The sequence below is a fragment of the Pseudomonas syringae group sp. 26L6 genome (assembly GCF_032587815.1).
In the GTDB taxonomy this organism is placed as follows: domain Bacteria; phylum Pseudomonadota; class Gammaproteobacteria; order Pseudomonadales; family Pseudomonadaceae; genus Aquipseudomonas; species Aquipseudomonas amygdali.
Map to the genome: position 1 here is coordinate 398,445 of NZ_JAWHPJ010000020.1, position 45,412 is coordinate 443,856.

The following is a 45,412-nucleotide window of genomic DNA, read 5'->3' on the forward strand; positions in this document are numbered from 1 at the left end:
CGTCTTTACGTGCTTCTTTACCGAAGAACTCGGTTACCAGCTTCTGCACCAGCGGCATACGGGTCTGACCACCGACCAGAATCACGTCGTTGATCTTGCTTCTGTCGATGCCAGCATCTTTAAGCGCCATTTCGCAAGGAGCGATGGTGCGCTGAACCAGGTCCTCAACCAGCGATTCCAGCTTGGAGCGCGAAATTTTCACGACCAAGTGCTTTGGACCGGTTGCATCTGCAGTGATGTACGGCAGGTTGACTTCGGTCTGCGTGCTGGAAGAAAGCTCGATCTTGGCTTTCTCGGCAGCTTCTTTCAGACGCTGCATGGCGAGCGGGTCACCCTTGAGGTTCATGCCGCTTTCTTTCTTGAATTCGTCGACGAAGTAGTCGATCAGACGAATGTCAAAGTCTTCACCGCCCAGGAACGTGTCGCCGTTGGTGGCCAACACTTCGAACTGGTGCTCGCCATCAACTTCGGCAATCTCGATGACCGAGACGTCGAACGTACCGCCACCCAGGTCATAAACGATGACAGTGTGATCGCCCTTGGCCTTGTCCATACCGTAAGCCAGAGCGGCCGCGGTTGGTTCGTTGATGATGCGCTTGACGTCCAGACCGGCGATACGGCCAGCATCCTTGGTTGCCTGACGCTGACTGTCGTTGAAGTAGGCCGGAACGGTGATGACCGCTTCGGTAACCGCTTCACCGAGGTAGTCTTCGGCGGTCTTTTTCATTTTCTTCAGGATTTCAGCGGAAATCTGAGGAGGCGCCATTTTCTGGCCATTCACTTCAACCCAGGCATCACCGTTGTCAGCCTTGACGATCTTGTAAGGAACCATCTGGATGTCTTTCTGAACGACATCCTCTTCGAACTTGCGACCAATCAGACGCTTTACCGCGTACAGCGTGTTGTGCGGATTGGTAACGGCCTGACGCTTGGCGGACTGACCGACCAGGATCTCACCGTCATTGGCATAAGCAATGATCGAAGGTGTAGTACGAGTACCTTCTGCGTTCTCGATAACCTTGACGTTACCGTTTTCCAGAATGGAGACGCAGGAGTTGGTAGTCCCCAGGTCGATACCGATAATTCTGCCCATCTTGACTCTCCCGAAACTTGCAAAACTTGGATTTGGTTGCCGCCAGTGCGTTTACACCGTGCGGTAGCTCTTAAACGCTTGACCTTTAAATGGGGGCCTTACAGCTGATTTCAAGCCTGCTCGTTGATTGACGGCGTTGCAGGCGACGGTGCCTTGCTGACCACGACCATGGCCGGGCGCAACAGGCGACCATTGAGCTGATAACCCTTCTGGAATACCTTGAGCACAGTATTAGGCTCGACGTCGGCACTTTCCTGCATGGCCATCGCCTGGTGCTGGTCGGCACTGAACGGTTGACCATGTGGATCAATGGCTTCCAACTGATAACGCTTGAGGGTGTCCTGAAACATCTTCAAGGTCAGCTCGATGCCTTCACGCATCGGGCGAATGCTTTCATCGTCCGGATTGGACAGATCAAGGCCTCGCTCCAGACTGTCGATGATCGGCAACAGATCACCGGCAAATTTTTCCAGCGCAAACTTGTGCGCCTTTTCAACATCCTGCTCAGCACGGCGGCGGACATTCTGCAGATCCGCAGCCACACGAAGGGATTGGTCCTGCGCAGCAGCCAGTTGCTCTTCGAGCACCTGCACACGGGTTGTCAGTTCTTCACCCGCGCCCGCCTCGGCAGCCTGATCCTGAGCCTGCGCATCCAGATTCTGTTCGTCAGCCATACATGTTCTCCTCTAAAAACGTCCGCGATCCCGATTCGCGCTTCTGTCCACCTATATGGGATCGGAATTTCCGGCTTCAAGGGTTTCATGCAATCGAGATACGCATTCCCTGACAAATAATGCGGATTCCGGACGAGCGAAAAATTGCGGACCGAAACAAGAGCGACTAAAAACCACTGCAAACCGATCAAATCGAGCTAAGCGAAGGCATTGTCAGCAACAAATAAAACACTGTATAAATAACCAGACAAACAGCCCGGGAGCCGCTCAATGCTGGTGCACCTTTCCGTACACAACTACGCCATTGTCGAACACCTTGACCTCGAACTGGATCGAGGCATGAGCGTCATCACCGGCGAAACCGGCGCTGGCAAGTCGATCATGCTCGACGCCCTGGGCCTTACGCTGGGCGACCGTGCCGACAGCGGCGTGGTCCGGCCGGGTGCCGACAAGGCCGATATCCTGGCCACATTCGACCTGGGCGACATTCCCGAGGCACAGACCTGGCTCAAAGAGCGCGACCTGGACAACGACGGCCCCTGCATCCTGCGCCGGGTCATTACCGCCGAAGGTCGGTCACGCTCCTACATCAATGGCTCGCCCTGCCCCCAGGGAGATTTGAAGGCACTGGGGGAACTGCTCATTGATATCCACAGCCAGCATGAGCATCAGTCGCTACTTAAAACCGATACCCACCGACGCCTGCTGGACGAATACGCTGGTGCTACCGACCTGGCCCGTCAGGTCCATCTCGCCGCACAGCGCTGGCGGCAGACGCGACAAGAGCTGGAGCGCCTCTCCAATTCAGGGGACGAGCAGCGCGCACGCCATCAACTGCTCAGCTATCAACTTGAAGAGCTGGAAAGCCTGAGCCTGGGCGAAAACGAGCTTGAACAGCTCGAGCAGGAACACAAAGACCTGACCAACGCCGAAAGCCTGCTGAGCATTTGCCGACAAGTGGTCGAGCAGTGCAGTGAAAGCGATTCCGGCAACGTGCTCAATGCCCTGACTGCCAGCCTGCATCGGCTGGGCAGCGTCGACCATTCGCCGTCCGCCCTGAGCGAGGCCACCGGCTTGCTGTCCAGCGCGCAGATACAGGTAGAAGAAGCGGTAGGCGAACTGAACCGTTTTCTGGATCACTTCGACGCCGACCCGGCCAGACTGCAACAGCTTGAAGAGCGTCTTGATGCTATCTATACACTGGCGCGCAAGCACCGCATTCAGCCAGGTGAAGTGGCCACGCTGCAACAAAAGCTGCTGGATGAAATAGAAACACTGAATGCCAACGACGAATCCATCGAGCGCCTGGAGCACGAAGTGCAGGCATTTGCCCGGCACTATCAGGAGAAGGCCCGCGAACTGAGCGACCTGCGCCGCAATTCGGCAACGACACTGGCCAGCGCTGTAGAGCAGGAAATTCATCGACTGGGCATGCCCGGCGGTCGTTTCCAGATCGACCTTAAAGCCAATGCCAGCGTAGAACCGTCGCCTCACGGTCTTGAGCAGGTAGAGCTACTGGTCAGCGCCAACCCCGGCCAACCACTGAAAGCGCTGGCCAAAGTCGCGTCGGGTGGCGAGCTGTCGCGTATCAGCCTTGCGATTCAGGTCATTACTGCACAAACCTCGCGGGTGCCGACGCTGGTATTCGACGAAGTCGACGTGGGCATTGGCGGGCCGACCGCCGAGATCGTGGGACAACTGCTGCGTCGCCTGGGCGAGCGCGGGCAAGTCATGACCGTCACCCACCTGCCGCAGGTTGCCGCGCAGGGCCATCAGCATCTGTTTGTGCACAAGGTCCGCGACAACGACGCCACGCGTACGGCGGTTTCCAAGCTCAGCAAGACCGAGCGCATAGAAGAAGTGGCCCGAATGCTGGGGGGCATCGACCTGACCAAGGAATCTCTGGCGCACGCCAAAAAGATGGTCGTTACCGCTAAAAGCTGAACCGCAGAAAGCACAAAGGCGACCCGGGGTCGCCTTTGGTGCTGGTTTTTACGCCGTCTGGCTTACGCCTTCTTGTTGCGGACGTAGAGCACCAGATTGTGGTCCACCAGGTCAAAGCCGTGTCTTTCGACAATAGCCTTTTGAAGCTTCTCGATTTCTTCGTCGAAGAACTCGATTACCTCACCTGACTCCACGTTGACCATGTGGTCGTGATGGCCGCCATCAGCCAGCTCAAACACAGCGTGACCGCCGTCGAAATTGTGGCGCACCACTAATCCAGCGGCTTCAAACTGGGTCAGAACACGGTAAACCGTGGCCAGGCCGACGTCCTCGCTTGCCTCCATAAGCGCCTTGTAGACATCCTCGGCACTCATGTGGCGCTGCTCGGCAGAATCGAGCATTTGGAGTATTTTAACCCTTGGTAGGGTTACCTTTAGTCCTGCTTTACGTAGTTCGCTATTTTCAACCATGGTCAGCTTTCTCGCAGACGCTGCTTCGCAGCTTCTCTTAATGCAGGTATGATCGGGGTTTACGTTGTCCCAGCCAAGATAGTGGAAGTCGCCCACCGATGCAAAACACCAAGCTCTTGCTAACCAGTTTCACCTTCGTGGGACTGCTCGCACTCGCCGGTTGTTCATTCCCCGGGGTTTACAAAATCGACATCCAGCAGGGTAATGTCGTCACGCAGGACATGATAGACCAGTTACGCCCCGGAATGACCCGACGGCAAGTACGGTTTATCATGGGCAATCCCCTGTTGACCGACACTTTCCACTCCGATCGGTGGGATTACCTGTACAGCCTGCAGCCAGGTGGCGGTGAACGCCAGCAGGAGCGTGTCAGCCTTATATTCAACGGCAATGACCAGCTTGTGAGCCTGTCTGGCGACTTCATGCCCGGTGTCAGCCGCGATGAAGCCATTCTCGGCAAAGGCAGCGATACCACTGTCCCGGCAGAGAATCAGCCGGTGCAGAAGCCTGAAGAGCCGGCCAAGCCAGGTTCGTTGCTGGACAAGATCCAGAAAGACGTGGACAGCGTCGAGACAGTACCTGTCCCGACCCAAGAGCCTCTGGACACCAACTCTCGTTAGTCCGCAGCGCTCAACAAAAAGCCCGGCATGCCGGGCTTTTTTGTGCCTTTCGTTCAGTCAGCGTTCAGCCGGGAAGCGTCCGTTTCTCCCGTGCCCTGGCGGCACGCAGACGCCTGATCTCCATGGGATCGGCCAATAGCGGACGATAGATCTCTATTCGCTCACCCGCCTCCAGCACCCGCGTGGAAGGATCAGCCACCACCTTGCCGAAGATGCCTACGGCACACTGCGCCAGATCCAGCTCGGGAAACTCCCTGTCCATGCCACTGAGAGCCAGCGCCTGACGCACTGAGGAGCCCGCCGGAACATCCAGCGTCATTAACACCTGACGCTGCACAGAGGCGTACACCACCTCAATCTGAATCACTGCCTCAGCCATGCAGCTCTTTCGCTCGCTGACAGAACGCATCCACCAGCGTATTGGCCGCCTGATTGAACAGTGGCCCGAGGGTGGCGCGAACGATAGAGCCGGCATAATCGAAGGACAGATCCAGGCTGATCTTGCAGGCCTTCTCGCCCAGCGGCTTGAATGTCCAGACGCCATGAAACTGCTCGAATGGCCCCTCAACCAGGTCCATCACGATCGATTCGCCTGGGGTAAGCGTGTTGCGCGTCATGAACTTCTGGCTCAGACCGCCCTTGGCAATTTCCAGGCTGGCGCGCATCTGCGCTTCGCTGGACTCCAGCACGGTAGCGGAAGAGCACCACGGCAGAAACTCGGGATAACGAGCCACATCATTGACCAGGTCATAAAGGAACCCGGCCGGGTACGGCAGTAAAGCAGAGCGTTGTATATGCGTAGTCATGTGAGCGTCATTTCCAGAGCTGAGCGGCAAACACCACAAGAATGCCGAGCGGCGCCACGTAGCGCATCAAAAAGAACGTCAGGTTGAAGAGCAATGGACTGCGAATCGACAATTCGTCACGCACCGTCTCACGGCTCATCACCCAACCAGCGAATACCACAAAACACAACCCACCCAGCGGCAACATGATCCGCGAAGTGAAGAAATCAATGACTCCAAAGAAGTCCAGGCCAGTCGATGCGCCCCACTGGTAGAGGTGGAATACACCTCCATCGTTCACGAAAAACTTGGCTTTTTGCCAGATATTGAACGAGAACACCGTTCCCAGCCCCACAAACCAGCAGGTAAATGCCAGCCAGAACGTCACCCAGGCGCGGCGAATACGGGTGCGCTCAACCAGATAAGCAACCATGGGTTCAAGCAGCGAAATCGCCGAGCTCCAGGCCGCTACAGCCACCAGCACGAAGAACACAACACCCATCAACTGCCCGAATGCCACGTTGCCGAACGCGTATGGCAACGTTACAAACATCAGGCCCGGCCCCTCGCTCGGGTTCAGGCCTGCAGCAAAAACGATAGGGAACAGCGCAAGGCCCGCCAGCAGCGAAACAAAGGTGTCGAGCAACGCGATGCCGACGACCGTGGTGCTGATAGACGCGCCCTTGGTCATGTAAGCGCCGTAGACCATGATCGAGCCGACACCGACGCTCAGGGAAAAGAACGCATGCCCCATCGCGGGCAGCAAGCCGTCCAAGACCTTGTCGGGATTGAAGTCGAACATGAAATGCACGCCTTCCATGAAATGCCCGGTGGTCAGGCTATAGCCCAACAGCGCCAGCATCAGCAGAAACAGCATCGGCATCATGATGCGCAGGCTCTTCTCCAGACCGGCCTCGACCCCCTTGCCGATCACCACCGCCGACAGCAGCATGAAAATGGTGTGCCACAGAATCAGACGCCAGGGGTCGGCAATCACTGCGCCGAAATAGGCACCGACCTGATCCGGCGAAACACCCTGAAAATCGCCGCGCCCCATGTCGATGATGTAATCCAGCGACCAGCCGCCCACCACACTATAAAAGGAGAGAATCAGCAGGGCCGTGATCATTCCGGCAAAAGCCCCCCATGACCAGCGCGCCGAATGCCCCGCTTCCAGCGCCAGCGTCTTGAGCGCATTCGCAGGACTGAGTCGGGAACGACGGCCAATCAGCGTCTCGGCGATCATCACCGGAATGCCGATCAGCGCGATGCACGCCAGAAACACCAGTACAAATGCACCGCCGCCATAGGCACCGACCATGTACGGAAATTTCCATATGCTGCCCAGCCCCACGGCAGAACCTGTGGCAGCCAGGATGAACACCCAGCGGCTTGCCCAGCTACCGTGGACTGAAACCTTGTCCGTCGACATTATCGAAACGCCCAGCCAAAAAAGATCGCGCATTGTCCGGGATTCAACCTTTGTGCTCAAGCACGCGCTTTCCCATAGCCGACATTGATGCAACTCCCTATAATGCGCCCCCTATGGCTAAGCTCAAGAAAAACCCTACAGGGACCATCGCGCAAAATAAAAAGGCGCGTCACGATTACTTCATCGAACACAAGTTCGAGGCCGGTCTGGTCCTGGCTGGCTGGGAAGTAAAAAGCCTGCGTGCCACCAAGGTACAGCTGGTCGACAGTTACGTGCTGCTCAAGGATGGCGAGGCCTGGCTGATGGGCTGCCACATCACGCCTCTCAAGACTGCCAGCACGCACGTCATCGCTGACCCGACACGCACCCGAAAACTGCTGCTGAACAAGCGCGAGCTCGAAAAGCTCACCAGCTCTGTTCAACAGAAAGGCTATGCCTGCGTGGCCCTTTCCGTTTACTGGAAGGAGCACTTGATCAAGTGCGAAATCGCGCTGGGTAAAGGTAAAAAGGAATACGACAAACGCCACACCGAGCGTGAACGCGACTCGGACCGTGAGCTGCAGCGTGCCGTGCGCTCCAAGGGCAAGGACGACTAACTTCCTGCCTGTGCCAAATGCCTTGAAAGGGCATTTGGCACCGCACACCTTCAATCCACCCGCCTTTCATCCACCCCGCACAATCACAACCCCAACGCGAAGATCGCCCCACTTTGGTGCCTTAACCGCCCAATGTGGCTTTTTCGCATCTGTCTGAAAATAAAATAGAACGCCTGCGTTACAGCACAGTCAATCCTTTAAGCCCAACTGTTAAACGGGCTTTTCAAACCCTCGGGCGACGGCCTCAATGACCGGCCATACCGAGTCCACAGGTTATAAGGAGAGACACATGATGCGTACCGCCCTCACTGGATTGTTCCTCAGCGCCGCCCTGTTGGCTTCGCCGGTTTTTGCCGCCGATGATTTGTGCGCTGCAAACATCAAAACGATCGAAAATGCTCAGGTTTCTTCCGGCACCAACCTGAGCCCGGAAACCAAGACAATGCTAGAAACCACTGAGAAAAACGCCAAAGCGGCTCAAGCTCAGAACGACGAGAAAAAATGCGTCGAAATCACCACCAAGGTGATCACCTCGCTGAAAAACACCGGCTCAGGCAGCGAAGGCACCAAGTAACCCATTCGATCAGGCCCGCCACCCGGTTAGCCTGATCGATTGCAGCAAACGGGTCGACGTGACACGCCAATCGGCGTACACTGCGCCCCAGCGACTGCGAAAGCAGTCTCGGGGCCGATTTGGATTCGACGCCGGTGATGAAACTTTAGGTGCATGCCGAGTTGGTAACAGAACTCGTAAATCCACTGTTGCAACTTTCTATAGTTGCCAATGACGAAAACTACGGTGCTCAACTAGCTGCGTAAGCAGCCTAGCCGCACTTCTGGTAGCTTCGGCTCCAGCAATCATCAGGGGATGTCTGTAAACCCAAAATGATTGTCATATAGAACAGAATCGCCGTGCAGTACGCTGTGGACGAATCGGCTAAAACTTACACAGCTCGCCCAAAGCACCCTGCCCGTCGGGTCGCTGAGGGTTAACTTAATAGACACGGCTACGCATGTAGTACCGACAGCGGAGTACTGGCGGACGGGGGTTCAAATCCCCCCGGCTCCACCATATCCTTACACAGCGCCCCGTTTTCGGGGCGTTGTGCTGTCAGAAGCTAGCATTTTTAGCTAGTGCGCCACCAAGGCGTGACACTCTGGTGAGGCATCAACCGGTGCTCATCATGAAACTCCTCCCCTCCTACCTATCGCTCAACCGTCACGGAACTTACTATTTCCGGATGGTCATTCCGGCACCCGTTCGCAAACTGCTCCAGGGTAAACGCGAGATTCGCCGATCACTTAAGACTGACAGCCAGAGGCTAGCCGTGAAGCGTGCTAGGCAGCATGCTGTGCGCTTAGAATCAGTTTTTGATCGAGTATTGAGCATGACGGCACAAGACGACTACGAGCCCTCAGAGGAGGACTGGAAGCTGTTTGACGAACTCACCGGCGAAAATCAGCACGGGGTATGGGGCGAAGCCGAATTGCGGCCGCAGGACCCTCCAGAGCCTAAGCTGTCCAATGCTGAAATTGAGACCCGTCAGCGGAGAAGCGAAGTCGAACGCCTGTTGGCTGGCGCTTATCACAGGCCTATCCCGCCGGAACAAGAGCCGCTCGCACGCAGGTTGCTTGAGTTATCAGCCCCCTACCAGCCTACTGAACTCCGCACAGTGCTACCCCGGTTGCGGGATGAGCTAGTGCTTCAAAATATAGCCCTCGACTCCCAAGCGCCCACTTTGAAGGATGCTGTATGTCCCGCCCCGGACAAGGCACATTGGACGCTGTATGAGGTTTGGCAACACCAACTTGCCCGCGACAGAGCCGACAGCTCTTCAAAGGGCGGACAAGCCAACCACGGCGGCACGTTGGAGGAACGAGAGAGACGCGCCCGAGTAATGACTGTTTTAACTAACCACAGGCCGGTCATGTCGCTAACGAAACACGACTGGCAGGACGCCTATGACGCTGCTCGCAAAATGAGAAGTGGCGCCACCGCCTCGATAGCACCGACGCCCACTCCGCTTGTTGAGCTTCTGACAGATGACCCGGAGCTCAGGACAGGTCATGAGCGCGTGGGCGCACTCGTTACATCAATGAAGCAGATCCAAGAACATGCCCGGTTTCTCGACTTAACTACTGTCAGAGCAGACGACCTTATCATCAAGCCCATCGAGAAGAGGGTGACCCCACGAAGCCGGGACGGTGTTCCGTTCTCAGCAAAAGACTCAGAAACAATTTTCTCTGGATACATCTATCAAGGGGCATTGCCTGCGAATAGGACGAAGGCATACCCCTATTGGTTCTGGCTTCCCCTAGTGGGTTATTTCACCGGCGCACGAACCAACGAGATAGCTCAGCTCGACACCGCAGACGTCAAAAATATTGATGGGCATGCATGCATTGACTTCTGCGCTGACGATCAAAATGCCTTTGAGGCGAAACGAATCAAGACGGGTGAGGCGCGGCTCGTGCCGATTCATCCACGCCTGATAGAAATCGGTTTCCTTGATTACGTGGATGAGCAGCGACATAACAAGCAGAAAAAACTTTTCGGTGATGGCCTGACATATCTACAGTCCCGAGAAAGCAACACTGCGCACAACAAGGAAGGGTGGGCTAAAGCAGCAGGTAAATTCTTCAACGAGAGTCCCAATGGATACTTGGTCACCATTGGCGTCCACCTTCCAAACGATGGGAAAAGCCTTTACTCGTTCAGGCATACGTTGGAGACAAATTTACGCAACGCTAGGCGTGACGGCAAACCAGTGGACCAGAGCATTATTGATTCAATCACTGGACACGCCCCTGAAACAGTTGCGAGCAAACATTATGATGGCGGAGCCACGATGGATCAGAAGCTCGCCGCGCTTATGCATCTTCCTATCCCAGCGGCGGTTAAATGCCTCACTAGCTACAAGGCAGATTTTGTGGATCGATTTGGCGAGACCCTGACGAAAGGTATCACTAGTCACCGGCTGAAACGTCCGCGTACCATCTAGGCGACGGCTAGAGATCAATCTATGCTCCTGACAGCAACGCTACGCTAGCGGTCCTACATGGCCATGCCTTCAATGGACCGGCTGCGGAGGCGGGCTGGGTCTCATCTCACTCGTACGACTCTGAATCGACCTCGCAGGGAATTGCACCGATGCTGCATCACTACACGACAGTGAACACGTTGGCTTTGATACTTAGGCACCAGACTTTACGCTTCACTCGTTTAGACCAGTTTGATGACATAACCGAAGGCCGGTCGCTGGGCCCATATCCTCTCGGGGCGCGGATGTTTGCAAGCTGCTGGTCAGCCGCCGACGAGGAAAGCATTCCGCAGTGGGCGATGTACGGAGACTCAATGCGGGGTGTTCGCCTTTCCCTCCGCTCTGACCCTTTCACCTGGCGTCCAATCGATATTAGGTGGCACGAGAATTTTCAATTTCTCGATCTTGAAGCGCCGTACAGTATTGAAGAGATGCTCGCCGCCAACATAACGCTACTTCCTACGCCTCAGATGAGACAAACATTCGGTCAACCAGTCAACTACGTGCCGGACGTATCCGCTGCGATTGGGCGATTCGCTACCGTATCCAGTGAAAACGAAATCACACTCCATGGTGAAGGCACCGAGATCGCATTCTTGAAGTCTGACTCATGGGCGTTTCAGCAGGAGCATCGGTTCGTAATGGTCGCAGCGCCGGGCCCCACGGAGCCGTACACCGGCGACGCATCTGCATATATTGAATCCAGGAAAATCTGGCATCGAAAGGGCGTCGATCCCATAAGAGGAATCCCTAGTCCTCTTCACGTTGACCTGAAGCTCGATCACAAAGCGCTGACGAATGCGGAAATTTTGGTAGGACCTCTAGCGCCGCCAGGCACGATGGAGATCGTTGAATCGCTAATCGCGCGCTTCGCAGTAGGTGCAGTCGTGCGTGAAAGCAATCTCAGAGGCATGATCCGCCCGAAGTAACGTTACACGAGCGCAAACCACTCGAAAGACACCCTTCGAATCACTATCAATAAAGTAGACAGGTTTGATAGTCAGCCGACCATTTGTCGCCATCTATCAAATAACTATAGTTAATAGCTATATGATCATATTATCATAGACCTATCAAATCGTAGTCTAACGGATAAACGCTAATGCTCGCCCATCTCTACCTCCGCGCATCGACCAAAGATCAAGACGCCAACAGAGCGAAAGCTGCACTCGAAGCCTTTGCCACAGAGAAAGGGCTCACCATCGCGGGCATCTACGCGGAGAACATCAGCGGGACTAAGCTTGATCGCCCTCAGTTGCTCGCCATGCTCGAAGCAGCAGCACCCGGTGACATCTGTCTATGTGAATCCGTAGACAGGCTTACTCGCCTCTCTCAGTCGGATTGGAGATCGCTGAAAGCTACGATTGAAGCTAAGGGCTTGCGGCTGGTCATCGCTGACCTACCAACCAGCCACTTACTTGTACAGGACAGCGGTATCACCGGCCAGATCATGGAAGTGGTCAACGGCATGCTGATCGATCTTATGGCAACAATGGCTCGTCTCGATCAAGAAAAACGCGTGGAGCGTATCCGCCAAGGTATCCAGAACAAGCAGGCCGCTAACCCTGACTGGAAGCCTACTGGCAAGAGCAAGGACGCGGCCAAGTGGAAGAAGGTTGAAAGCATCCTCGCAAAACATCCGCAGGCGTCTGCTGAAGAGGTCGCCAAGATGGCCGAGTGCGGCGTTGCGACTGTGTACCGCATCAAGCGGGCGCTGATCGCCTGAGCTAGCCGTAAGGTCCCCTAGCCCGCCTCGTGCGGGCTTTGTGCTTCTTGGCATGTGTCAGCGTCCACGGACGAATTTTGTCCGGAGTCGGTAGCGTGAATTTCAGGCGCATGGATCAAGAAACCACGACTTTGAGCCTGCCCAATCTTCCAGTGATAAATGTCGAAAAAACGCTTGCAAATCAACAGACTACCTGAAATCAAACGCTAGACGCTAAGCATTCAACGCCTTATCATCAACCCACTGCTCAATAGAAGCAGATTAACCATTAAACAGACGAGAGACTCACTCATGAACCGCTGCCAATACCCTAAACGAAGGATACGCCCCGATGAGTACCGTAGAAGAAAACGCTCGTGATTTCCTCAGCAACTCACTCAGCTCATACCGCCGACTAGCGCAACATCTGAACAACAGCAATCCCAGAACCGACGGGGTTCGCTGGACGAAAGATTCCGCCTACCATCTTTGCCGTAAGAATGGCATCCGTTCGCCTAGACCGTGTAGGAACCAACCTGCTGCTGCGATCACCCAACGCAAACACACACGCCAAGCCATCGCTGAGGCTCTTACAGAAGCACTCAGAGCGTCCGGCACCCCGCTCGCCTCGCTAACTCCCTTTCAGACAAACGATGTCGCCCGCTTGTCCGGCTTTCCGCTTGCCACCGTTTCAGGCAACTGGGGCCGACTTGAATGCGAGCTGCTAGCCCTCGCAAAGCTGCCCCCAAAGCCGACTGTCATCCCCATTCTTGAAGACGAGGTGTGAGATGCCTGGCAAAAAAACCACACCAGATAAAAGCACTCAGGTCGTCATTCTCCGGGAAGCCGGATACACACTGCCGGTGATTGCGGATCGCCTGGACTTAAGCATTAGCACTGTGCAACGCATCATCAAAACAACAAAAGCTGTCGCTGGCGCGGGAACACAGGCTCTCATCGACAAAGCGAGGGAAGAGCTGCTCAGCTCTGCTTTTTCACTCGACGCTGTACAACAGACAGTAGCGACACTGGTAGCTGATGAGCTAGCACTGAGTCATCTGATCAGGACCAAGATCGCTAACGCCTTGGAAGCGCTTGACCCGACGGACCCGGTTGCGTTCAGGGGGCTCGCAGCCGCATCAACGGCGCTCAAGCTAACCCAAGATGTGACCCGACGTTCCCTGCCTATCGAGAAGCTCAATCAGGCGCAGGATATTGAGGAGCTGCCCACACTACAGATTCACATCCTGACGGAAAACGATGTAGCTGAGATGCGCGCAAAACAGCGGCTTGAGGAAGCGGAGATGAATGGAGACACTCAAGGAATCGAGGATGAAATCGCGAACCTTGAATGGATGGAGCGTCGGAGGCTCGCGCAGTCAGATCAAACGGATGACGACGATGATGTGGTATGTGAAGGCTTTGACCTACACATGACCGGGACGTGAACAGGCCAAGTGTCAAAGTCTTAGAACGAAATTTGATGGTCGATCACCTTGGCGGCTCTGCCGGGGTGACGATTTTGAAAATCCAATCCACCGGACCAGCGCGGAGTTGGGTCATGACGCAGAATCACAAGGTCCTCAGCATTAGCCATCTTGTTGAGGACGCCCCCCTCAAATCAAGCGGACCTTTTCCAAAAAAGGCTGCTATTTCGCCGACTGCACAAAAGCGCTGCACCTCAGCTGTGTCGGGGGTGTTGGCGTGCTTCTATGCTCTACATGCTAGGAACCTAGCAGTATTAGAGGAACTAGAGCTTAAAGAAACAAAAGATCAAGCAAGAATCGACTCGTTGAAAGCCAACAACAATTGCTTGAAAGCAATCGCCCAGGCCTACGCTTCTGATGTACTTCTTCAAGACTGGAAACGAAGACTGCCGCCTGAGGCAAAGCGGGCCTTCTGCTTCCTAGGATTCGCAATGAAGCCCGGCGCGAAAGCAATCACGTTTCGCCTGGGACACGAAGTGGCAACCGCTGCACTTTCGGCCAAGAAAGGATCAACAGACTATCTTTCAGCGCTTGCAAGGACGATGGGTATCACTGACTTTGCTTTTACCACTGAGTTTGTCGATAGCAAGAGCGAAGAGAACCACGGCCTCCATATTCACGGTATCGCATGCATACCGGCAGCTCTAACTGTCGAAGCGATACAACGGCTACTTGCTCCGAAGCAGAATTTGAAAGCAAACCCGCCGGTGAAGGGATATCGTCAGCGCGGAAAAAATAAAGCCATCTCAGCTACTGAGCTTCAGACGCCGGGCGCCTGGGTATCCTACATCGATAAAGAGTTCGAATTTACCTCCCACCGTTTGCACTCCAATCCGGGCTACGCCAGTCGGTCAGCAACCCTCGCAGGTAAAGAACTCTATGAGGCTATAAGAGCGTGGCTGCGATCTTAAGCTACTTGGATGAATCTCCGCCTACCCTGTTCATTTTAGGCAGCCGGTCACAGATAAGTCATGAAGGCCTGCATGGCAGGGTGAGGACGCCCTGTATCGGCCGGTAATGGCTTAGCTTATGCCTGGCTCAAACTCATCATTGTAGTGGGCATACTCTGAGCATCTATCACACACTGACCCATTCTCGGCCTCGTAACCTTCGAGTACCGTATGGCAACCAGCGCACCGTGGCGGGCTATATACATAGCCACAAAGATGACAGTGGCATTCAGTCAAATCAAAAGTAGGCGCACCACAGCAGTTGCACCCTGTAATTAACTCCTCTTCGCTGAAAGGATCTTCCTTCGCGAAGCGTAGTTGCTCAGCCAGCATCTCAACAAACGGATCAGTCTGGTTGCAAGCAAGGCAGTTGTAGCGGAACTCGGAGCAGTCAAACGGCATCCCCGACTGGACATCCTCACGGTTTGGCTCAAGTAATGGAGATCCGCAAGCGCGGCATACGCAAGTCTTGAGCAGGGCACGCGCGTGTTCAATAACCCCTAGCTCTGCCCACCGATGCTGTATCTCATCTAAGTTCCGAACGAAAAACTCGTGATTTTTGAGCATTACCTCCCATGTAATGCCTAGAAGGGCTGCCGGGTTCTCCGATAGCTCATATGTGATGAAGTCTTTCAGAAGAGGAAACAGATCAAGCAAGAACTTGTTGATATCCTCCAGCGGGTGTTTTGCATGAAGATGCTCCAAATCGTTCCGACACGCTTGCAAAGCGTGAACAGCTGGCCAATTCGTTCGGATGCCCAATCCTTCGAAGTGAAGCTCGATGTCTCCCACGTCGATTGTCTTGTTTCTTTCGAGCTCGGGACGCCATTCGATCATGCCTCCGTCGATTAGACATGGTTTAAATTTCCGAGCTTTGTATATAAGGCTTGCGGCGTGCTCTGGGGAGTTTGCAAGCGTAGAAATCTTGTACTTGAATAGCAGGAGTACGCCAGCAAACAAGTTGCGAGCGGCGGATACCGCTCGGAGCGGGTTCCCACTTTTTCCTTGAGTGAGCTGATAGTCCTCTATGCCCAGTTGGATCGAGGTCACTGCGTTGTCTAGGACCTTGTTTTTTTCTAGCGTTGGTACACGTTTCCCAGACATATAGCTCCCATCCCTGAGCGCCTCTGGCGCGATTGATGCCGCAAGATAGCCCATCCACGCGATAACAGAAAGGATGCCTCTATCCGTGCTTGGCTTGGCGGGCAGTCGGGCATGTCGGTGTGCTGACCAGATTTCCAACCGAACCCATTGGACATGGTGAACGCTAGGGGTTAGCTTTCAAAACACGGCTCCTGGATACGCTGTGGTAGACGCCGACCAGTTACTCAGGAGTGCTCCGGCCCAATACTGCAAACAGCGAAGGATGCCTAATACGATGTCTAACCTTGATCACCTTGACACGTTTTTTTTTGGGGGTGAGGCAGAAGCAGAGGCCGAGATCCGGAACGACATCTTTATCGAGCCTGGTGCGATTGATGAGCTCCTAAGCTTCCGGAGATCGAGATATAAGGTTCTGATTGCTCCTAAAGGAGTGGGGAAAACGATTCTGCTGTCGGTTCTGCATGAGTCAATATTGGAGCATGATCAAATATCGATGCTTCTAACTCCTCGTGATATGGACTGCAAAGATATTTTTGATAGGGACGCACTTGCAGATCGCATTAGCTGTGCCTATAGGCAGTTACTAACCGCTGCTGCAAGTCATATTGGATCACTGAGTAAAGATATTGCAATTTCAGACGCGCTAGTTAATTTACAAGCATTGAGTGTGGATCAGGGGGTTACACGTCCGGATCTTATGTCCAGGGTCACAACCTTTCTGACGGCTATTGCACCAAAGGGTAAAGACATAGCTGAGGCTGCAAGAGGAGTTCAGCGCCTAAACAAATCAGTAGCCATTCTCAAAGGCGATGTGCAGTCGGTGCTGGCACGCAACAAAAATAAGCTTTGGTTATTGATCGACGATATCGATCTAGCCGCTGTGGATGCTGGGGACAAGTATGACTATTCGGCCTGTTGGGCCATCATAAGTGCAGCCATAGACTTGGCCAATGATTTTGAAGGCGTGCGCTGCTTGATATCGGTTCGCTCTGATATATGGCATGTTATGACCAAAGTTAAACGTTTAGGATCAGAGCGTCTCGACAAGATAAAGAAAAATACAGTGCATCTCTCTTTCGGAGAGAAGGAGTTGCGTGAAATGTTTGTTCGGCGTGTGGACTTAGCCAGTCGCACAGCAGGTGCCGACTCTATCGATATGGATTTGTTTTTTGCTAATCGCTGGCTGGTGTTGCCTGGAGTGAAAGAGGAAAAAAGGACTTGGGATCAATGGATCTCTAAGAACTCTAGAGATAAACCGAGAGACATGGTTCAGCTTGTACAAACTTTAATTGAAGAAGCGCGGCGATGCAAAGCGGATAAAATTGGGGATACCCACGCTCATGCGATCGTGCTGAGTTTCTCAAAAGACCTGATAGGAAACATTTCGGCTGAATATCAGCAAATCTGCCCGCAGATTGAAGGCGTCATGAAATTTGTTGCTCGAAAAACACTTTTTGATTTCGAGGAGATAATCGACTTATTAAAGAAATCGCCTTCTGCACAAAAAATCTATGTAGATGGCGTGCGTATGAAGCCAGACGATAAGGAAAGTGCGCTAAAACTGCTAGGAATATTGCATATGGCAAATTTCATGAATCCAAGAGTTGAGGTTGATCAACGATATGATCACCTACCGTTTTCTGCGTTCCCGGATTTCGTAAGGGAAGAGAACTGGAATGAGATGCAGAAAACAAAATGGGAGATACACCCAGCGTTTCACGCTTTTGTCAATGAGGCTAAATTAAAGAACAATTGACTGGCTAAGTTGACTCACTACCGACGAGTTGTTTTGATTTGGCCGATAGCTGTCATTTGGGCTAGGCAGCTGTCTGTATTGAGGTTGCATCGGGTCGACTTTTGCAGACAAGGCTACCAAGTGTGCTAGTCAAACCCAACGCAAGCCACTGGTGAAAAGTCGAATGCAGATAGGTGTACAAGTCGGTGCAGTTACGCGAGCTGGCTCCGTCAGCGCGCAGCCATCAGCGAACGCTAGCTAGGAAGCCTATTCATCTGATAGGCAAGCGCCTCCAATACCAGAAGGTTATTGGCACGAACCAGTCTTCAAGAAGAGAGCGATCTCGTCTACAAAATCAGTCTGGGGCGTGTAGCTCTGATCCCGTATCGTCACCTTAACCGTATCACCATCCTGTTTTCCGTAAGCGCCGTCCCAAATGTAGCTGTGCCCTATGAAATTCTCGCCAAAATAAACCACGAAACCGTCTCCATTGTTGTAAAGCTTACTTGAATGAATTGGGGGGCAACCAGGCCCCTGCATCTCCTGAGCGAGCGACTGGTAAACCTGACGGGCGGAGCCCTTTACTGTGACTGTCCTACTTTCTGGCGAGTTGTCGATGCCCTTTTGAGTAAGACCGTAGCTGCATCCAGTGACCATAGCGGCAGTAGTGATCAGCAATGCAACACACCTCAGAGATGCATCAAATGAGAATCCTCTCGCTCTACGTGGGCTGATCGAGTCACAAACTTCGCAACCGTCAGGCGTTTTATGCCCCTTTGAATCAGCGATCATGCGGCGGCCCCTTTACTAAAACCTCTAGCTACCCAAGCGATGCTGCATCCCAAGAGATAGAGCAGTGCACATAAAACGATCCAAGCTCCAGCGAGCTGAGCCACAGTAACCGGACGCTGCTTGCTCACCTTCGCCATAAACTCAGCGTGTTGAGCATTGCTCTCATCGATTTTGGCTAGGCGTTCAGAAACCGGGGTCTGCATCAGAGCATCACGAACAAGGCGGTTCGAACCCTGCACAGGTTCCTCAATGATCTTGATATCAGCTAGCTGCTCCTCAATACGTTCCTGATGGTCCCGATTCAGCTTTTCATCACTTGGTATGTACGTGCGATACACATACACCGGTGCAAGGAGTAGCGCCATGCAACCTACGACCCAAAGCCTCCTCCAGCCGTTCATACCTGAGCGCCTCGCGCGCTTTCGTTAGATTCCCGTGACGGATCAGGTGCTGGGATAAACGGGACCAAGAGTGACCGAACGGTTAGCACATGCAGCTCCTTGCATTTCGATGATTGGATTCTGCGAGCAGAATTAGGTACTGCGCGCTTGAAAGTGCTAATCATAGTATGTCGAATCATGGTATGCAAAAAGCGAAATTTGGTGAATGCCTATATCACCAGATCAATGCCCGCTCGTAGCAATTTTCGCCACCAATGTGCGTCGGAGAAGGCTGGCGCTTGGGCTATCGCAGGAAGAATTAGCGGAGCACGCCGGGGTTCATAGGACCTATATCGGGATGCTGGAAAGGAGTGAGAAAAATGTCACGATTTACAACATCTGGCGGCTTGCCTCTGCCTTGCACGTAAAGGCATCAGACCTGCTAATCGAATAGGCATCTCGTGGTCGGAGGATGCCGGTTCAGTTCCCCTCCAAGCATTTATCTCCAGCGAGCGGGTTGTCCAAGGAGAGCAACGGCGGTATTCTGGCCCCTCAACCATTAACCCGCTCACCAGGGTGTGACACTGACGGTAGCAGCGGAAGGCATGGGGGCAGGCAGATTGGGGGTGGAAACTTAGCGGCTGTGTAAGGTTATGTTCCCCCCGGCTCCACCAAATTGCAAATGAAGACGCCCTAGGGCGTCTTTTTTTGTGGGTGGGATTCGGTGGGCTTGCACACACGCCTGCCTTCAATGCAGCATCACCGATGTGCAGCTGCTTTTCGTAAAGAGCATAGCTCGCGCACCGTAAGGGCCTGGCTCTGCGATTTGAGGTGGTCACGTCACGGGACGTCAACCCGCACAGGAAAAAGGTGCTTGACTACGAATCTCAAATGTATGAGTTTTGCTATCGTACGACGTCAATGAACTAGATTAAGAGATATTCCAAGGAGCTGGAATGAGTATTGATGCATATCTTTGGATTGATGGCATTAGCGGAGAGTCTATGGACTCTGACTGCAAAAACTGGATTGAGATTAATACGTTTTGCCTATCAGCCTCTCAATCAGTGTCAAGGACTGCAAGCTCGGCAGGCGGGGCTACCGTAGCCAAAGTCTACTTAAGCGATTTCAGTATTGTAAAACTCGCTGACAGTGCGACTCCAAAAATCCTCGAAGCATGTTGCGCAGGCCGACATATCAAGCAGATGAAGCTGTATGTACGTCGTGCGGGCGGCGACAAGCAAAAATATCTGGAGTACGTATTTGACGAAGTCATAATAAGTGGCGTTGTATCCGGCAATCTATTTGAGCGATCACCCTCAAACTTTCCTGAGGAGGTAGTTAGATTTAATTACGCCAAGATCAGCATGCAGTATTCACAGCAAAGCCGAACCACAGGTTTGATAATTGGACAGATCTCCGGTGGCTGGGATCAAGTAAAAAATAGCACTTACGCATAAGGATAGTTTAAGTGGCTAGAATATATTGTTACGACGGCGACTGCGGATTAACTGCAAATGAGCTGCTATTTGTAATTGCTACAGAGGTGGCAATGGATGAATTTGGATTGGACGATGCGGGGGCTGCATTAGCCATCGTCTTAGGTGCCAATATAATACCAACTAGAACAAAGCCTGGCGGAGCGATTAATAATACCTCCATCATGTCCATAGTTATGCGACGCACTCTAAACAACCGCAAGTTTCCCGGAAGCTTCAGAGCACCCTCTCTTACAGGATGGTTTCCGCCGCACCTCCGATGGACACGAAGCATTGGCGGTTTCATCGCACGGGCAACACCCGTTATTGGATGGTCTTATACTGCATACGAACTGGGTAAGATAGGATACGTAACGGTGAACACCTACAACTCTATCGTAGATGAACAAGATCAGGTTTTTTAAGATGGATAAAAACGGTCTGAATCATGACATCCTTATTTATCTCATAGAGAGAATCTACTTTTATGTTGGATTCGGCAAAAAAGCATTTGAAACTCTCAGCCTCGCCACCAGAGTCAGTTGGGATCTAGGGCTTGACGGTGACGATGCCAGTGACTTCATGGAAGATTTTTTCGAACACTTTGGCGTCGACCGCGGCGACTACGACCACTATCGTTATTTCAAGCCCGAAGGGACTGATATTTTCGTGTTTTTCAGGTCTAAAGATCGGCGTGCAAAGACAGTAATGACGTTAGGCATGCTATATGAAGCAGCCCAGATGAAATCATGGAACTGCAACATTCTTGAGAAAGCAAGCTTTAGTAGCTTGCCAATTTATAATAAAACCGAAGAAATCCCTATTGATGGGTTTAGTATAAAAACACGATGACTTTTATACCGGGAGATAACTAGGTGAATATTCGAGTGAATCGGTTCTTTTCTAGGGATCAACTCATGCTCAGCCTAAAAATTTAAAAATTAGGAATACCAAGCTGAGCAACCTTACCGTCGAGTCTGCACCACACCATTATTAAAGTAGGGGCCCATGCACGAGGTGATTACAGCTTCACTGAAATCAATGGCCCGCGCTACATTCTCCAGTTGGCCCGAGAAGCTGGCAGACCGAATGGACGGTTACGGATACCTGTCCGTGCGACGATATAAAATCGCAGTGACCGTACCGCTGGTTGGCTTGGTGATGGTCAGTTCAGCCGCCTATGCTAGTATCCAGAGCTTGGCGTTTTTTACAAGTGCCTTTTTTGTTTTTGGGATTGGCTAAACTCAGTGATACAAGCTTAAAATAGCGGAGAACCTTGCAAAAATTAGCGTCTGACAAAGGAAGAGATATCTGTGCTTAGGGAAGTCAAGAAGGCAGTGTTCAGCTGGAATGGCACAGCTACCGCCGTTGCAGTGCTCGGATTCCTTTCATCCATTGTGACAAATTTTATCGATACCACGCTCGATGTCTCTATCAGATGGTTAATATTTATTACTACCTTGACTTTATACGCCATCATCATTCTGCTGAAGGTCACCTACGACGCCATTGAACGAGGACGCCCCTCACCGCCGTTCGAGAATCCCATTAAGTACTCATCCGAACACGGTGTATTCGTTATCAGGAGGAACGAGCATTTTTTGACTAATATTTTGGTTGCTTGCTATTCACAACATGACGGGTTAGAGCGCCTCGCATATATCGGTGTGGTTGAGCATGTTCAAACGACACTTATTCAAATCAGAATTCAGCTTGACTTACAAATTCTAACCACTATACCAGTTGGTCCAGATGAACTGAAAATGCTGGAGATTCGCCCGGTTATACCCTTCGCTGCATTACAAAAGCTCACAAGCTAGGAAACCTGAGATGAATGATCGTTATGTCGCCAAAGTAGTCAGCGTTGTTGATGATACGACCGTGGTCATCAACATAGGAGCGGAACATGGCATTCGAGTTGGCCAAACTTACCTAGTGGTTGGACTAGGAGAAAAAATCAACGATCCAGATACGGGCGAAACTCTAGAGCAGCTTGAACTAGTTCGAGGCAGGGTTGCAGTTGTACATATTCAGCAAAAGATATCAACATTGACATCTACAGACATCCAGCGAGATCCAGATACAAGGCAGATAAAGCGATCGAATCACGGTGCCTTTCAAGCATCCCTGTTTGGATCTAACTACGCGACGACTGAGTTAATAACAGCAGGAATAGAGCGAACCAAACCACTTACAAGTCCAAAAATAGGCGACTACATAATTGAAGATTGAATTTCCAAATCAGGTTATGATCCCTCCTATTACAGCTGGAATCAATTTATGCTTGTCGTTGAGATTATAACTTGGAACATGATACCGACAATAAAAGCCCCGAGCTGATAAATTTTGGAGATGATCTAATTCTTGAAGAGTTATGAAACATGGGTTACGAGTGGATAGCGAGGCAGATGAGGTACAGCAGCTTTTAAATTGCAGGAGCGTACAGAAGGTGGGTGCACAAGACAGACAAGTCCTCCAATTTTAATGCAAAGCTAAGTACCCCCAATATAAGACTATCGAAGGACTGATAATGTTTGACCAGAAGAAAATTGATGCCATAGCAGAGCGTGACGCCACCATCGAATGCTTTAATATCACTCTGACCCAGAACACCCTAAATTTTCCACTGATTTTTAGTGGCCCAGGCTGCTTGTTTTTTGATGAAAGCAAGAATTTAAAAGTAAAACTTTACTCCACCTCGACAACTTCAGAATCGATTGAAGTGACGAGTTTTTTCTGGAGCGACCATATAGGCCTGATACCTGAAGAAAGATACTTCGAGCTAGAAGCGGAAGATGCCCATGGCAAAACCTGGAAAAATACACGCGTCCTAGTGCAGCGGGGAGTCGATATATATCCCTCAGGCTCAGTATTAGAGCTAATACTTACTAACGTCCGATCGCTTTTACAGCTTAGCCATTCAACCATCGGAGCTAGCGCACTAATAACGGTAAATGGCAACTATCGAATGCCGTTCAACGAGTTTATCGATAATGGTAAAGGGTCGAAAGAGCTTGCAAAACTGAGACTTCCACAAGGAACAAAAACTGTCGAAATCGTCCAAAAGGACAACAGGCTAGAGATCAGCATTGTAGACAGCCTACATCCAGTAGAGCTAAATTCATTGTTTTATTTACTGGAGGGGATCAGTATTGCCATCGGCCAGCTTCTAGAGGCTTCTTTCATAGTTTTAAGAAATGGGAACACCTACGAGGCTTACATTCAAGGGAGCGTGACCGAAAACACGTATACATTGGCTGACGCTATTGTTGAGATCACCCCAAGAAGAGAAGCCGAATTAAGTGATTTTTTGCAGCTATACATGAAAGCGAGACCCAAAGGCCTTAATCATTTGGTTAATTACTGGCACCGGCTTAAGGACATATCCAAGGCAAATACTGAAGCAGCAGCACTAGTGCTCTGCGTAAACATAGAAGGCATGGTAAAAAACTACTTTTCGATAAGTACAGATTTGGATGAGACAACTTTGAAGGAGATTTCTGACACTCGGAATTTTATTAAATCCTCAGAATCCAACATCCCTAAAACCGGAGCAAATGCCATCTTGAGTTTTTTAGGGAGCCCAAAAAAAAAAGACGGTATCAGCTATTCTCACAGACATGAGCTCGTCCAAAGAGATAGATAAAGCACACGTTCAAAGCTGGAAGAATCTTAGGAACACCCTAGCACATGCAGATAACGCAGTGGTCTCATCAGATAATTTTGAAAGATTTGTTTTTGACCTCCAAAACTGTCTAGCGCTGTTCGGCAATCTTATAGAACTATGCGTAACTCATTTCAGCAATGACAGCGTTATAACAACCTCGGCACCGGAAAACCAGAAAATACTGGAATAAATAACGGGGATATTTATTCCAGCCCATCCTCTGAGCATCAGGACTTGCAAAGCAAATACGCCATAGCAATACCCACCGCCAAGACCGCACCTACTCCAACTACCCAGCCAACTCCAACAACCATTACCGCAACCGCTCCATGAACCCAATATTCAAAACGTCCAACTGATCCCCGATGCTGCTGTGCTCCCGATTTTTTTCAGAACCAGCACGTTATGATGCGACCCGGCGCCAAAGTCGAAAAAGTCTATCTCTACCCCAAGCCCGTCGACTTTCGAAAATCCATCTATGGCCTTTCCGCATAGGTCGAACTGGACATAAAAGTAGCGATGTTAGACCCCGTGCTTTTTATTTTTCTTAATCGCCATCGAAACCAAGTGAACATCTTGTACTCGTAGCGCAATGGCTTCTAGCTTTGGCTCACGCATTCGATTGGCGAGGAAGTCAGCGAACAGCTCGAAATGTGCCAAGGCAGATCTGAATCATCAAACAATGCCTCCACTACCAGGAACAACGCCGATTTTGTCTATGAATGGCCCGCTGAGCGTCAAGTGTTGCAGGCGCTGATGAAGGAGCATAATTCGTCAAGCCGCTGCATCAGGTCAAGGACCTTGAGATCTACCTGATTGTGCTTCAAATAGTGGCTAGCTACGTCTACTTTGTTGCCTGTGCGCTCCGGATCTGGATTTTTTGCTTTGGATAGTTCGGCATCCACTTCATACTTCAACAGGTTTGCCCAAATCCCGCTTCCCACCGAGCGCACCATTGATGGGTGAACTTTTTTCAAGCTCAATCTGAGCGCGGTTTCATTCAGATAGTTTTCAATTTCGCGGCCTTCGGTTACCCAAGCCAACCCGTTGCCTGAATTAAACTCAGCCTGCAAACGCTGCTTGGTTTCTGTCAGCACGTCGTCCGGCCCGGCTTTGTCACTGTCAAACACAATGGCAGAGTTGCGATTCAAGCGGCGTAGTGAAATCAGGTCGTTCAACGCTGTTTCACTGGCAGTAAGATGGCTGAACAACCGCCCCCCATAGAACATGATCGAATAATGCTGGCCTTCCTTTAGAGTAGGATTTTGTGCATGCAACCAACTGTTGAGGTACATCCTGTCCGATGGGCCCTCAACCCAGATCACGCAGTTAGCCTGCAACAGATCTGCGGCTTGGTAGCCCAGACGGTCAAGTACCTCGGCAATATTAGCCTCCGCAATCTTCTGGCCCTGCGCCTGGAAGATCTTGATGTCGCGGCTAGCGGCGGCGTTGATCAGGGCAGCCGAATGGGTACTGATCACCAATTGAAGGGCCTTCTTCTCGGCAATCTGCAAAACCAGCTCGAACATGCGCCTTTGAAGTTTAGGGTGCATGTGCACTTCAGGCTCTTCGAGCAGACAGATGCTGTCATCTTGCACGTTACTGAGCCAGTGGAGTATTGCTGCACAAGCTTTCCAACCGGATGGATAACAGCTCGCCTTGACATTATTGGGCATGTCCATTAAGGATTGCCCCAAGTCGTCTCGGTTACTGAGCCAAGAGGAAGCAACGCCATTCTCTATAGCGTTGATGACGTTGCCATCCATAGGTATACGAATGGGATCGGCATAGTCCTTCCAATTAATCATTCCTGTGAGCAGTTCGGCATGAGCGTTGAGGTGCTCCAGTGCTTGGGCGTCCACGTTCAGGGATGGGCCGCCACAATTAAGATATTCGATCTTAACTCCTTCGGCTGGAGGAATTTTTCCGTCTACAGGATGCTCGGTAAATCGATTTAGTAATTTTTGAGCGATTTTCTCAAACTGTCCACCAGCAGCCCTGTAACCCATTTTGCAAATGACTTTCTGAAACGTGTCGTCCGTAGGGGAAAGAGTGAATCTATATAAGTAAGCGCGGTCATCATTTAGTTCGATACAGAACTCCGGCGTGCAGCCATACTCCGGGTTGTCCCGTGCGAGGCTAGGCAAAACATCCGGCCAGCGCAAAGACCGGATCATATCGATGACCGTTGATTTACCGGCGCCATTTTCGCCGATCAGCAGGTTGATTTTTTTGAATTCAAGCAGAGGCAGATGCTGGGCGGCCTGGGTAAAGTCAGAATAGCAATCCCGCACAGTAGCGTTGAGTTGGCGAATGGACTTGAAGCCAATGGACTTGATATGCATAAGCAGGAACCTCTCTTCCTTGAGTTAATTTGGCGTTTGTAAACACATAGTACTGGGTGTTTGGATTGCATTTCACCTGAAACACGGCGAAAGCGATGAAATACAGGGTGAGGGAGCCCTAAAGCGTCTTTTTCGCCTCCGCTTGCCTACCGACGCAACCAACCCCGCGTTGAACGGGCAGATCCCGCCCCTCACCCCCCACACCCACTAACCCCCGGCACCCGCCCCCGCCAAGGCCGCCCCCGCTCCAACTGCCCAGCCAACCCCAACAACACCCCCTCCTCCCCAAACCGCCCAGCGAAATGCGCCCCCATCGGCAGCCCCGCCGCACTCCAGGACAACGGCACCGACATCGCCGGTTGGCCGCTCGCATTAAACAACGCTGCAAAAGGCGAATACCGATGCGACCGCTCGATCATGTCCTCAAGGCTCAGGCTCTCGTCGGGCACGACGAGCTCGCCAATGCGTGCCGGCTCGCGTGTCAGCACTGGCGAAAGAATCACGTCGTAATCCTGCATGAATGTCGCCAGTTGGCGGCCCAGGGCGTGTATCCATTCGACGGCGGCGGCGTATTGCGCGCCGCTGACGCCGCCTTTGTCGCGCAGGATGATGCGTGTGCGGGCTTCCAGTTCAACGTCTTGCACGTCAAAGCCACGCATGCGGCCTAACATATCGACGTGGTTGCGGGTGTTCGCGCCGATGATGGTGAAGACGTGGTCGAGGAATTCCGGCAACACCACTGGCAGGCTGACGGGTTCGATGCGGTGCCCAAGTGACTCGCATAACTGCGCGACGTCTCGCACGGCGGCCAGGCTCTCGGCGGAGGTTGGCCAGGTGCCTGATTGTTCGATGAGCGCGATGCGCAGGGTGCCGGGGTTGCGTTGGACGGCGCTGACGTAAGACAGGCTTTGAACCGGGCCTGCGTAAGGCGCACCGAGGTCCATGCCTGCTGTGGCGTCGAGCAAGGCTGCGCTGTCGCGTACGGTCAGGGTGATGGCGTGCGCGGTGCTCAGGCCTGCCCAGCCCTCGCCCACCATCGGGCCTGAAGGCATGAGGCCGCGGCTGGGCTTGAAGCCGAATACGCCGCAGCAGGATGCAGGCACTCTCAACGAACCGCCGCCGTCATTGCCGTGGGCAAAGGGCACTACCCGCGCGGCCACCAGTGCGGCAGCCCCGCCACTTGAGCCACCGGCGCTATGCTCGAGGCTCCACGGGTTGCGGGTCGCGCCGAAGCGTGTGGATTCGGTGGAATAGGACGTGCCGAATTCCGGTGCAGTGGTCGTCCCGGCAAGCACGCAACCGGCACGCCTCAGGCGGCTGACAACTTCGGCTTCAAAGGGGGCACGGAACTCGCCCATGGCCAGGGAGCCATTGCTCATCCGCGCGCCATTGACCGGGGTAAACAGGTCCTTGATCAGCGTTGGCACACCTGCGAAAACGCCTTGGCTTGTTGCAGCGTCCAGTGCCGCGCTACGAGCCGAGTCATACAGTCGCTCGGCGACGGCGTTGAGTTGCGGCTCAACGTGCTCGATGCGCTGAATCACCCCCTCCAGCAAATCGATCGGTTGGACCTCGCCGCGCCGGACCCACTCGGCCAGGCCGGTGGCGTCTACATCGTTCAACAACGTTTGAATGTCTTTCATAGGAAGGATCCTGATGACCTGAATTCGAATGGAAACAAGATCGCCGAGCTTGCAACCGTTTTTAGAAACTGTGACCTACCCGTAACGCCACGGTGTAGCCCTCGGTGCGGTTGCGTGCGCCGAATTCCTTGTAGATGTGAAACCACGCCGCAGGCATGCCGGGCGTAAAGTAGCTGATCGCTGGGCCGGCTGCGACCACTCGGGCGCGGTTGCCGGTGTCCAGCCCTGGCGCATCGTCATCGGAGAATTGCCGATAATAGAACCCGCCCATCCCCAGCGTGAAAGGACCTACGTGCTGGCCCACGGCAAACTCGTGACGGTATTCGACACCGTTCTTGTAGTCGGTCGCAGGGTTGCGGGTGTTGATGTCAGTCTGAAAGCTGCTGGACACTTCAAAACCGCTGTCGCTGATGTAGGTCGCGTTGACGGTGGGAGAAAACGTCCAGTGATTCAGCCCCGGCGAAATAGGACGATTCTTGTCGTAGTCGCCGGTAGGTGTCTGAATCTGCATCTGTGCGTTCACGAACAGGTTGGGGGAAAGGTCCCATTGCAGTATGAGCGGTGACACCGAAATGTCGGCCATCCTGAACGGATCCGCCTTCAGGTCCAGCGGGCCGCCAGGCGTCTGGACCCGGAACGAGGCATCCATCTGAAAGAAAGGCACCGCCACGCTGTAGCCATAGCGCGCGCCCAGTATTCTGTAATCGGTCATGCGAAAGTACGCAACGCCGATGGACAGAACGTCCAGGGAAAAATTGTTGTCCAGCGAGCGACCGTGACGGTCTTTCTGCACATTGGTCGAATAGAACGCCACGCGCATTCCAAGCGTACCCACGGGGGTCGACGGAGGCAGGATGCCTGCACCGAAATCGTAAACACCGAAGGAGGTAGTCGGTGCTCCGTTTTCAGTTGCCTGAACCGTGGCAGCAAGGCTCATCAAGCCGAGCGTCAAGAAAGTGAAGCGTCTGATATTGGAATTATTGTTATGACTCATCGCATGCCCCTGACCACGAAGGTGGTGGGGTCATGCTATTGAGTCATGCTTTATGCCGTTATCCGATTTCAGCAAAGATGTTTGCGTTGCAAGGTCTGCGAGGGTGTTTCCCCGAACAGTGTCCGATAGTCACTGGAAAACCGGCTCAAGTGCCAGAAACCCCAGCGCGCGGCGACCGTCTGCACGAGTTCGATCCGGCTGCTTTCGCGCAACTCGCGCCGCGCTGCGTTGAGGCGCAACGTGCGCAGAAAAGCTACTGGGTTGATGCCCAGCGTCTCCTGAAAACAGTACTGAAGTTTGCGGCGACTGGTGCCAATGTGGTTGCACACATCCAGAATCGACAGCGGCTCATCCAGATGCGCCAGGGCATAATCGCGGGCCCGATCCACCATTCTCTTGCGCGCCGTGGGATTTAGCGGCGGTGCCTGATCAGGTGCCACCAGTTCCAGCACCTGCAACATTACGGCATCCCGAATGCCACGCCGGATCGACTCGTACTCGAGCTTCTGCAGGCACGCCTGCTCTCCATTCAACAGGTTATCGAACAGCGCAGTGAACCTCGTGCGAACCGTTGGATCGGTCAAACGGTAACACTTGGGAAGATCGGTAATTTCAAAACGGCTGCCCTGACGTTCCAGTGCGTGAGCCAGGGCACTCTCTTCAATCGCAATGCCCAGTGCATCCAATTGCAGCGGCGTACTCAATTCCGGAAGATTCTCGCCGTGCGCGACGATCATGCTCGACTCCGGAAGCGTGTGCCCGGCACAGAACGCCGGACCGTTGGCACTCAACGGCAAGGCGAAAATAATCGCTCCCTTCCAGGCTGTACCACTCTTGACCAGGGCCTGATTAGAGCGGTCGCGGACCAGTTGCAGCCAGTCCGAGCGGAATTCCGTCAGCTCGCCTTCAAAGCCTCCGGGCGTTACTTGATCGTAACGAACCTGCCAGCCGCTGAGGTTGCGCCCGTGCTCGTCGATGTCACAGGTTTGAAAACGCCGCAGGTGAGGTGGCGGTGCCGCGTCAATCGAAGCCTTGTTTGTCTCCACATAACGACTACTCATCGGCCTTGCCCCTTAATACGTCTCAAGGTCATTCGGCTAAGTGAAGGCAAGTTTCATTCCGGCAGCAAGGAGTTTGGGTGATTAATACAGCGAAGCTACCAAACTGCTTTCAAGCTTCATAAAAACTATACTCGCTTCAAATATAAAGCGTCCCGTTGAGTCATGATGTAGGCCCACTCGCTGTCACAGCAAGACAAGCGGCCATCGCTCTCGAGTACTGATCACGTATACTGGCAATATATCATCACGCATCTCGACCAAGGTATGTGCCGTCGATTACGCTTCAGCTGGCATAAGTATGGAAAACAGCACATGCCACAAAGAAGAAACCTGAAAGACTCTATTTTCATACCCTTGAAGCTGTCTCAGCTGATCGGCCTTTTCAGTTGGATTATCAGCTGGTATGTGAATCCGTCTATTGAGCAATCACTGGATATATTTATTTATTGCGCTCTGGCGGGGGCGACGCTGTCAATCATTGTCACTTCCAACAGCAGAAGCATGACGACGTGGCGCCTGTTCGGCATTATCTACATGACCTCACTTACCGTTCTGTTCAAGGTACAGATCGAACGCATGGGCGTAGAGGCGTCGATGTGGGGATTGGTTGTCACGTCCCTGCTCATCACGGGAATGAGCGTATTCTTCGTCAAGTTTATTGACTACGTCGCTGCGGCTGCTCTGATCTGGTTGATCATGTGGCAAACGGACCTTACGGCGGTCGGCGTCGACCATGCGCCTTTGTTTTATGTTTTCCTGATCAGCTCGACCTTGTTGGGCGGCTCCCTGAATGCAACCTTCCTGAGCCTGGTCATGCAGACCATGGCGGCGAGTGATCGCTACCGGAAGCTGTCCGAAACCGACACGCTGACGAACGCCCCAAATCGCCGCGCACTGGTCGCCAGCCTGGATAACGCACTGAGGTCAGATGATAAGTCCTCGCTGTGGTTCGCAATGCTTGATCTGGATAACTTTAAAAGCATCAACGACAACCATGGCCACGACGTGGGTGACAATGTCCTTATATGTTTCGCAACACTCATAAAAAACACAACGGGGCTGGTCAGCTTTGGTCGCCTGGGGGGAGAAGAGTTTGGCGTGATGTTATCCGCAGCAAACGCAGCAGACGCCATAGCGGCAATGGATCATTTATTGATGCACGCCCAAAAAGACCCAACAGCGAAAATGCCCTATTCATTCAGTGCAGGTATTGCGAGTTTGGCTCGGGCAAAAAACGTCAATGACCTGTTGAAAGAAGCCGATGAAAATTTGTATCTCGCCAAACGGAGCGGCAGACAATGTATTGCCTTTGAAGGCAAGGTAGTTTCCGCGACCGCTGGAAGTGTGGAAAAGCAGAACCAAGGGGGTGAAATCGGTTAATACCCATGCATAGCGCTCGGTCCTCTCAAGCATTCTCGCCGCCCTGCCGAACCATCGAATAGCGGTCAATATCTTCTCGCAATGTCCACCCCTGCCCCGACCAATATCGGCCAGCCGCCTCGTTAACCTTCAGCACATCCAGATGACACTTATAAACTCCCAGCGCTTCCAGACACTGAAGGCAGCGCTCGACCAACTCGTGAGCTATCCCCTGTCGACGATACTCCGGCAGCACAATCAAATGGTGTAGATAACCCCGGCGGCCGTCATGCCCACACATGACACAGCCGCACACAGCCCCCTACGCCTCGGCGACGAAGCTCATACCGGGGTTTCTGTCGAGGTAGCGTGCCGTCGATTCACGCGAATCGGCATCGCGCAGAGAGATGCCCGGTGTATTGCGCATCAGTTCGATGACTGATTCGTAATCCTTGATTGTCATGCTGCGAATCGTGATCACTGGCTATGCCCGGCCTGTTATTCCAATGGCGGAGCAGATTAACAGAGCATTTCGCTGATCAGATGACAGCGCTGCCAGAGTTTGCCTATCAACCCATAACGTTCTTTCTATTAGAAATATCCACAAAGAAGGCTAATCTGCAAGAGCATCGGCGAAGGCCGTGCGGTTTTACCCTGATAAGGAGATAAGAATGAGGTCAAGTTTTCTGTGCACGTTGTGGGCTCGTATCGCAGCAATCCAATGATCGCTACTGGCCTGATCGTTGATCGAGCGGCCGGTACGAACCCAGTGCTATGGAGTTCCGTCATCACTGTCTGAAGCCCCGCGAGTGGGCTGGATGGCCGGATGCAAATGACAAAAAGGTGTATCAAGCATGTCAACTGAATCGAAATGCCCCTTCAACCACGCTGCTGGCGGCGGCACCACCAACCGTGACTGGTGGCCCAAGCAGCTGAATCTGAAGATTCTGCATCAGCATTCCTCACTCTCCGACCCGATGGGCGAGAGCTTTGATTATGCCAAGGAGTTCAAGAGCCTTGACTTCGAAGCGGTCAAACAAGACCTGCGCGACGTCATGACCCGGTCGCAGGACTGGTGGCCGGCCGACTTTGGCCATTATGGTCCGCTATTCGTTCGCATGGCCTGGCACAGCGCCGGTACTTACCGTACAGGCGATGGCCGTGGCGGTGCAGGTGCCGGTCAGCAACGTTTTGCGCCGCTCAACAGCTGGCCCGACAACGTAAGTCTGGACAAGGCACGTCGCCTGATCTGGCCAGTCAAGCAGAAGTATGGCCGCAAGATCTCCTGGGCCGACCTGATTGTGCTTACCGGCAACGTCGCGCTGGAGTCGATGGGCTTCAAGACGTTCGGTTTTTCGGGTGGTCGCCCGGATGTCTGGGAACCGGAAGAGGATGTGTACTGGGGCTCCGAGACCACCTGGCTGGGTGGCGAAGAACGCTACGGCGCACAGAAGAAAATGCAGCAGCCGGGCGACGGCACGCTGGTCGCCGAGCCGGAGAATCACGCTAACGAAGAAAGCCGCACCGCGAGCGGTGAGCGCAATCTGGAAAACCCGCTTGCCGCTGTGCAGATGGGCTTGATCTACGTGAACCCGGAAGGGCCTGAAGGTGTGCCGGACCCGGTCGCTTCGGCGAAGGATATCCGTGAAACCTTCGGTCGCATGGCGATGAACGATGAAGAAACCGTAGCACTGATCGCCGGTGGTCACGCCTTCGGCAAGACTCATGGCGCAGGCCCTGCCGACAACGTCGGTCCAGAGCCGGAGGCAGCCGGTCTTGAAGAGCAGGGGCTTGGCTGGAGAAACAAATTCGGCAGCGGCAAGGGTGGCGACACCATCACCAGCGGCCTGGAAGTAACCTGGACTTCGACTCCGACCAAATGGAGCAACGAGTACCTGGAAAACCTCTTTGGCTTCGAGTGGGAGCTGACCAAGAGCCCGGCAGGCGCGCATCAGTGGACGCCGAAGAACGGCGCAGGCGCGGGCAAGATTCCGGATGCCCACGATCCATCCAAACGTCATGCGCCAAGTATGCTGACCTCTGACCTGGCGCTGCGCTTCGATCCAGCTTACGAGCAGATCTCCCGTCGCTTCCTGAACAACCCTGAGCAACTGGCCGACGCGTTCGCCCGCGCTTGGTTCAAGCTGACTCACCGTGACATGGGCCCGCTCGCGCGCTACCTCGGCCCGGAAACACCGGCCGAAGAGCTGCTGTGGCAAGACCCTATTCCGAATGTTGATCATGCGTTGGTGGATGATCAGGATGTTGCCGCGCTCAAAGGCAAGATTCTGGCTTCGGGGCTTTCTGTCTCGCAGCTGGTTTCAACCGCATGGGCAGCCGCTTCTACTTTCCGTGGCTCTGACAAGCGCGGCGGTGCCAATGGCGGTCGTCTGCGTCTTGCTCCGCAAAAGGACTGGGCGGTTAACCAGCCTGCACAACTGGCGGGCGTACTGAAGACGCTTGAGGGGATTCAGAGCGAGTTCAACGCCGCTCAGTCGAGTGGCAAGCAGGTTTCCATTGCGGACCTGATCGTCCTGGCCGGTAGTGCAGGTGTCGAGCAGGCTGCGAAGAACGCTGGTCATCACGTCACGGTGCCGTTCACACCAGGCCGTGCCGATGCATCGCAGGAGCAGACGGATGTCGAGTCGTTCAGCTTCCTTGAGCCGATCGCCGATGGCTTCCGCAACTATCAGAAGGGGCACTACAAGGTCTCGGCAGAATCGCTGCTGGTCGACAAGGCGCAACTGCTGACCCTGACGGCACCGGAAATGGCTGTGCTGTTGGGCGGCCTGCGGGTCTTGAATATTAACGTTGGACAGAGCAAGCACGGCGTCTTCACCGACAAGCCTGAAACCCTGAGCAACGACTTCTTCAAGAACCTGCTGGACATGGGCGTTGAGTGGAGAGCGACTTCAGGTGCCAACGACACCTTTGAAGCACGTGACCGCAAAACCGGCGCAGTCAAATGGACCGGCACCCGTGTCGATCTGGTATTTGGCTCCCATGCTCAACTGCGTGCGATTTCTGAGGTGTACGGCAGTTCGGACGCTAACGAGAAGTTCGTCAAAGACTTCGTGGCCGCATGGACCAAGGTGATGAACCTGGACCGCTTCGACCTGGCTTGATGTGTTTGATGTGCTGAGTTGAAAAAACGCCTCCCTTGCGGAGGCGTTTTTTTACGGCTATCAAAAAGCGAAGTCTGGTTTTATCAGCGACTCATCATGCTTGCCGCCTGCTCCGTCGCTTCAGTCGTTCGAGTCGCCAGCTTGCGCACTTCGTCAGCTACCACCGCAAAGCCCCGTCCAGCTTCCCCGGCACGTGCAGCTTCAATCGCGGCATTGAGCGCCAGAAGGTTGGTTTGGCTGGCAATGCTCTGGATAGTGCCGACTATCTGGGTCAGTTGAGTGATGTTCTCTTCCAGGTTTTTCTGATGCTGTGCTTCGGTGTCGCGAAGAGCATCCTGCTCATGCTTCAAATGCACATCCACCAACGCACCGACCACCCTCAGCGGAACACCTTCGGGATTGCGACGAGTCTGGCCGCGTGCACGGAACCAGCGGTACTCGCCGGTTTTCATCTTCAGGCGGTACTCGATATCGAACGGCGTCTTGCCAGTCCGGTCATTCAAGTGCGCACCGAATGCCGTCAGACTGCGCTCCTTGTCGTCGGGGTGCAGCCGTGATGCCCAGCTATCCAGTACGTCAGGAAACTCTTCGACTGTTTCAAAACCCAAAAGCCGCCTGAACTGTGGAGACCACCAGAACGGGTTTCTCGCATTGACCGGGTCGCCAGCAATGACCTCCATGTCCCAGAGCCCGTCGGAGAGCATCTCCCGGGCCAGTTCGAATCGGGTAATGATCACATCGTGTTCCAGATCACGTTCAAGCTCATCGTGAATATCACGAAGCGAGCCGGCGACACGCAGCGGCGTTCCGCGTGCGTCTCTTAACGTTTCGCCTTGGGCATAGAACCAGCGATAAGTGCCGTTCTTCATCGCCAGACGATTCTTGACCCGGTACGGCGTGTTACCCGAGCGATCATTCAGATGCTTGGCAAATGCGTCGAGCGTGGCTTGTTTATCCTGCGGATGAAGCCGGTCTGCCCAGCTCGCCAGTACGTTAGGGAAATCTCGCTCGTCGTTAAAACCGAGAAGCGTGCGAAGTTGCTGCGACCACCAGAATCGATTGTTCGGGTTGACCGGATCGCCTGCTACGACCTCCATATCCCAGAGGCCCTCGCTCGACGCACGGTTGACCAGATCAAAGCGGGTCTCATAAGCGGCGGCCGAAGCAGAGGCTTCACCCAGAAGGTGGCGGGCGGTTTCCAGTTCCTGCTCAAGATCGGCGATACGTTGCTCGTCGAGACGACGCTGGGTACTCAGCGAACTCCAGCACTCAAGTACGCTGCTCTCTTCAGCGCAGCCTCTTACCACCGGCTCGCCAGCCCCCTTGAGAGAGGCAATAAGTTGTTGAAGGGCTTTTCTGTCACGACGTGGTCGGAATAAGTGAAACATACACAGGGTTCTCAAAATAAAGTCAGATTTGCCGAGTCCCTGGCATGTCACTTCTTTATCGACATGCCGTGTGGTTTCTGAATCGTCAGATTGCGATCAGGTAATGGTCACTTGTTCCAGAATCAACTTCACGGCTTGCTGATCGGTTTGCGCCCCCGCCATCAACTCCGCTACCCAGCCGCAACCGGACTTCTCCAGATGAACTCGCCAATCACCGGGCCAGTTCTCAAGTCCGGCCAGGTTCAGAAATATACAGCCACCCCGCTCAGCATGCCCGCCGGTAATTGACTGTTCAAAACAGAACGGTTTATCGGCTCCGGATGTGTCGACACTGAATAGGTACACATCGTGTTTCGGGTCCTCAAGCGAAGGCGCGCAATTGCGCTGACTGATCAGCTTCAACATTTCTCAATCTACTCCTGGATATATGATTGGCTGTGACGTCCATTACTTCGGGAATGCAGTTCGCGACGGTTTACGTCGCGAAGAGGACGCAGAGCGTCCAGACCGGCATGCCGACGCGGAGCGTCGCACGATAGTTGAGATTATCGTTCCCTACGCTCACCCCCTCGCCCCAAACCTGCGCAACACCACAACACCCAGCAGCGCCGATAACACCGACCCGATCAGTACGCCCACCTTGACCTCATCCACCAGCTCCGGTGCGCCCGGGAAGGCCAGTGCGCCGATGAACAGGCTCATGGTGAAGCCAATACCGCACAGCGCCGCAACACCGTAAAGCTGGCCCCAGTTGCTGCCGTCCGGCAAGCGGGCCAGGCCCGCGCGGATGGCCAGTGCAGCGAGGGCGAAGATGCCGACCTGTTTGCCGATCAGCAGCCCCAGCGCGACGCCCAACGGCACCGGGTCCAGCAGTTTGTCGACAGTGATGCCTGACAGTGAAACGCCGGCATTGGCGAATCCAAAGACCGGTACGACGGCAAAGGCGACCCACGGATGCAGTTTTTCTTCCAGATGCAGCAGCGGCGAGCTGGCTTCTTCATCGGGCTTGCCGAGCGGAATGCACAGTGCCAGCGCTACGCCCGCCAAGGTGGCGTGAATACCGGACTGGAGCATGAAGAACCACAACAGCGCGCCGACAATCAGGTAAGGCAGCAGCTTTTTAACGCCCAAGCGGTTCAGCGCGACGAGCACGGCGATGGAGCCAAGTGCGGCCAGCAGCATGGGAATGGACAGATCGCTGGTGTAGAACAGCGCGATGATCAGCACAGCGCCGAGGTCATCGAGAATTGCCAGTGCCGACAGGAATATCTTCAGCGACAACGGCACACGCTTGCCCAGCAATGACAGCACGCCCAGGGCGAATGCGATGTCGGTCGCTGCCGGAATGGCCCAGCCGCCAATGGTGTCTGGCTGGCCCCAATTGAATGCCACGTAGATCAACGCCGGAACCACCATGCCGCCCAGCGCCGCGAAGCCCGGCAAGGCGCGCTGGCTCCAGGACGCCAGCTGGCCGGCCAGCATTTCGCGCTTGATCTCCAGGCCCACCAGCATGAAGAAGATTGCCATCAGGCCATCGTTGATCCAGTGCTCTACCGACATCCCGGCGAGCACGGTATGCAGCGCTGCAAAGTAGCTGTCGGCCAGCGGCGAGTTGGCGACGATCAGGGCTGCCAGCGCAGCCGCCATCAGGATCAGACCGCCAGCGGCCTCAGCGGCGAAAAAGCGCTTGATGAACGCCAGCGCGCTCGGGGATTCGGTACGGGGGGTGGGGTTGTGCATGCAGGGCTCCGCAGGGTACAGCGCAAAAAGGCCGCAACCTTACCACTCGCAGAGCCTGCCACAGCGCAGGTAAACCTGAGGATACAAATTAACGCGCATGCCCATCATGGCTTGAGGAATCAGGGCTTCTGTCTGCCAGACAACAGCCCTGCCCGCTTCACTTCTTGACGGTTTCTTCAAGCGTGAACCGGCCCAACGGGTTCTGGCCGAAGTGCTCGATGTTCTTGCGTGAAACACTGATGTAAGGGCTGTAGTAGAGATCGATCCAGTTGACGTCGGTTTTGGCCATTTTCTGCAGGTCGATGTACATCTGCTCACGCTTTTTGGGGTCCATTTCAACCCGTGCAGCAGCAACCAGCTCCTTGACCTTCTCGTTCTTGTAACGGGTCATGTAGTTGTTGTTGGTGTCATGGCCAAGCACGAAGGTGGTTTTCTGATCCGGGTCGAGGATGTCGTTGGTCCAGTACATCACGGAGATGTCGTAGTCACCGGCAATCAGCATGTCCCAGCTCTGGCTCGGGTCGACTTTCTGTAGCGTGGTGGTTACGCCAACCTTGGCCAGCTGCTGTTGCAGCATGACCGCAATTTGCTCGTCGACTTCGTTGCCAGCATTGACCACATAGTTGAGCTTCAGGTCCGACGCACCGGCATCCGCCAGCATCTGTTTGGCCTTGACCGGGTCATACGGGCGTTGCAGGTTATCGGCGTAGTGATACAGCGCGCCCTTGGGAATGTAGGAATTGGCCACGGTGCCCAGCCCGAAGGTAGCGGCCTCGACCAGCGATTTCTTGTCGATAGCCATGTCCAGTGCCTGGCGTACCTCAGGCTTGGCCAACGCGCCGTGCTCATGGTTGAGCAACAAATGATCTTCACGGGTGGACGGGTCCAGGTGAACCACCAGATCAGGGTTCTTCTTCAGGTTTTCGACACGGGAGAACGGCACATAGATCGCTGCATCCAGTTCGCCCTTCTGGACCATCAGCATACGGGTGTTGTCATCCGGCACCGAGATCCACTCGACACCATCCAGGCTGACGCTCGGCGCTTCCCAGAAGTCGGGGTTCTTCGCCAGGATCACCCGATCACCGCGCCGCCACTCTTTCACTGTGAAGGCTCCCGAACCGACAGGCTTTTCGGCGTAAGCCTCTTCGCCCAGGGTCTTCATGGCCTTCTCGGAGAGAATCGACACGTTGGGCAGCGCCAGTTGCGAGAGGAACGAGGCCGATGGATTCTTCAGGGTGATGACCAGCGTACGCGGATCTGTTGCGACGGCTTTGTCGATAATCTTGTAGGAATCGCTCCACAGCGAGCCCTTGTCGTCGCGAATTCGCAACAGGCTGAATACAGCGTCGCTGGCGGTCAGCTCCGAGCCATCAGAGAATTTGGCCGGGCGTATCTTGAGTGTATAGGTCAGCCCGTCGGGCGAAATCGACCAGCTTTCGGCCAGTCCTGGCACCAGCTTTGTGCCCTTGTCGTCAACCCGGATCAGCACATCGTAGACGTTGGAAAATACCCAGTTGTCGATGTTTTGCGCGCTTTTGATCGGGTCGAAGGTGGTGCCGTCCTCACGACGGCCGATGGTCAGCACGCCCGCGGCTTCCGCCACTCCCGCTGCCAGGGAACAGGCCGCCAGCATGGCGACGGTCAGCATTTTCATTGGTCGAGCTTTCATACAAATGAACTCCTTGCCGGTGTCGGGACAGATGTTTGTTGTAGGTCTGGATCAAAAAACGGGTTCATCAAGTACACAGTCGTAGCGCTGCTCGCCGACATGCCGGGTGGGTGGCGCGACGCTGGAACAGGTCGGTCTGGCGAACCGGCAACGCGGATGAAAGGCGCAGCCAGCGGGCAAACTCAGGGGGCTGGGTGGCTCGCCCTGCAAGGGTTCACCGGGCAGCGGACGATCCGGATCAATCTCCGGAATAGCCTGGATCAGCGCCGCGGTATAGGGATGACGCGGCTTGAGAAAGACCTCTTCGACCGGGCCCTCCTCGACGATTTTGCCCAGGTACATCACCGCCACCCGGTCACACAGGCGGCGCACGATGGCGAGATCGTGGGCAATGAACAGAATTGCCAGATTCATGCGCTGGCGTAGTTCCAGCAGCAGGTTGATGATCTGCCCCTGAATCGACACGTCCAGCGCCGCCACGCACTCGTCGGCGATGATCAGCCGCGGCTCGATGGCCAGTGCGCGGGCAATGCCGACACGCTGACATTGCCCGCCGCTCAAGGCACCCGGTTTGCGTTCGGCAAATTCGGGTCGCAGACCGACCATGTCGAGCAACTCGATGACCCGCGCCGGAATCTCGGATGCGCTGACCTTGCGTTGCACTTTCAGCACCTCGGCCAGCGTGGCACCGACAGTCATGCGCGGGTTGAGCGAGGAAGACGGGTCCTGAAAGATCATTGCTGTTTCACTGCGCAAACGCTGCAGACTGATACCGCTGCCCTGGGCCATGTCGACATTATCGAAGACGATCTGCCCGGAAGTAATGTCGTTCAGACGCAGAATGGCGCGCCCCAGCGTGCTCTTGCCGCTGCCAGACTCGCCCACCAGCCCCAGCGTTTCACCCGCACAAATGCTCAGCGACACACCGTTGACGGCATGCACCCAACGCTTGTTGAGGCCCATGAAACCTGATCCGGGGGCCGGGAAGCGCACCACCAGATCGTTGACGTTCAACAGCCTGTAGCCGCTCATGATACGGCCCCTCGGGAATCTGCCAGCGGATAGTGACAGGCCGCTTCATGGGCAACCCCCATCGACCGCATCAGGGGTAGTGTCTCGACGCAGCCTGCGCCCGCATGACCGCAGCGCGCATGAAAACGGCAGCCAGCGGGCAGCGCATCGAGCAATGGCGGCTGTCCGGGAATGGTGCGCAGCAGGCCACTGCCCGTGCTGCTGGCAGGCTGGCAGTCGATCAGGCCGCGGGTGTAAGGATGACGGGCGCGGGCCAGCACGTCGCGCTTGCTGCCGTGTTCACACAAGCGACCGGCGTACATCACCGCGATGGAGTCGCAGGTTTGCGCTACAACGCCCAGGTCGTGGGTAATCATGATCAACGACAGCCCGTGACGGTCACGCAGGTCCAGTAACAGCCGCAGGATTTGCGCCTGCACCGTCACGTCCAGCGCGGTGGTCGGTTCGTCGGCGATCAGCACCTGCGGCCCGCAGCCCAGCGCCACGGCAATCATGGCGCGCTGGCGCATGCCGCCGGAAAACTCATGGGGAAAGTTATCCACACGCGAAGCCGGGTCGGGAATGCCGACCTGACGCAGCAGATCAATCGCCTGCGCCCGTGCCTCACGTTTCGAAGCGCCTTGATGCAGACGAAAGCCTTCGGCAATCTGCTCGCCGATACGCATCAGCGGGTCCAGATGACTGCTGGGGTTCTGGAAGATCATGCCGATCCGCCGCCCGCGCATGGCACGCATGCCGGCTGCATCCAGCTTTAACAGGTCGACATCATTGAGCAGCACCGAACCACCGCGCACGTGCAGGTCCGGCGATGGCATCAGTTGCATCAATGCCCGGCAAGCCATGGTCTTGCCAGAGCCACTTTCGCCGACCAGCCCGAGAATCTCGCCCTGCTGCAGATCGAACGACAACCGGTCGACCAGCGTTACCTCGCGCCCCCGACTGTTCGCAATCACGCTCATCTCGCTGACTTTCAGCACTGGCGTACTCATTGCCGCTCTCCGAGGGTTTCGGCAACGCCGTCCGCCAGCAGGCTGAAACCCATGGCCAGCGTCACGATGGCCAGCCCCGGAAAGGTGCATATCCACCACGCAGACGTCAGAAACGCCTGCCCCTCGGCGACCATCGTGCCCCACTCGGCCAACGGTGGTTGCACCCCCAGGCCCAGGTAGCTGACCGACGCGCCACTGAGCAACACCAGCACCGCATCGGACATGGAAAACACAATCGAGCCGAACATCGCATTGGGCAGCAGATGGCGAAACAGAATACGCAGGTGACCAAACCCTAGGCTCTTGGCCGCCAGGGCGAAATCGCTTTCCTTGAGGACCAGAATCTGTGAACGGATCAGCCGCGCGTAAGACACCCAGCCCACCAGCGCCATGGCGATGTAGAAACTGCTCAGGCCAGGGCCGAGAATCGCAATGATCGCCAGCATCAGCACCAGAAACGGAAAGGCCAGAACGATGTCGATCACGCGCATGCACAGGTTGTCGAAGCGACCGCCTATATAGCCCGACAATGCGCCGACAAACGTGCCGATGATGAACGGGAAAACCACCCCGAGCACACAGATCTGCAGGTCGATGCGTGCCGCCCAGATGACTCTGGACAGAATGTCGCGACCAAAATTGTCGGTGCCGAACGGATGCGCGAGGTGCGGTGCGAGCATGCGCAGTTCGGTGTTCTGGTAAATCGGGTCATAAGGTGCCAGCCACGGCGCGAAAAGTGCCAGCAGCAGCCACACACCAAGCAATGAGGCGCCCAGCAGCATCGCCAGCCGGCCATTGCGCAAGCGCAGGCGTAGCCTTGAACGCCAGTGTGGGCGCAGAGGGGCGTGGGCGACGGTCATTTGATGTTCACCCGCGGGTCTATAGCGACAGTGGCCACATCAGCGAGGAAGTTGACGATTACCGTGGCACAGGCGAGCACCATGGCTACCCCCTGCACCACCATGTAATCGCGACTGAAAATGCCGCGCACCAGCAACTGGCCGATGCCGGGGATGGCAAACAGGCTTTCGATAACGACAGTGCCGCTGATCAGCCAGCCGATGTTCACCGCCAGCAGGTTGATCGACGGCACCAGCGAGTTGGGCAATACGTGACGACGAAACACTGCGCCCTCACTGACGCCGCGTGCCCGCGCCGCAGTAACGTGATCAGCTTGCAGTTCCATGAGCATGCTCGCGCGCAGGTTGCGAATCAGCACAGCGGACAGAGCCAGGGCGATGGTCAGACATGGCAGCACCATGTGGTGAGCCTTGTCCAGCCAGTCACTGCCGTAACCTGACACCGGAAACCAGCCAAGCTGCACACTGAACAGCAGAATCAGCATGATGCCCAGCCAGAATGCCGGCATGCCCAACCCCGTGGTGGTGAAGACACGAATCAGGTTATCGCCCCAACTGCCCTTGTTGCGTGCAGCGACCGTGGCCAAAGGCACGGCGATCAGCAGAGCCAGCAGGACGCTGCCACACACCAGAAACACGGTAGGCTCCAGCCGGGTAACGATCAGTTTGAGCACATCGATCTTGTACAGCAGCGATTTACCCATATCGCCCTGCAAGAGGTTTTTCATGAAGTACACATACTGCGTCCACAAGGGTTCATCCAGCCCGTACTGGGCGCGGATGTTGGCCAGTGCCTGCGGTGTGGAACGGGCGCCCAGCAGAATGCGCGCCGGGTCACCGGGGATCGAGCGCACCAGAATGAAGGTCACCAGACTGATGCCGAACAGCACCGGCAGCAACTGCAACGGACGCTGGAGAATAAAACGATAACGACCCAGATTCATCAGACGCCCCGATGCTGTGACAGAGAATTCAGCAGGACCGGAAAGTACGCCGCCACCCCTTTCACGCAAAAGGGCAGAGCGAAGTTGTAGTCGAACATTGACCATCCGTCGACTTTGATTGTTTTGCGCTCATCCGCCTTGCTCGCATACCCCATCGCACCTCACCTTTGCGGACGTCGCTCATGGCCTCAACCCTATCGCGCAGCGCCATGGCAAACAGCTAGCAATTCTTATAGGTTTTACACGACTGACAGCCGGTTGGACGCAGGCGTGGCACTGTCCTTGCTAATTGCTATATTAAGCCCCCTACACCGGCTCTATGACAAAGGAGGTCAAGCCATGCATATCAGGTTGTCGGATTTCAATTCGCGTCTGCAATCGGCATCTACAGTGGATCAGCAAATGGATTGCGCACTGTTACTGGCATCGGAGCTTGGATTCGATGCAGTGATTTACGATTACAGCCCGGTGCCTGTGTCCCATGATGGAGCACTGATCACACCTTCGTTGCTTTCATTGCGCAACACCCCGGCCGATTGGCACGCACTCTGGTGCAGCCAGGGGTACTACCAGATCGACCCGGTGCAACACCTGGCGGTGGCTAGCGTTTCGCCTTTTGTATGGTCATACCAGCCCAAGGCTGAAACGGTGCTGCAAACCTTTATCACCGACATGCACAAGCCGGTGGTGCGCTACCTGCATGACTCACACATGACGTGTGGCGTGACGGTGCCTATCCACATGCCCAAGGGCGGTTTCGCCACCCTGACAGGCCTGTGTTCTGACAGCAGCGACGCTGCACTGGAAGATGCCCGGCAGAGCCTGGCCGAGTTCGGTCTGCTGGCTCATGCCTTTCAGGAAGTCGCCTACCCGTTGTTTGACCAGAAGATGCGCTCCTGTAATGCGATCAAGCTCACCCGCCGCGAGCGTGAATGCCTGAGCTGGTCTGCCGAAGGGCTGACGGCCAGGGAAATCGCCGATCAGCTCAACCGTTCGGTCGCCACGGTGACGCTGCATCTGAATTCGGCCATGCAGAAACTGGGTGCCAAAAACCGTGTGCAGGCAGTCGTGCGTGCCGTTCACTACCGTTTACTCGACCAATGACCGGTTCATCAGCCAAAACCTATCATTTTCTATAGTTTTAAGATGCCACGCGCAGCGCTATGGTGCCCCGAACTATCCAGCAGGGACCGGCGACATGGCAGACATGACGATCAAGGAAGGTTTTGCGCCGTTCGGCGACTATCAGACGTGGTATCGCGTCACCGGCAACTTGCAAGGCCCGCGTACACCGTTGGTCATTCTGCACGGCGGCCCCGGCTGTACCCATGATTACGTGGACTCGTTCAAGGACCTCGCCAGTACCAGTCAGGCGGTGATCCATTACGACCAGTTGGGTAACGGAAAGTCGACTCGCCTGCCCCATGAGAGTCGCGAATTCTGGACAGTCGATCTGTTCCTGAGAGAGCTGAACAACCTGCTTGCCCACTTGGGCATCGAAGGTAATTACGCGTTATTGGGCCAGTCGTGGGGCGGCATGCTGGCTTCGGAGCATTCGGTGCTCCAGCCCAAAGGGCTGAAAGCGCTGATTGTCGCCAACTCCCCGGCAGATATGCAGACCTGGGTAAGCGAGGCCAACCGACTGCGCGAGGACTTGCCTGAAGCTGTGCAAGCTGCGTTGCTCAAGCACGAACAGGCAGGAACGTTGACTGACCCTGAGTACCTTGAAGCATCGCGGGCATTTTATGACCGTCATGTATGCCGCATCACACCCTGGCCGGACGAGGTGAAACGCACCTTCGACCAGATCGACGCGGACCCGACCGTGTATCACGCCATGAATGGCCCTACCGAGTTTCACGTTATCGGCACCCTGAAGAACTGGACCATTGTCGACAGGCTGGAAAACATCAAGGTCCCGACATTGGTGATTTCGGGGTTTTACGACGAAGCCACTCCACTCGTGGTGAAACCCTACGTGGAAAACATCCCTGACGTTCGCTGGTCGGTGTTCAGAGAGTCCAGCCACATGCCCCATGTGGAAGAAAGAATGGCCTGCATGGGCTGCGTAGCAGGTTTTCTGGATAAGTTATCTGTGGCCGCTACCGTGTCAGCGGCTTAGTCCTGCAGTCCCGACTGAACACAGACCTCGAACCCCCTACAACTAGAGTTAATACTTTAGAAATAGTGAACTGCGTAAACCGTTAACATTATTTACTTTGTGACGGAGACTTTTAGCGCCTGATGCTTAAGGAAGGTCTGAAGTAGCCGGATGTTTTCCGGCTACCGAGTCCTCAGCACTTTTCA

Annotated in this window: 41 protein-coding genes, 1 other RNA gene and 3 pseudogenes (1 of these 45 running past the window's edge); 22 read left to right on the plus strand and 23 right to left on the minus strand. The window is 54.6% G+C overall.

Annotation, left to right across the window (positions count from 1 at the left end):
* Both dnaK and grpE read right to left on the minus strand, forming a co-directional pair.
* Positions 1-1,093, minus strand: partial view of a molecular chaperone DnaK gene (gene dnaK, locus RYA97_RS12760; protein WP_005733029.1) — the 5' portion only. The gene continues 824 nt to the left of window position 1, outside the view; the window shows 1,093 of its 1,917 coding nt (coding positions 1-1,093); its start codon is at positions 1,091-1,093; its stop codon lies beyond the left edge, outside the window.
* 110 nt (positions 1,094-1,203) lie between these two features.
* The gene (grpE, locus tag RYA97_RS12765) at positions 1,204-1,767 is read right to left on the minus strand and encodes a nucleotide exchange factor GrpE (protein ID WP_002555140.1); all 564 of its coding nucleotides are present in this window, start codon (positions 1,765-1,767) and stop codon (positions 1,204-1,206) included.
* 270 nt (positions 1,768-2,037) lie between these two features.
* Here grpE and recN point away from each other — a divergent pair, with 270 nt between their 5' ends.
* Positions 2,038-3,711, plus strand: a complete 1,674-nt coding sequence (gene recN / locus RYA97_RS12770; RefSeq protein ID WP_004666216.1) for a DNA repair protein RecN — start codon at positions 2,038-2,040, stop codon at positions 3,709-3,711.
* 62 nt (positions 3,712-3,773) lie between these two features.
* Here recN and fur read toward each other — a convergent pair whose 3' ends face one another.
* A complete protein-coding gene (fur, locus tag RYA97_RS12775) occupies positions 3,774-4,181 on the minus strand; it encodes a ferric iron uptake transcriptional regulator (protein WP_002555142.1) in 408 nt (135 codons plus the stop codon).
* A 98-nt stretch (positions 4,182-4,279) separates the two neighbouring features.
* Between fur and RYA97_RS12780 the strand changes: the two genes are divergently transcribed.
* On the plus strand, positions 4,280-4,801 hold the full coding sequence (locus RYA97_RS12780; protein ID WP_002555143.1) for an outer membrane protein assembly factor BamE: 522 nt from the start codon (positions 4,280-4,282) through the stop codon (positions 4,799-4,801).
* A 64-nt stretch (positions 4,802-4,865) separates the two neighbouring features.
* Here RYA97_RS12780 and RYA97_RS12785 read toward each other — a convergent pair whose 3' ends face one another.
* Genes RYA97_RS12785 through RYA97_RS12795 form a run of 3 tightly spaced genes read right to left on the minus strand, consistent with a single transcriptional unit; the run spans position 4,866 to position 7,018 of the window.
* A complete protein-coding gene (locus tag RYA97_RS12785) occupies positions 4,866-5,180 on the minus strand; it encodes an RnfH family protein (protein WP_002555144.1) in 315 nt (104 codons plus the stop codon).
* Positions 5,173-5,607 (minus strand): type II toxin-antitoxin system RatA family toxin, encoded by a 435-nt coding sequence (locus tag RYA97_RS12790; protein WP_004656689.1) that lies wholly within the window; start codon positions 5,605-5,607, stop codon positions 5,173-5,175. Before RYA97_RS12790 ends, RYA97_RS12785 begins: the two co-directional genes overlap by 8 nt.
* A 7-nt stretch (positions 5,608-5,614) precedes the next feature.
* Entirely contained in the window at positions 5,615-7,018 is a 1,404-nt protein-coding gene (locus RYA97_RS12795) for a sodium-dependent transporter (RefSeq protein ID WP_029240803.1), read from the minus strand.
* A 113-nt stretch (positions 7,019-7,131) separates the two neighbouring features.
* Here RYA97_RS12795 and smpB point away from each other — a divergent pair, with 113 nt between their 5' ends.
* From smpB to RYA97_RS12835, 8 genes are all read left to right on the plus strand, one after another.
* Positions 7,132-7,614: an SsrA-binding protein SmpB gene (gene smpB, locus RYA97_RS12800; RefSeq protein WP_002555146.1), complete on the plus strand. Its 483-nt coding sequence runs from the start codon at positions 7,132-7,134 to the stop codon at positions 7,612-7,614.
* Positions 7,615-7,903: 289 nt separating this feature from the next.
* Positions 7,904-8,188 (plus strand): hypothetical protein, encoded by a 285-nt coding sequence (locus RYA97_RS12805; RefSeq protein WP_016980429.1) that lies wholly within the window; start codon positions 7,904-7,906, stop codon positions 8,186-8,188.
* Between the two features lie 110 nt (positions 8,189-8,298).
* Positions 8,299-8,686, plus strand: a transfer-messenger RNA (tmRNA) gene (gene ssrA, locus RYA97_RS12810).
* Between the two features lie 112 nt (positions 8,687-8,798).
* Positions 8,799-10,616: a site-specific integrase gene (locus RYA97_RS12815; protein ID WP_046719004.1), complete on the plus strand. Its 1,818-nt coding sequence runs from the start codon at positions 8,799-8,801 to the stop codon at positions 10,614-10,616.
* 149 nt (positions 10,617-10,765) lie between these two features.
* Positions 10,766-11,584, plus strand: a complete 819-nt coding sequence (locus RYA97_RS12820; RefSeq protein ID WP_046719003.1) for a DUF2971 domain-containing protein — start codon at positions 10,766-10,768, stop codon at positions 11,582-11,584.
* 173 nt (positions 11,585-11,757) lie between these two features.
* Positions 11,758-12,381, plus strand: a complete 624-nt coding sequence (locus RYA97_RS12825) for a recombinase family protein (RefSeq protein WP_046719002.1) — start codon at positions 11,758-11,760, stop codon at positions 12,379-12,381.
* A gap of 767 nt (positions 12,382-13,148) precedes the next feature.
* Positions 13,149-13,808, plus strand: a complete 660-nt coding sequence (locus RYA97_RS12830) for a helix-turn-helix domain-containing protein (protein WP_046719000.1) — start codon at positions 13,149-13,151, stop codon at positions 13,806-13,808.
* A 35-nt stretch (positions 13,809-13,843) separates the two neighbouring features.
* Positions 13,844-14,758 carry a hypothetical protein gene (locus RYA97_RS12835; RefSeq protein WP_052755351.1) on the plus strand — a complete coding sequence of 305 codons (915 nt, stop codon included), beginning with the start codon at positions 13,844-13,846 and terminating at the stop codon, positions 14,756-14,758.
* Positions 14,759-14,869: 111 nt separating this feature from the next.
* On the opposite strand, the gene RYA97_RS12840 is transcribed toward RYA97_RS12835, so the two are convergent.
* A complete protein-coding gene (locus RYA97_RS12840; RefSeq protein ID WP_232917446.1) occupies positions 14,870-15,634 on the minus strand; it encodes a hypothetical protein in 765 nt (254 codons plus the stop codon).
* Positions 15,635-16,175: 541 nt separating this feature from the next.
* Between RYA97_RS12840 and RYA97_RS12845 the strand changes: the two genes are divergently transcribed.
* Complete coding sequence (locus RYA97_RS12845; protein ID WP_144417427.1) at positions 16,176-17,657, plus strand: P-loop ATPase, Sll1717 family; 1,482 nt, start codon at positions 16,176-16,178, stop codon at positions 17,655-17,657.
* 285 nt (positions 17,658-17,942) lie between these two features.
* Here the strand turns inward: RYA97_RS12845 and RYA97_RS12850 are convergent, their stop codons facing one another.
* Both RYA97_RS12850 and RYA97_RS12855 read right to left on the minus strand, forming a co-directional pair.
* Positions 17,943-18,428 (minus strand): hypothetical protein, encoded by a 486-nt coding sequence (locus RYA97_RS12850; protein WP_046718999.1) that lies wholly within the window; start codon positions 18,426-18,428, stop codon positions 17,943-17,945.
* A complete protein-coding gene (locus RYA97_RS12855) occupies positions 18,425-18,793 on the minus strand; it encodes a hypothetical protein (protein ID WP_232917447.1) in 369 nt (122 codons plus the stop codon). Before RYA97_RS12855 ends, RYA97_RS12850 begins: the two co-directional genes overlap by 4 nt.
* A 241-nt stretch (positions 18,794-19,034) precedes the next feature.
* On the opposite strand from RYA97_RS12855, the gene RYA97_RS12860 reads away from it, so the two are divergent.
* The 7 genes from RYA97_RS12860 to RYA97_RS12885 all read left to right on the plus strand — a co-directional run bounded on the left by RYA97_RS12860 (position 19,035) and on the right by RYA97_RS12885 (position 23,932).
* Positions 19,035-19,262, plus strand: coding sequence for a helix-turn-helix transcriptional regulator (locus RYA97_RS12860; RefSeq protein ID WP_316892402.1), 228 nt, complete (start codon positions 19,035-19,037; stop codon positions 19,260-19,262).
* Between the two features lie 502 nt (positions 19,263-19,764).
* A complete protein-coding gene (locus RYA97_RS12865; RefSeq protein ID WP_057413613.1) occupies positions 19,765-20,268 on the plus strand; it encodes an Hcp family type VI secretion system effector in 504 nt (167 codons plus the stop codon).
* Positions 20,269-20,279: 11 nt separating this feature from the next.
* Complete coding sequence (locus RYA97_RS26500; protein ID WP_080900569.1) at positions 20,280-20,711, plus strand: STM2901 family protein; 432 nt, start codon at positions 20,280-20,282, stop codon at positions 20,709-20,711.
* Positions 20,689-21,138 carry a DUF1493 family protein gene (locus RYA97_RS12870; RefSeq protein ID WP_057413614.1) on the plus strand — a complete coding sequence of 150 codons (450 nt, stop codon included), beginning with the start codon at positions 20,689-20,691 and terminating at the stop codon, positions 21,136-21,138. Before RYA97_RS26500 ends, RYA97_RS12870 begins: the two co-directional genes overlap by 23 nt.
* A gap of 461 nt (positions 21,139-21,599) precedes the next feature.
* Entirely contained in the window at positions 21,600-22,106 is a 507-nt protein-coding gene (locus tag RYA97_RS12875; protein WP_016982251.1) for a hypothetical protein, read from the plus strand.
* A gap of 10 nt (positions 22,107-22,116) precedes the next feature.
* On the plus strand, positions 22,117-22,518 hold the full coding sequence (locus tag RYA97_RS12880; RefSeq protein WP_016982254.1) for a FlgT C-terminal domain-containing protein: 402 nt from the start codon (positions 22,117-22,119) through the stop codon (positions 22,516-22,518).
* Positions 22,519-22,816: 298 nt separating this feature from the next.
* Positions 22,817-23,932 carry a hypothetical protein gene (locus RYA97_RS12885; RefSeq protein ID WP_316892404.1) on the plus strand — a complete coding sequence of 372 codons (1,116 nt, stop codon included), beginning with the start codon at positions 22,817-22,819 and terminating at the stop codon, positions 23,930-23,932.
* Between the two features lie 758 nt (positions 23,933-24,690).
* Here RYA97_RS12885 and RYA97_RS12890 read toward each other — a convergent pair.
* The 4 genes from RYA97_RS12890 to RYA97_RS12905 all read right to left on the minus strand — a co-directional run bounded on the left by RYA97_RS12890 (position 24,691) and on the right by RYA97_RS12905 (position 29,996).
* Entirely contained in the window at positions 24,691-26,298 is a 1,608-nt protein-coding gene (locus tag RYA97_RS12890; RefSeq protein ID WP_016982259.1) for an ATP-dependent nuclease, read from the minus strand.
* Positions 26,299-26,489: 191 nt separating this feature from the next.
* Entirely contained in the window at positions 26,490-27,941 is a 1,452-nt protein-coding gene (locus RYA97_RS12895; RefSeq protein WP_316892407.1) for an amidase, read from the minus strand.
* Between the two features lie 61 nt (positions 27,942-28,002).
* Complete coding sequence (locus RYA97_RS12900) at positions 28,003-28,935, minus strand: transporter (RefSeq protein WP_316892409.1); 933 nt, start codon at positions 28,933-28,935, stop codon at positions 28,003-28,005.
* Positions 28,936-29,003: 68 nt separating this feature from the next.
* Positions 29,004-29,996 (minus strand): helix-turn-helix domain-containing protein, encoded by a 993-nt coding sequence (locus RYA97_RS12905; protein WP_316892411.1) that lies wholly within the window; start codon positions 29,994-29,996, stop codon positions 29,004-29,006.
* A 312-nt stretch (positions 29,997-30,308) separates the two neighbouring features.
* On the opposite strand from RYA97_RS12905, the gene RYA97_RS12910 reads away from it, so the two are divergent.
* Positions 30,309-31,376: a GGDEF domain-containing protein gene (locus RYA97_RS12910; protein ID WP_316892413.1), complete on the plus strand. Its 1,068-nt coding sequence runs from the start codon at positions 30,309-30,311 to the stop codon at positions 31,374-31,376.
* A 25-nt stretch (positions 31,377-31,401) separates the two neighbouring features.
* Here RYA97_RS12910 and RYA97_RS12915 read toward each other — a convergent pair.
* A pseudogene (locus tag RYA97_RS12915) lies at positions 31,402-31,836 on the minus strand (GNAT family N-acetyltransferase).
* Positions 31,837-32,209: 373 nt separating this feature from the next.
* Between RYA97_RS12915 and katG the strand changes: the two are divergent.
* The gene (katG, locus tag RYA97_RS12920; RefSeq protein ID WP_117140023.1) at positions 32,210-34,480 is read left to right on the plus strand and encodes a catalase/peroxidase HPI; all 2,271 of its coding nucleotides are present in this window, start codon (positions 32,210-32,212) and stop codon (positions 34,478-34,480) included.
* 89 nt (positions 34,481-34,569) lie between these two features.
* Here the strand turns inward: katG and RYA97_RS26505 are convergent.
* From RYA97_RS26505 to RYA97_RS12960, 9 genes and pseudogenes are all read right to left on the minus strand, one after another.
* Positions 34,570-34,857 (minus strand): annotated as a pseudogene (locus tag RYA97_RS26505) (methyl-accepting chemotaxis protein); the annotation flags it as partial.
* A pseudogene (locus RYA97_RS12925) lies at positions 34,858-35,868 on the minus strand (PAS domain-containing protein); the annotation flags it as partial.
* A 96-nt stretch (positions 35,869-35,964) separates the two neighbouring features.
* Complete coding sequence (locus tag RYA97_RS12930; RefSeq protein ID WP_005733007.1) at positions 35,965-36,273, minus strand: hypothetical protein; 309 nt, start codon at positions 36,271-36,273, stop codon at positions 35,965-35,967.
* A 156-nt stretch (positions 36,274-36,429) separates the two neighbouring features.
* The gene (gene nhaA, locus RYA97_RS12935; RefSeq protein WP_004666221.1) at positions 36,430-37,608 is read right to left on the minus strand and encodes a Na+/H+ antiporter NhaA; all 1,179 of its coding nucleotides are present in this window, start codon (positions 37,606-37,608) and stop codon (positions 36,430-36,432) included.
* A 157-nt stretch (positions 37,609-37,765) separates the two neighbouring features.
* A complete protein-coding gene (locus RYA97_RS12940; protein ID WP_005745297.1) occupies positions 37,766-39,280 on the minus strand; it encodes an ABC transporter substrate-binding protein in 1,515 nt (504 codons plus the stop codon).
* Between the two features lie 51 nt (positions 39,281-39,331).
* Entirely contained in the window at positions 39,332-40,312 is a 981-nt protein-coding gene (locus RYA97_RS12945) for an ABC transporter ATP-binding protein (protein ID WP_016982264.1), read from the minus strand.
* Complete coding sequence (locus RYA97_RS12950) at positions 40,309-41,301, minus strand: ABC transporter ATP-binding protein (RefSeq protein WP_029241036.1); 993 nt, start codon at positions 41,299-41,301, stop codon at positions 40,309-40,311. The genes RYA97_RS12945 and RYA97_RS12950 overlap by 4 nt, the downstream gene beginning before the upstream one ends.
* Positions 41,298-42,161 (minus strand): ABC transporter permease, encoded by an 864-nt coding sequence (locus tag RYA97_RS12955; protein WP_316892421.1) that lies wholly within the window; start codon positions 42,159-42,161, stop codon positions 41,298-41,300. The genes RYA97_RS12950 and RYA97_RS12955 overlap by 4 nt, the downstream gene beginning before the upstream one ends.
* Positions 42,158-43,105: an ABC transporter permease gene (locus tag RYA97_RS12960; protein ID WP_005745304.1), complete on the minus strand. Its 948-nt coding sequence runs from the start codon at positions 43,103-43,105 to the stop codon at positions 42,158-42,160. Before RYA97_RS12960 ends, RYA97_RS12955 begins: the two co-directional genes overlap by 4 nt.
* Before the next feature lie 339 nt (positions 43,106-43,444).
* Between RYA97_RS12960 and RYA97_RS12965 the strand changes: the two genes are divergently transcribed.
* Together RYA97_RS12965 and RYA97_RS12970 are read left to right on the plus strand one after the other, a co-directional pair.
* Positions 43,445-44,209 carry a LuxR family transcriptional regulator gene (locus RYA97_RS12965; RefSeq protein WP_004656728.1) on the plus strand — a complete coding sequence of 255 codons (765 nt, stop codon included), beginning with the start codon at positions 43,445-43,447 and terminating at the stop codon, positions 44,207-44,209.
* A 94-nt stretch (positions 44,210-44,303) separates the two neighbouring features.
* Positions 44,304-45,227, plus strand: coding sequence for a proline iminopeptidase-family hydrolase (locus RYA97_RS12970; protein ID WP_005745306.1), 924 nt, complete (start codon positions 44,304-44,306; stop codon positions 45,225-45,227).
* The last annotated feature ends 185 nt before the right edge of the window (positions 45,228-45,412 follow it).

What these genes read in the sequence shown, in the direction of transcription:
- grpE (WP_002555140.1), bottom strand. Translation starts at nt 1,767, where the DNA reads ATGGCTGACGAACAGAATCTGGATGCGCAGGCTCAGGATCAGGCTGCC.
- recN (WP_004666216.1), top strand. Translation starts at nt 2,038, where the DNA reads ATGCTGGTGCACCTTTCCGTACACAACTACGCCATTGTCGAACACCTT.
- fur (WP_002555142.1), bottom strand. Translation starts at nt 4,181, where the DNA reads ATGGTTGAAAATAGCGAACTACGTAAAGCAGGACTAAAGGTAACCCTA.
- RYA97_RS12780 (WP_002555143.1), top strand. Translation starts at nt 4,280, where the DNA reads ATGCAAAACACCAAGCTCTTGCTAACCAGTTTCACCTTCGTGGGACTG.
- RYA97_RS12785 (WP_002555144.1), bottom strand. Translation starts at nt 5,180, where the DNA reads ATGGCTGAGGCAGTGATTCAGATTGAGGTGGTGTACGCCTCTGTGCAG.
- RYA97_RS12790 (WP_004656689.1), bottom strand. Translation starts at nt 5,607, where the DNA reads ATGACTACGCATATACAACGCTCTGCTTTACTGCCGTACCCGGCCGGG.
- RYA97_RS12795 (WP_029240803.1), bottom strand. Translation starts at nt 7,018, where the DNA reads ATGTCGACGGACAAGGTTTCAGTCCACGGTAGCTGGGCAAGCCGCTGG.
- smpB (WP_002555146.1), top strand. Translation starts at nt 7,132, where the DNA reads ATGGCTAAGCTCAAGAAAAACCCTACAGGGACCATCGCGCAAAATAAA.
- RYA97_RS12805 (WP_016980429.1), top strand. Translation starts at nt 7,904, where the DNA reads ATGATGCGTACCGCCCTCACTGGATTGTTCCTCAGCGCCGCCCTGTTG.
- RYA97_RS12815 (WP_046719004.1), top strand. Translation starts at nt 8,799, where the DNA reads ATGAAACTCCTCCCCTCCTACCTATCGCTCAACCGTCACGGAACTTAC.
- RYA97_RS12820 (WP_046719003.1), top strand. Translation starts at nt 10,766, where the DNA reads ATGCTGCATCACTACACGACAGTGAACACGTTGGCTTTGATACTTAGG.
- RYA97_RS12825 (WP_046719002.1), top strand. Translation starts at nt 11,758, where the DNA reads ATGCTCGCCCATCTCTACCTCCGCGCATCGACCAAAGATCAAGACGCC.
- RYA97_RS12830 (WP_046719000.1), top strand. Translation starts at nt 13,149, where the DNA reads ATGCCTGGCAAAAAAACCACACCAGATAAAAGCACTCAGGTCGTCATT.
- RYA97_RS12835 (WP_052755351.1), top strand. Translation starts at nt 13,844, where the DNA reads ATGGTCGATCACCTTGGCGGCTCTGCCGGGGTGACGATTTTGAAAATC.
- RYA97_RS12840 (WP_232917446.1), bottom strand. Translation starts at nt 15,634, where the DNA reads ATGATCGAATGGCGTCCCGAGCTCGAAAGAAACAAGACAATCGACGTG.
- RYA97_RS12845 (WP_144417427.1), top strand. Translation starts at nt 16,176, where the DNA reads ATGTCTAACCTTGATCACCTTGACACGTTTTTTTTTGGGGGTGAGGCA.
- RYA97_RS12850 (WP_046718999.1), bottom strand. Translation starts at nt 18,428, where the DNA reads ATGATCGCTGATTCAAAGGGGCATAAAACGCCTGACGGTTGCGAAGTT.
- RYA97_RS12855 (WP_232917447.1), bottom strand. Translation starts at nt 18,793, where the DNA reads ATGGCGCTACTCCTTGCACCGGTGTATGTGTATCGCACGTACATACCA.
- RYA97_RS12860 (WP_316892402.1), top strand. Translation starts at nt 19,035, where the DNA reads ATGCCTATATCACCAGATCAATGCCCGCTCGTAGCAATTTTCGCCACC.
- RYA97_RS12865 (WP_057413613.1), top strand. Translation starts at nt 19,765, where the DNA reads ATGAGTATTGATGCATATCTTTGGATTGATGGCATTAGCGGAGAGTCT.
- RYA97_RS12870 (WP_057413614.1), top strand. Translation starts at nt 20,689, where the DNA reads ATGAACAAGATCAGGTTTTTTAAGATGGATAAAAACGGTCTGAATCAT.
- RYA97_RS12880 (WP_016982254.1), top strand. Translation starts at nt 22,117, where the DNA reads ATGAATGATCGTTATGTCGCCAAAGTAGTCAGCGTTGTTGATGATACG.
- RYA97_RS12885 (WP_316892404.1), top strand. Translation starts at nt 22,817, where the DNA reads ATGTTTGACCAGAAGAAAATTGATGCCATAGCAGAGCGTGACGCCACC.
- RYA97_RS12890 (WP_016982259.1), bottom strand. Translation starts at nt 26,298, where the DNA reads ATGCATATCAAGTCCATTGGCTTCAAGTCCATTCGCCAACTCAACGCT.
- RYA97_RS12895 (WP_316892407.1), bottom strand. Translation starts at nt 27,941, where the DNA reads ATGAAAGACATTCAAACGTTGTTGAACGATGTAGACGCCACCGGCCTG.
- RYA97_RS12900 (WP_316892409.1), bottom strand. Translation starts at nt 28,935, where the DNA reads ATGAGTCATAACAATAATTCCAATATCAGACGCTTCACTTTCTTGACG.
- RYA97_RS12905 (WP_316892411.1), bottom strand. Translation starts at nt 29,996, where the DNA reads ATGAGTAGTCGTTATGTGGAGACAAACAAGGCTTCGATTGACGCGGCA.
- RYA97_RS12910 (WP_316892413.1), top strand. Translation starts at nt 30,309, where the DNA reads ATGCCACAAAGAAGAAACCTGAAAGACTCTATTTTCATACCCTTGAAG.
- katG (WP_117140023.1), top strand. Translation starts at nt 32,210, where the DNA reads ATGTCAACTGAATCGAAATGCCCCTTCAACCACGCTGCTGGCGGCGGC.
- RYA97_RS12930 (WP_005733007.1), bottom strand. Translation starts at nt 36,273, where the DNA reads ATGTTGAAGCTGATCAGTCAGCGCAATTGCGCGCCTTCGCTTGAGGAC.
- nhaA (WP_004666221.1), bottom strand. Translation starts at nt 37,608, where the DNA reads ATGCACAACCCCACCCCCCGTACCGAATCCCCGAGCGCGCTGGCGTTC.
- RYA97_RS12940 (WP_005745297.1), bottom strand. Translation starts at nt 39,280, where the DNA reads ATGAAAGCTCGACCAATGAAAATGCTGACCGTCGCCATGCTGGCGGCC.
- RYA97_RS12945 (WP_016982264.1), bottom strand. Translation starts at nt 40,312, where the DNA reads ATGAGCGGCTACAGGCTGTTGAACGTCAACGATCTGGTGGTGCGCTTC.
- RYA97_RS12950 (WP_029241036.1), bottom strand. Translation starts at nt 41,301, where the DNA reads ATGAGTACGCCAGTGCTGAAAGTCAGCGAGATGAGCGTGATTGCGAAC.
- RYA97_RS12955 (WP_316892421.1), bottom strand. Translation starts at nt 42,161, where the DNA reads ATGACCGTCGCCCACGCCCCTCTGCGCCCACACTGGCGTTCAAGGCTA.
- RYA97_RS12960 (WP_005745304.1), bottom strand. Translation starts at nt 43,105, where the DNA reads ATGAATCTGGGTCGTTATCGTTTTATTCTCCAGCGTCCGTTGCAGTTG.
- RYA97_RS12965 (WP_004656728.1), top strand. Translation starts at nt 43,445, where the DNA reads ATGCATATCAGGTTGTCGGATTTCAATTCGCGTCTGCAATCGGCATCT.
- RYA97_RS12970 (WP_005745306.1), top strand. Translation starts at nt 44,304, where the DNA reads ATGGCAGACATGACGATCAAGGAAGGTTTTGCGCCGTTCGGCGACTAT.